The sequence below is a fragment of the Streptomyces sp. FIT100 genome, assembly GCF_024584805.1.
GTDB lineage: Bacteria > Actinomycetota > Actinomycetes > Streptomycetales > Streptomycetaceae > Streptomyces.
On the sequence record NZ_CP075715.1, the window covers coordinates 3,352,060 to 3,407,832 of the forward strand.

A 55,773-nucleotide genomic window follows, 5' to 3' on the forward strand; every position below is an offset into this window, starting at 1 on the left:
CGCTTCGATCGCCAATTGAAAGGCCAATGGGGATCGAGTCGGCACGTTCACAGGCTCAGGGCGCCTGTTCCGGGTACGGAAACCGTAGACCTGTCCGTTTTGCCCAATTTGAAAATTTCCCGAGCGGTTCATGTCTCAGCCACCGGGCCACACGATCGCCTGCAGCTCGCTGTACGCGTGCAGGGCGTACGAACCGACGTCCCGGCCCACCCCGCTCTGCTTGAACCCCCCGAACGGCGCCTCCATGTTGCGTCCCACGGTGTTGATCCCGACCCCGCCGGCCCGCAGCCGCCGCGCCACCCGGAAGGCCCGTGCCGCGTCGCCCGACCAGACGTAGTCGATCAGTCCGTAGTCGCTGTCGTTGGCGAGTGCGACGCCCTCCTCCTCGTCGTCGAAGGGGACGACGACCACGACCGGGCCGAAGATCTCCTCCCGTACGACCCGCATGTCGTTGGTGCAGTCGGCGAAGAGCGTCGGGGCGACGTAGAAGCCGCGCGCGAAGTCCGGACGCTCGCCGCCCGCGACCAGCCGCGCGCCCTCCTTCCTGCCCAGCTCGACGTACGACTCGATCCGGTCGCGGTGCGCCGCCGAGATCACCGGGCCGACCACCGTGCCCTGCACAGCCGGGTCGCCGACCTTCATGAAGCCGAGATAGCCGGTCAGCTTCTCCAGCAGCGGGCCGTACACACCGCGCTGGGCGAGGACGCGCGTCGGCGCGGTGCAGATCTGGCCGCTGTAGAAGGCGAAGGTGGTGCCGATGCCCGCCACCGCCGAGTCGAGGTCGGCGTCGTCGAAGACGACCGCCGCGCCCTTGCCGCCCAACTCCATGAGCTGACGCTTCATCGCCCGCCCGCACACCTCGCCGATGCGCCGGCCGACGGCCGTGGAGCCGGTGAAGCTGACCATGTCGACGTCCGGCGAGTCGACGGCGGCCTCCCCCACCTCCGTACGCGAGCCGCTCACCACATTGACCACACCGGGCGGCGCGCCCGCCTCCGCGAGCGCCTCCGCCATCCGGTACACCGACAGCGGATCCTGCGGGGCGGGCTTCACGACCACCGTGTTGCCCATCGCGAGGGCCGGGGCGACCTTGCCCGCCGGATTGGCCCACGGATTGTTGTACGAGGTGATGCAGGTGACCACGCCGACCGGGCGGCGCCCCGCCAGCGCCCCGAACACCCCGCCCCTGCCCATCGGTCCCGCCTCGTTGACCTGCGGGGGCAGCCCCTCCTCGACGGGCTCCAGCGCGCCCTTGGCGTACCGCCGGAAGCGGGACACCCCGACCGCGACCTGCATGCCGCGCGCCGTGCCGGTCGTGGCGCCCGTCTCGGCACGGGCGAGTTCGGCGTACGGCCCGGACTCGCGCTGGATGATGTCGGCCGCCCGGTCCAGGACCGCGGCCCGCGCCTCGGGGGTGGTGCGCGACCAGTCCTCGAACGCGTCCCGGGCCGCTGCCGCCGCCTCGTACACCTGGTCGCGGCTCGCCTCGGGGGCGAGGCCGACGACGGACTCGTCGGCCGGATTGACCACCTCGTATTGCCCGCCGTCCGGCTCGACCCACTCCCCGCCGATGAACAGCCGCTGCCCGGCGGCGCTCACCGGGTGCTCACCGTCCTGGTGTCACGGCCGGAGCGCAGCACCCTGCCGGGGACCGCGCCGGTCACCTCGTCGTCGCGGACGGTCTCGACCCCGTTGACGCGCACCGAGACGATCCCGACCGCCCGTGAGTCCAGCCGGGGGCTGTCGCCCGGCAGATCGTGCACGAGGGTGGCCGGTCCCGCGTCGATCCGCTCCGGGTCGAACAGGACCAGATCGGCGTGGTACCCCTCGGCGATCCGGCCCCGCTCGCGCAGACCGAAGAGCCGCGCCGGGTCGTCGGTGAGCATCCTGACCGCCTCCTCGAGCGACGCGAGCCCGCGCCCGCGCAGACAGTCGCCGATGAAGCGGGTGGTGTACGGCGCCCCGCACATCCGGTCCAGGTGCGCGCCCGCGTCGGAGCCGCCGAGCATGACGTCCTCGTGCTGCCAAGTCTCGGCGCGCAGCGCCCAGCTCGCCGGGTCGTTGTCGGTGGGCATGGGCCACAGGACGGTGCGCAGCTCGTCGTTGGCGCAGATCTCCACGAGGCACCGGAAGGGGTCCTGGCCGCGCTCGGCGGCGATGTCGTTCACCACCCGTCCGCTGAGCCCCTCGTTCGCCTTGGAGTACGTGTCGCCGATGACGTACCGGCCGAAGTCGGCGAGGCGGCGGAAGACCCCGGCCTCCTTGGAGTCGGCACGGCGCAGCATCTCGGCCCGGACGTCCGGGTCGCGGAGCTTCTCGATCCGCTGCGGGACGGGCAGGCCGAGTATCGCGCCCCAGCCGGGAATGAGGTTGAGCGCGCAGAACGTGCCGAGCGACATGTTCATGGGCGTGAGGATCGGCATGGTGAGCGCGACGATCCGGCCGCCGGCCTTGCGGGCGCGCTCGGAGGGGATGAGCTGGCGCGGCACGCGCTCGGGCACGGAGGCGTCGATAGTCAGGACGTTCCAGTTCAGCGGCCGTCCGGCGGCGGCGCTCATCTCGACGAAGAGGTCGATCTCGTCGTCGCTGAACTGGTCGAGGCAGCCCGCGACGATCGCTTCGAGCTGGGTGCCCTCGTGGTCGGCGACGGCGCGGGAGAGCGCGAGGAGTTCGCCGGGCCGGGCGTGGCGGGAGGCGACGGGCTGTCCGTCACCGTCGGAGTGGGTGGACGACTGCGTGGTGGACAGGCCCCAGGCACCGGCCTCCATGGCGTCGTGGAAGAGCGCGAGCATCCGCTGGAGCTGCTCGGGGGTCGGCTGCCCGCCGACCGCGTCCGGGCCCATGACGTGCCGGCGCAGCGCGCAATGGCCCACCATGAAGCCGGCGTTGACGGCGATACGGCCTTCGAGGGCGTCCAGGTACTCGCCGAAGGTGTGCCAGTTCCAGGGCGCGCCCTCTTCGAGGGCGACCAGGGACATGCCCTCGACCTTGGACATCATGCGGCGCGTGTAGTCGGCGTCGTCGGGGCGGTCGGGGTTGAGCGGGGCGAGGGTGAAGCCGCAGTTGCCGCCGGCGACGGTGGTGACGCCGTGGTTCATGGACGGGGTGGCGTACGGGTCCCAGAAGAGCTGGGCGTCGTAGTGCGTGTGCGGGTCGACGAAGCCGGGGGTGAGCACCAGGCCGGTCGCGTCCTCGCCGGTACGGGCCTCTTCGGTGACGGTTCCCGGCTCGGCGATGACGGCGACGCGGCCGTCGCGGATGCCGACGTCGGCGGTGAAGGCGGGGGCGCCGGTGCCGTCCACGACGGTGGCGCCCTTGATCAGGTGGTCCAGCATGGGTGGGCGTCCCTTTCGTCACTGATCGGGTGCGGTGCCCCGGTCGGAGGCCCCACGGCTGGCCGCGCGGTGGGGCCTCCGGCCGGGCGGTGCGGGAGGCGGTCCGGGAAGACGCCGCCCGCGGCTTTGGGGGTGGGGGTGCCGCCGGTGCCGTTGCGCGGGGGTTGACCCCGCCCTGCCCCTACCCGCAGTGCCGATGTGCGGTTCCGCCGCGTGGGGGGTGCGGCCTCCGGCCGTGTCCTCAAACGCCGGACGGGCTGGAAAACCCAGCCCGCCGGCGATTGAGGCGCGGGGGTCCGGGGGCGGAGCCCCCGAAACGGGTCTGGGGCGGAGCCCCGGTTCAGGACCGCGGGGGGCCGACGGGGGGGGGCGGAGCCCCCCGTCAAGCCGCCTCGCGGAAGCGGGTGGTGCGGTGGACCGGGTCCGTGTCGATCTTCGGGATGACCTGCTCGCCGACCAGCCTGATCGTCTGGAGCGTGTCCTCCTTCGAGATCCCGATCGGCAGCCCGAACGACAGCTGGTCCGCCCCCGCCTGCTCCCACCGCTTGCACTGGGCGAGCACCTCGTCGGGGTCGCCGCAGATCAGCAGCTCCTCGGCGATGAGGAGTTCGATGATCTCCTCGTTGTACTCCGGCAGCGTCTCGGGCCACTCGGGGAAGCCCTCGGGCCGCGGGAAGGTGTCGTGGTAGCGGAAGACCAGGGACGGCAGGTAGTGCAGCCCGCCGCCGACCGCGATCCGTACGGCCTCCTCGTGCGTGGGGGCGCAGATCGCCGTCGTCGTCACCATCACGTTGTCGTTGACGTAGTCCCCGATCGGCTCGGCGTCCACGATCGCCGTCTTGTACTGCTCCAGCACCCACTCCATGTCGGAGACCTTCTGGACGCTGAAGCCCAGCACCCCGAGCCCCTTCTTCGCGGCCATGGCGTACGAGGGAGGCGAGCCGGCCGCGTACCACATCGCCGGGTGGGACTTGCCGTACGGCTTCGGCAGGATCTTGCGCGGCGGCAGCGACCAGTGCTTGCCCTGGAACCCGACGTACTCCTCCTGGAGCCACATCTTCGGGAACTCGGCGATGGTCTCTTCCCAGATCTCCTTGGTGTAGTTCATGTCGGTGACGCCGGGGATGAACCCCAGGATCTCGTGCGATCCGGCGCCGCGCCCCGAGCCGAACTCATGGCGCCCTTCGCTCAGATGGTCGAGCATGGCGACCTTCTCGGCGACCTTCACCGGGTGGTTGACCTGTGCGAGCGGGTTGAAGATGCCCGACCCCAGGTGGATCCGTTCGGTCGCGTGGGCGAGGTAGCCGAGGAAGACGTCGTTCGCCGAGAGGTGCGAGTACTCCTCCAGGAAGTGGTGCTCGGAGGCCCAGGCGTACTTGAAGCCCGACTTGTCCGCCTGGATGACGTACTCGGTCTCCTCCATCAGCGCCTTGTGCTCGGCGAGCGGATCGGTCTCGGCGCGCTTGCCGACGTAACCCTGAACAAAGAGCCCGAATTCCATGGGGGTCCCACCACCATCCCTCTCGCTTCTGACAGACCGTCAGATTTGGATGATCCGACTGTTCCACCGCACGCCCGAGGCGTCAATAGAGGTACCTGACGATGCATCAGAAGAGTCCGCGGGCATCAGACGATACTGACCCCCGCCAGCCAGCCCCCGTCGATGACGAACGGCTGGCCGGTGATGTACGAGGAGTCGTCGCTGGACAGGAAGAGCGCGAGCCGCGCCACCTCCTCCGGCTGCCCGACCCGGCCGAGGGGCACCAGGTTTCGGTAGAGCTCTTCCACGGCCCCCCGGTCGACGCCCTCAGGCATGCTCATCGCGGTGTCCACGGCCCCGGGGCAGAGCGCGTTGACCCTGATCCCCTTCGCGGCCAGCTCCACGGCCGCGACCCGGGTCAGACCGAGGACGGCGTGCTTGGTCGCGGCGTACGCCCCCACTCCGGCCATGCCCGTCAGGGCCGTGTACGAGGCGGTGTTGACGATCGTCCCGCCGCCGGCGGCCTCGATCTCGGGGGCGACGTTCTGTATGCCCAGGAAGCAGCCGACCTGGTTGACCTGGACGATCTGCTGGAACTCCGCCAACGGCGTGGAGACCAGCTCGTTGAAGCGCAGGATGCCCGCGTTGTTCACCAGGCCGTCGATCCGCCCGAAGGAGTCCTTGGCGGCGGCGACCGCGGCGGCCCAGTCGGCCTCCCGGGTCACATCGAGACGGACGTAGAGCGCGGTGCTCTCGCCGAGTTCCTTCGCCAGCGCCTCCCCCTGGTCGTCGAGCACATCGCCGAGGACGACCCTCGCTCCCTCCGCGGCGAACAGCCGCGCCTCCTGCTCGCCCTGTCCGCGCGACGCGCCCGTGATGAGGACGACCCGTCCGTCCAGCTTGCCCATGCCCGTACTCCTAACGGTCGAGGTGCGGAGCCACGTCGGCGGCGAAGGCCGCCATCTGGTCGGTGAGTTCACTGCGGCTCCGACTGCGGAACCGCACCTGGATCTGGTCCACGCCCATCGCGGCGTACGCGCGCAGCGACTCGGCGAGCTCCTCGGCTTTGCCGGTGAGGGTGCGGCGGCCGACGTCCCAGGAGGCGTCGCCGACGTACAGCGGTTCGGTGATCGCGCCGATCTCGACGGGATCCGTGATCCCGGCCCCCTCGCGCACCGCACGGAGCTTCGCGATCTGCGCGGGGAGCCGGTCGCGCGGATCGCCCTGCGGCAGCCAGCCGTCACCCTTGAGCGCGGCGCGGCGCACCGCGGCGGGCGAGGAGCCGCCGATCCAGACAGGGATGCGGGCCTGGGCGGGCCTGGGCTTCTGCCCGAGCCCCTCGAAGGCGAACCGCTCCCCGTGGAAGCTCGGGAACTCCTCCGGCCCGAGGGCCGCCCTGAGCGCGTCGATCGTCTCGTCGAGCACGGCCCCGCGCCGTTCGAAGTCGGCGCCGAGCACCTCGAACTCCTCCTGTACGTGCCCGGCACCGACACCGAGGACCAGCCGACCGGAGGAGAGGTGGTCGAGGGTCGCGTACTGCTTGGCGGTCAGGAGCGGGTGGCGCAGTCCGACGACGGCGACATGGCTGAGGAGCCGGACCCGCTCGGTGACGGCGGCGAGGAAGGAGAGCGTGGCGACCGGGTCGTACCAGACGGTCGACATCGCGTCGGCGAGACGGCGCGGGATCGCGACATGGTCGCAGACGGCGATGTACGCGAAGCCGGTGCGGTCGGCGGTGCGGGCGATCTCGGCGAGGTCGGCGGGGCCGGCGGCGGCCTCCCAGGACTCGGCGTAGATCGTGCTCTGGGACTGGACCGGGAGCTGCATGCCGTAGACGACCATGGTCGATCCCCTTGACCGATCGGTCCGTATCTGACGAACCGTCATATCGACTGGCCCACCATGGTCTTGGGTGAGGGCTCATCGGGCAAGAGGTGTGCGGGGCCCGGGATTCCGGGACTGTCTACAGTGCGGTCCCATGAGCCACGCACCCCTGGTCCCGCCCTCGGACGCCCCCGCGCCGCGTCCCGTCCCCGAGCTGCTGGCCGAGGCCCGACGCGCAGCGACCGACTGCGACTGGATCACGGCGGGCCACGCCTGGGTGGAGGCGGCGATGCAGGCCGACCTCGAAGGGGCGAACCAGGCGGCGCATGTGGCGGCTCCCGAGCTGAAGGTCCTCGCGGACGCGGGCTCCGCGGCGGCCGCGGCACTGCTCTCGGGGATCCTGCTGGAGTACTACGAGGAGTCCGCGCTGCCGATGGCGGTGGAATACGCGAAGGCGGCCGCCGATGCCGTCCATCCTGCGGGGCAGCGCACATACGGACACATGCTCGCCACCGGCCAGGGCGTGGAGGAGGACGAGGAGCGGGCCGCGGAGCTGTTCCGCGCGGCGGCCGACGCGGGTGACGCGTACGGCATGTTCAACCTCGCCGTGACGCTCGACGGCGACGAGGAACTGCGCCTGCTGGCCGGGGCCGCCGCCCGCGGCATCAGCGAGGCGGGCTGTCTGCTCGGCGACCGCCTCGGCGCGGTGGACCGGGACGAGGAGGCTCTGGCCTGGTACCTGTGGGCGGCGGAGCGCGGCGAGACGAAGGCCATGTACGCGGCCGCCTGCTGGTACCGCGACGGCTTCGGCACCGACCCTGACCCGGTCCAGGCGGTCCGCTGGTACTTCACGATGTTCGAGCACGGCGACGGCGACGGCATCCACGACGCCATCGAGCTCGCCAAGCAGGGCATGACCGACGAACAGATCCACGAGGCGGGCCGCCTCGCCGGCCAACCGGGCTCGGCGCAGGCCCTGATCGGAACGGTCACGGGCAAGCGCCCGCAGGACCGGGTGTAGCGGGCGGCGTGATGCGTGCGGCGTGATGCGTGCGGCGTGCGGCGTGCGGCGTGCGGCGTGCGGCGTGCGGCGTGCGGCGTGCGGCCGGGGCGCTACCCCGCCACGTGGGGCAGGTGCGGCGCCCGCCGGTAGCTGCTGCCGTCCCTGGTCCGGCTCATCAGGCCGCCCACGACCAGATAGCGGCGCAGCGCCGAGCAGTCCTCGTGCACCGTGAGCAGTGCCTCGTTGACCTCGCGCTCGGTGTAGGCGCGATCGGGCTCGAACAGCGTCTCGGCGAGGTGCGCGAGCAGCTGCTCGCGGCGGGCCGGCTTCCGGGGGATCGCCGTCAGCCGGCCGTGTGAGAAGAGGGCGGCCACGCTCTGCGCACCGCCGGATCGGTTGTCGTACATGGTCGGGAGCCTCGCAGCCGGGCGGCGTGCGCGGCAAAGGGATTACGGCGAGCTGCGGATCATTCCGGCTGCGAGTCGACGCCCCCCCCCCCCGGGTCGCTCGGCCCCGGGCAGCTCGGTCCCCGCCCCGGGGATCTCAGCCCAGCAGCGCGTACACCGTCGAGGCACGGGCCGCTGGCTCGTCCGTGCCCTCCGCCGTCAGCGTGATCTCCGCGAACGCCATGCGCTTGCCGAGCTTGGAGATACGGGCGTCGACCAGCACGTCCGCGCCGGCCACCGCGCGCTGGAAGGTGGTCGACTGCTGCACCGTCGTCATCGGGACGAAGGCACCGCGGGCGGAGGACACGGCGATCACGGTCGCCGTGTCGGCCGCAGCCATCAGCGCCTGGCCGGAGAGTGCGCCCCCTTCGCGGGCGAGCCGGTCCGACCAGGGCAGGCGCAGGACGGCGTGCAGGTCGCCCGTCTCCACGACGGTCAGGCCGAGGTCGAGCACCCACGGGGCGAAGTTGTCGGAGAGGATCTTGTCGGCTTCGGCCGGCGTCAGCGTCATGTGCCGATGGTGGGGCCGCCCGCGCCCCGCTGTCCACGCCGCGGAGACCTCGAACATCCGCGCCGGCGACCACGGGCACCCCGTCCGGCCGTGTTTTCGAACATCCGCGCCGGCGACCACGGGCACCCCGTCCGGCCGTGTCACATGCCTTTCCCCCCGGGACGGCCGCCACAGGCCCCCGACCCGGGCCTGCGTCCGCGTCCGCGTGTGCGTCCGGGGCACGGGTGCCGGCTTGCCGCACGGCTTGCGCCCTGTTCCGGGCGTGTCCAGGGGCGTAACCGGGTGAGCAGGCCCGGGAGCGCGGCCCGTACCCCGCTGCGAAGGCTCCGGGGGGCCGGAGCGTACGACGCGAGGAGAGCCCGATGGTGCCGCGGCCCTCACCGGGGCCGCGGCTCCTTCGCGCCGCTCCCCTTTCGGCTACTCCCCCCGCCCCTCGGCTCACGGCCCCGCCCACAGCCCTTCCGGCGTCAGTCCCAGCAGCTCGATCGCGTTCCCGCGCACGATCCGCTCCACCACATCGGGCGCCAGGTGCCCCATCTGGGCCTCCCCGACCTCCCGGGACTTGGGCCAGGTGGAGTCGGAGTGCGGGTAGTCCGTCTCGTACAGGACGTTCCCGACGCCGATCGCGTCCAGGTTCCGCAGCCCGAAGGCGTCGTCGAAGAAGCAGCCGTAGACGTGCTCGGCGAAGAGTTCCGACGGCGGGCGCAGGACCTTGTCCGCGACGCCGCCCCAGCCGCGGTTCTCCTCCCACACCACGTCGGCGCGTTCCAGGATGTACGGGATCCAGCCGATCTGGCCCTCCGCGTACATGACCTTCAGGTTGGGGAAGCGCTCGAACTTGCCGCTCATCAGCCAGTCGACCATCGAGAAGCAGCAGTTGGCGAAGGTGATCGTGGACCCTACGGCCGGCGGGGCGTCCGCCGAGGTGGAGGGCATCCTCGACGAGGAGCCGATGTGCATGGCGACCACCGTGCCGGTCTCGTCGCACGCCGCCAGGAGCGGGTCCCACTCGTCCGTGTGCACGGAGGGCAGACCCAGGTGCGGCGGTATCTCGGAGAAGGCCACCGCCCGCACGCCCCGGGCGGCGTTGCGCCGCACCTCCTCGGCGGCGAGCTCCGCGTCCCACAGGGGGATCAGCGTCAGCGGTATCAGCCGGCCCTGCGCCTCGGGGCCGCACCACTCCTCCACCATCCAGTCGTTGTACGCGCGGACGCCGAGGAGCCCGAGCTCGCGGTCCTTCGCCTCGGTGAAGGTCTGCCCGCAGAAGCGCGGGAAGGTGGGGAAGCAGAGCGCCGACTGGACGTGGTTGACGTCCATGTCCGCGAGCCGCTCGGGGACGGAGAACGAGCCCGGCCGCATCTGCTCGTATGTGATCACTTCGAGTTTGATCTCGTCCCTGTCGTAGCCGACGGCGGTGTCGAGACGGGTGAGCGGCCGGTGCAGATCCTCGTACACCCACCAGTCGCCGATCGGGCCGTCGTCCCCGGGCGCGCCCATGACCGGGGCGAACCTGCCGCCGAGGAAGGTCATTTCCCTCAGCGGGGCGCGGACGATGCGCGGGCCGGTGTCCCGGTACTTCGCCGGGAGCCGGTCCCGCCAGACGCCGGGCGGCTCCACCGTGTGGTCGTCCACCGAGATGATCTTCGGGAAGCTCGGGATGGTCTCCATGCTCTCCACGGTAGCGCTGATCTGATGGTCCGTCAGCACCTGTCGGCGGGGGCCTCGCGGCGCAGCTCCTCCTCGGCGAAGGCACGGAAGCTCCGGGCCGGCCGACCGGTCATCCGCTCGACGGTGTCGGTCGTACGGTCCTCCGCCCCGCCGGCGATGTCGCGGTCCATCGCGGCCAGCAGTGCGGCGAAGTCCCCGGGCATCACGGCGGCCAGCCTCTCGCGCAACCGGTCGGGGGTCAGGCGCCGATGGGTCACCCGGCCGCCCGTGACCTCGGTGATGACGGCGGCGATGTCGTCGTAGCTCAGCGCCTGGGGCCCGGTGAGCACCAGGTCCGTGCCGGGCGCGGACTCGTCCGTGAGCGCCCGCGCGGCGACCGCCGCGATGTCGTCGGCATCGATGAACCCGACGCGGCCGTCCCCGGCCGCACTCATGATCACGCCGCTGTCGCGGATCGTGGCGGCGTGCAGATGCCGGCCCGTGAAGTTCTGCATGAACCACGACGGCCGCAGGACCGCCCGCTGGTCGAACAGTTCGGGGAGCACGGCATGGACCCGGCCGACGGCCGGCCCTCCCCGGGGGATGGCCGAGGAGCTGAGCAGCACCGCACGCCGCACCCCCGCCGCACGGGCCCGCTCAAGGAAGGGCAGCATGACGGCGTCCGGCTCCGGGTCGCCGACCGGCGGTACGAGATAGACGGAGTCCGCGCCCCTCAGGGCCGCCGCATGGGTGGACGGGTCGTACCAGTCGAACGGGATCCCGTACGGCGCGGACGGGCGGCGGGCGGCGGCCCTGACGGTGCGGCCGAGCCCGGCCAGGCGGGGAACGACGCGGCTGCCGGTGTTGCCGGTCGCACCGGTGACCAGGACGGCTCCGCGGTCAGACATCGCCCGCCTCCGTCTCCGTCTCTGCCTCCGCCTCCGCCTCCGCCTTCGGTGCGGCGAACGGCGCCTTCGGCGCACCGAGCGACATCGCCTCCCGCGTCGGCGCCGGGACCGCGAGCGGGTTCCAGTAGTCACGCCAGCGGACGATGCGGCCGCCCTCGGCCGTCATCACGACGATGTAGTCCATCGCGTACGGCTCTCCCGTGGCGACGAGGAGGCCGGTGACGCGCATCTCGGCCACGACGGTGCCGGGGGCGTCGGTGCCGAGGACATCCAGGCGGGGGACCTCTCGCATGTCGATGCGGTCGGGATAGTCCCGCATGTACGCGGCGAGCGCCGCCCTGCCCTCCAGCCTGGACGGGAACCCGTCCGGGGCGAACGGGAACTCGACGAGCGCATCGTCCGCGAACAGCGCCACCCAGCCGTCGATGTCCTTGTCCAGCAGCAGCCTCATGCCGTGGCGGTACAGATCCGCCGGCGGCGTCATGGCATCGGTCATCGGCTCGCTCCATCCTCATCACCTAAAATACGGACTACCAGTCCGCTTGACTCAACTATACGGACCACCGGTCCGCTTGCAACCCGGGAGATCGTGTCCATGGACGAGGAACAGAGGGAACAGAGGGAGCGGAAGGCGCAAGGGCAGGGGCAGGGGGAGCGGAAGGAGCGTGCGGACGCCGCGCGCAACCGGGAGGCCGTCCTCACCGCGGCCGACGCCCTCTTCGCCCGGAGCCGGAGCCCCCGCAGCGTCTCGATGGACGACATCGCGGCGGCGGCCGGGGTCGGCAAGGGCACGCTCTTCCGCCGGTTCGGTGACCGCGCCGGGCTGGTCCGTGCGCTGTTCGAGGCGCGGATCGGACCCCTGCGGGAGGCCGTGGAGACCGGCCCGGCGCCCCTGGGTCCCGGCGGCCCACCGCGCGAACGCGTACTCGCCGTACTGGACGCGGTCGTCCGGTTCAAGCTCCAGAACCGCCACCTGTCGCTGGCCCTGGAGGAGGACGGCGCCGGCAGTCCCTATCAGGCCGCCCACTACGCGTGGTGGCACGCGACCCTCGCCGGCGCGCTGCGGGGGATCCCGCGGAGCACCGACAGCGACTTCACCGCCCACGCGCTGCTCGCGGCGACCCGGGCCGACCTCGTCGAGCATCTCTTCTCCCAGGAGGACATGAGCGCCGATCAGATCAGGGCGCACCTCGCGGCCTTCGCGGCCAAGGTGCTGGACGCAGATCCTGTGCAGAGCGTCACCCACTGCTGACGTGCCGGGCCCTCGCAAGGCAGACTGTGCGGGGCGACACCGGCGAGGGGGAAGCCATGGACCGTGAGAACGGGCCCTCCGCACAGACACACATTCCGGAGCAGCGATCTCCGGTACGACGGCACGACGACGGAGCAGCCGGCAGTGACGGCGGTGCCGGGAGCGGCACCGGCGGCAGCCCTGGCGGCAGCGGCGGCAGCGGCACCGGCGTCGGCCTGCGCTTCAGCGTGCTCGGCCCGGTCCGCGCCTGGCACGACGGCGAAGCCCTGCCCTCCGGGTCCCCGCAGCAGCGGGCCCTGCTCGCCGCGCTGCTGCTGCGCGAGGGACGTACCGCCACGGCCGCCGAGCTGATCGACGCGATCTGGGGCGAGGAGCCGCCCTCCCAGGCGCTGGCGGCGGTACGGACGTACGCGTCCAGGCTGCGCAAGGTGCTCGGCCCCGGCGTACTGGTCAGCGAGTCCGGCGGCTACGCCATCCGCACCCCCTCCGACGCCCTCGACCTCCAGGTGGCGCAGGAGCTCGTCGCCGAGGCGGAGAAGGCGAAGGCCAGCGGCGACCGCTGCCAGGCCCGGGTGCTGATCAACAAGTCGCTGGGCCTGTGGGACGGCGAGGCGCTCGCCTCCGTACCCGGGCCGTACGCCGAGTCGCAGCGGGCCCGCCTGGAGGAGTGGCGGCTCCAGCTCCTGGAGAGCCGCCTGGAGATGGACCTCGACGTCGGCTGCCACGCCGAGGCGGTCTCCGAGCTCACCGCGCTGACCGCGGCGCATCCGCTGCGCGAGCGGCTGCGGGAGCTGCTGATACTCGCGCTGTACCGCAGCGGACGCCAGGCCGAGGCCCTCGCGGTCTACGCGGACACACGCCGGCTGCTCGCCGACGAACTCGGCGTCGACCCGCGCCCCGAACTCTCCCGGCTCCAGCAGCGAATCCTCCAGGCCGACGCGGAACTGGCCCGTCCGGTCGAGGAGTCCGCCGCGCCGAGCGCCCCGCAGGTCACGCGCCCGGCCCAGCTCCCGGCGACCGTCCCCGACTTCACCGGGCGCGCCGCCTTCGTACGGGAGCTGAGCGGACGGCTCGCCACCGCCGAGGGCTCGGTGATGGCCGTCTCCGCGCTGGCGGGCATCGGCGGCGTCGGCAAGACGACGCTCGCCGTCCATGTCGCCCACGCGGCCCGGCCGCACTTCCCCGACGGCCAGCTGTACGTCGACCTCCAGGGCGCGGGCCCGCGGGCGGCCGAACCGGAGACGGTGCTCGGCGCGTTCCTGCGGGCGCTCGGTACGGCGGACCCGGCGATCCCCGACTCGCTCGACGAGCGCGCGGCGCTCTTCCGCTCCCTGCTCGACGGCCGCCGCGTCCTGGTCCTGCTGGACAACGCCCGCGACGCGGCCCAGGTCCGCCCGCTGCTGCCCGGCACGGCGGGCTGCGCGGCGCTGGTGACGTCCCGGGTGCGGATGGTCGACCTGGCGGGCGCGCACCTGGTCGACCTGGACGTGATGTCCCCGGAGGAGGCGCTCCAGCTCTTCACCCGCATCGTCGGCGACGAACGCGTCTCGGCCGAGCGGGAGGCCGCGCTCGACGTCGTCGCCGCCTGCGGCTTCCTGCCGCTCGCCATCCGCATCGCGGCCTCCCGGCTGGCCGCCCGCCGCACCTGGACGGTCTCGGTCCTGGCCGCGAAGCTCGCCGACGAGCGCCGCCGCCTGGACGAGCTCCAGGCCGGCGACCTCGCCGTCAAGGCCACCTTCGAGCTGGGCTACGGCCAGTTGGAGCCGGCCCAGGCCCGCGCCTTCCGCCTCCTCGGCCTCGCCGACGGCCCCGACCTCTCCCTGGCCGCGGCCGCCGCCGTCCTCGACCTGCCGCCCCAGGCCACCGAGGACCTCCTGGAGGCCCTCGTCGACACCTCCCTTGTCGAGTCGGCGGCCCCGGGCCGCTACCGGTACCACGACCTCGTACGGCTCTACGCGCGTGCATGCGCGGAGCGGGACGAGCAGCCACCGGCGGAGCGGGAGGCGGCGCTGTCACGGCTGCTGGACTTCTATCTGGCGACGGCGGCGCGGGTGTTCGCCATCGGCCGCCCGGGCGACCGGCTGGTGGACCACCTGGAGCCGACGGGGGACGCGGGGCTCGAGTTCACCGACCGGAACGAAGCCCAGGACTGGCTCTACGCGGAGGCGAACTGCCTCCTGGCCTGTGCACGGCAGACTCTGGCGGGTCCGCGGCTGCGGCGCGCCGTGGACCTGCTGTGGGCGGCGCAGGACCTCGCGGAGTCCGGCGCGAACTCGAAGGTGTACGAGTCGGTCGCCTTCACGGCGCTCGAAGCGGCACGCGCCGCCGGCGACCCGCGCACCGAGGGGCGCGCGCGGACCTCGGTGACCAACGTCCATCTGGTGGCCGGCCGTTACGACGCGGCGGACGAGGAGGCCAAGCAGGCCGCCCGGCTCGCGCAGGCCGCGGCGGATCCGGCGCCCGTGTACTGGTCCGACAACGACCGGGGCATCATCGCCCTGGTCCAGGGGCGCTACGAGGAGGCCGAGGAGCTCCTGGAGCGGGCGATGGAGGGCTCACGGGCCGACGGGAACCTCCCCGGCGAAGCCAGCGCCCTGTGCAACCTCTCCCGTATCCACGTCGCCCTGGGGCGCACCGACCAGGGCATCGCCATGGCCGAGCAGGGCATCGCCATATACGACCGGATCGGGCACGCCCTCCGGCTGGCCAACGCCCGCTACGCCCTCGGCGTCGCCCTCACCCAGTCGGGCCGTCACGCCGACGCGCTGGAGCAGTACCACGAGGCTCTGCTCAGCTTCGGCCGCAACCGCCAGCGCCTCTGGGAAGGGACCACTCACTTCCGTATCGCGGAGGCCCACCTGGGGGCGCGCCGGCCCGCGCAGGCGGCGCTCCACGCCGAGCAGGCGCTGGCGAGCGGCGGTATCGGCGGCGACCGTATGCGGGGCAACACCCTCACCGTTCTCGGCAGGGCCCTCGAAGCGCTCCGCCAGGGGGACCGCGCCCGCGCCTGCTGGCGCGAGGCCCTCGCCATCTACCAGCAGTTGGGCGCCGCCGAGGCCGACGACGTCCTGCGGCTGCTGACACCGGTCGCGGCCGCATGACGCCTGCGGCGTGAGGCGTTCAGCATTCGTTTATGCCCACCCGGCACTCTCATGGGTGTCGATCCGTCGTATCGGGGGGCAGACGGGTCACCTGGGAGCTCATCGTTAGGGTGAGCGGTCCCGAGACGCCCGTTCGGCGACCCACGGGGGAGTCGCCGAACGGGCGTTACCGATCGAACGCCGCAACGCCGCACGCCGGCACGAAGGGGAGCTGACGACGATGAGCGACGAGAAGAAGAACGAAGACCTCACCACCCTGGGTGACCACCACGCGCCGGCCCCGCCGAAGGACGGCGACGTCACCACGCTCGGCGACCACCACGCTCCCGTCCCGCCCACCGAGGGCATCACGACGATGGGTGACCACCACGCGCCGGTCCCGCCCGCCGACGGCGGCATCACGACGATGGGTGACCACCACGCCCCCGCGCCGCCCAAGGACGCCTGAGACTCAATCCGACGGGGAACGGCCGCGGCGGCGCGGAGGGGGAGCCGCCGCGGCCGCCGCATGCCCGGGCGCGGCCGGTCAGCGTCGGGCACGACGGGGCCCGTGGAGCTGCTCACCCGGAGTGCGGCCGGCCCAGCCCTCCCGTGCCCTGAGCTCCGTCTTCAGGACCTTGCCGCTCGCGTTGCGCGGGAGGTCCGGAACGAACTCGACCTCGCGCGGCACCTTGTAGTTCGCCATCTCGCGGCGCGACCACGCGATCAGGTCGTCCGCCGTGAGCGTGGAGCCCCGGCGGCGGACCGCGTACGCCTTGCCGACCTCGCCCAGGCGGGTGTCGGGGATGCCGATGACGGCGATGTCGGCGATGTCGGGGTGGAGGCCGAGGAGTTGCTCGATCTCGGCGGGGTAGGCGTTGAAGCCGCCGACGATGAACATGTCCTTGATGCGGTCGGTGATGCGCAGGTTGCCGGCGTCGTCGAGGACGCCGACGTCGCCCGTGTGGAGCCAGCCGTCCGTGTCGAGGATCCCGGCGGTACCGGCCGGGTCCTCGAAGTATCCGTGCATGACGTTGTGGCCGCGGACGAGGACCTCGCCCGGTTCGCCGGGGCCCGCGGAGAGGACGCGGACCTCGGTGTCCGGGATGGCGCGGCCCGAGGTGGCGGCGATGACCGGAGGGGGGTCGCCGCGGCGGCACATCGTGACGATGCCGGAGGCTTCGGAGAGGCCGTAGGCCGTGAGGACGGTCGCGATGCGGAGTTCGTCGCGGAGGCGTTCGACGAGGCGCAGCGGGACGACCGCGGCGCCCGTGACGACCAGGCGCAGCGCCGACAGGTCGTGGGTGTCGCGTGCGGGGTGGTCGAGGAGGGACTGGTGCAGGGTCGGGGGGCCCGGGAGGACGGATATGCGTTCCGAGGCGATGTTCGCCAGCACCGTGTCCACGTTGAAGACGGGCTGCGGGATCATCACCGCGCCCCGCATGAGGCAGGCGATGATGCCCGCCTTGTAGCCGAAGGTGTGGAAGAAGGGGTTCACGATCAGATAGCGGTCGCCCTCCCGCAGCCCCGCCAGCTCCGACCAGATCGCGTAGCAGCGCAGTGTCTGGGCGTGGGTGATGACGGCTCCCTTGGGCGCGCCCGTGGTGCCCGAGGTGAAGATGATGTCCGAGGGGGACGAGGAGGCGACCGCGTCCGCCCGTGCCCGTACCTCCGACGCCGGCACCCCGTCGCCGCCCGCCAGGAAGTCCTTCCATGTCCGGTAGTCCTCGGGTGCGCTGTCGGCGAGGACCACCACCTGTTCCAGACAGGGCAGTTCCACGTCGGCCCGGCGCAGGGACGCGACGTACGACGTGCCCAGGAAGGTACCGGTGATGAAGAGCAGTTTCGCGCGGGAGCGTGCGAGGACGTATGCCGCCTCCGTGCCCTTGAAGCGGGTGTTGAGGGGCACGAGCACCGCGCCCGCCGACACCGCGCCGAGGGCGGAGACGATCCAGTCGAGGGTGTTGGGCGCCCAGACGGCGACCCGGTCGCCCGGCTCCACCCCCGCCGCGATGCACGCGGCCGCCGCCCGCTCGACACGCTCGCCGAGTTCGGCGTACGAGACGCGCGTACGACCCTCGACGACGGCCTCCCGCGCCCCGTACCGTTCCGCCGCGCTCCGTACCAGCCCCGGGATCGTGCCCCACTCCAGGTCGCCGCGCATAGCTGAGCCTCCCGAACCAGATAGCTGACTGTCCGTCAGATTAGCTGTACCCTCGCCCGCATGGCGAGCCTCAAGGACGCAACAGCGATAGCCGGGATAGGACAGACACCCTTCGCGAAACACCTCCCCGAATCCGAGAAGACCCTGGCCTGCCGGGCCATCCTCGCCGCGCTCGACGACGCGGGCATCGCACCCGCCGAGGTCGACGGCTTCGCGTCGTACACGATGGAGGAGACCGACGAGGTCGAGATCGCCAAGGCCATCGGCGCGGGTGATGTCACCTTCTTCAGCAAGGTCGGGTACGGGGGCGGCGGCTCCTGCGCGACCGTCGCCCATCTCGCGGCCGCCGTCGCGACCGGCCAGGCGAGCGTCGGTGTCGCCTGGCGCTCACGCAAGCGCGGGTCGGGGCCGCGGCCCTGGACGAACACGGCCGTCCAGCTGCCCACCCCCGGGCAGTGGACCCGCCCCTTCGGGCTGCTGCGCCCGGCCGACGAGATCGGCATGCTCGCGCGCCGCTACATGCACGAGTACGGCGCCACCCGCGACCACCTCTTCAACGTCGCCCTCGCGTGCCGTAACCGCGCCAACCAGAACCCCGCCGCGATCATGTACGAGCGCCCGCTGACCCGCGAGATGTACATGACCTCGCGCTGGATCAGCGAGCCGCTCTGCCTCTTCGACAACTGCCTGGAGACGGACGGGGCGCTGGCCTGCGTGATCGTCTCCGCCGAGCGGGCCCGCGACTGCCGCCGCAAGCCCGTGTACGTGCACTCCGCCGCCCAGGGCCTGCCCGCCCAGCACCACGGCATGGTCAACTACTGGAACGACGACCCGCTCACCGGCCCCGCCTGGACCGCGGCCCGGCAGCTGTGGAAGACCGCCGACTTCGGGCCCCAGGACATCGACGTCGCCCAGATCTACGACGCGTTCACCCCCCTCATCCCGCTCTCCCTGGAGGGGTACGGCTTCTGCGGCCGCGGCGAGGGCGCCGCGTACACCGAGGGCGGCGCACTGGAGATCGGCGGCCGGCTGCCCGTCAACACCGGCGGCGGCGGGCTCAGCGAGGCGTACGTCCACGGCTTCAACCTCATCACCGAGGGCGTGAAGCAGCTCCGCGGCACCGGCACCGCCCAGGTGCCGGGCGCCGCGACCTGCCTGGTGACGGCGGGCGAAGGCGTTCCCACATCGGCCGTACTGCTGAGGAGTTGACCATGCTCAAGCCCCAGGTCGACGAGGACGGCGCCCCCTTCTGGGAGTACGCCGCCCAGGGCGAGCTGCGCATCCAGGGCTGTGCAGGACCCGGCTGCGGCGCGCTGCGCTTCCCGCCGCGCCCCTGCTGCCCGCACTGCCAGTCCTTCGACAGCGAGTGGCGCCGGATGAGCGGACGCGGCCGCATCTGGTCGTACGTCCTCCCCCACCCGCCCCTCCTGCCCGCCTACGCCGAACAGGCCCCGTACAACGCGGTCGTCGTCGAACTCGCCGACGCGCCCCGCATCCGCCTCGTCGGCAACGTGGTCGCCACGCCCGACGCGCCGCTCAACTCCGTCGATCCGGCGCGGCTGCGCATCGGCGCCGCGGTGCGGGTGGCGTTCACCGAGCTCGCGGACGGGACCACCGTGCCGCGCTGGCTGCTGGAGCGCGTATGAGCATCCGCGTCGAGACGGACAAGGACACCGGCGTCGCCCTCGTCACCCTCGACCGGCCCGCCAGGCACAACGCGATCGACCTGGCGATGGCGGAGGAACTGGCGCGCGTCTGGCGGGGGTTCCGGTACGACGACTCGGTGCGCGCCGCCGTCGTGACGGGCGCGGGGACACGGGCCTTCTGCACCGGCATCGACCGCGGAGCCGAGGTGCCCCAGCCGTCGTCCCCGTACACGATCGACGATCCGCTGCTCACGATCGGGCCGAAGGCGAACGACCTGTGGAAACCCGTCGTCGCGGCGGTCCGCGGGATGGCCTGCGGCGGGGCGTTCTACCTGCTGGGCGAGGCGGAGTTCGTCATCGCCGCCGAGGACGCGGAGTTCTTCGACCCGCATACGACGTACGGCATGGTCAGCGCGTACGAGTCCGTGTACATGGCGATGCGGATGCCGTTCGGGGAAGTGGCCCGGATGGCGCTCATGGGCACCGCCGAGCGGGTCTCGGCCCGGCGGGCGTACGAGACCGGCCTGGTCAGCGAGGTGGTGCCGCCCGGTGAGGAGGTGGCCGCCGCGGTGCGCTGCGCCGCCGTCGTCGCCTCGTACCCGACGGAGGCCGTCCAGGGGACGGTGCGGGCCCTCTGGTCGGCCAAGGAGGCGGCCCGTGCGCAGGCGCTCGCCCACGCCCCGCACCTGATCGCGCTCGGCAACCTGCCGCCGGAGCGGCAGGCCGACCTCTTCGCGAGCGGGCGGGGCGGGGGCGGCGGCGCGGGCGGGTACCGGCTGCGCTAGGGAGTGTCTTCACAGTGGCGTCGTCCGCCCGGAGGGCGGGCCCGGCGGCGTCTGGTGCGTGCGATCGCAAGGCGGAGGACAGAGTCCAAGCGGTCAGGGCACCTCCCGTACCCGAAGGGCCACGGGGGCGGGGAGACCCTCCAGGCGCGAGCTCTGGGGGAGCGTGCCAGACGCCGCCGGGCAGACGGGACTCTGAAGACACGACCGAGGCGGGTACCGCGTGCGTCAGGAGACGTGGGCGGTGCGGGTCGCGCTGACGACCTTGCACGTCCTGGAGTCGGTTCCCTTGCCGGAGCCGGAGTAGAAGGCGCTCGCCTCCGTGAAGTACGACTCGTTCCCCGCGACCGTGATGTCCTCGATCGTGTCGACGAAGGGCGCGGAGGCGGGGGTGTCGCCCGCGAAGTGCACCGTGATGTCGTAGGTCTGGGACACCGCGGTGGAGTTGCTGATGACGAGCTGGCCCCGGATGTTCTTGGCGGCGGGGTCGATGGAGCAGAAGTCGACCTCGACGTCGCCCATGGCGTCGACGGGCGTGGGGACGGCGGTGGGGGTGGGGGTGGCCGTGATGTCACCGCCGCCGGTGGTGACACCGTCGTCGACGTCGGTGTCGGGGTCGGGGTCGCTGTGGCTGCCGCCGCTCGTGAACCCGCCGGAGCCGGAGCTCGACGAGCCGGAGCCGCTGTCGTCGTCACAGCCGCCGCCGCGGGAGCCGCGGGCGCCGGTGAGTGTGACGAGGACGAGGCCGAAGACGGCGATGGCACGGATGTGACGCGGCTTCATGGATTCAACCCCCCGTTGAACAAGCCCGTTTGACGTGACGGGTCCGCGTCACCCTACCCCTCGTGGCGCGCTCCTCCGCCCCGGGGCCACTGCCCCGGGGAGGGAAGCCCTAGGCCGAGGCCGCGCGGCCCGTCGCCGTGCCCTTCAGGGCGTCGAGGGCGTAGACGCAGCGGTCCTTGGAGCAGGCGTACACCACACCGTTGCGCGCCACCGGCGAGCCGGTGATCTCTCCGCCGGTCGCGAGCTTCCAGCGGAGCTGGCCGCCGGCCGCGTCCAGGGTGTAGAGGACGTGGTCGGCGGAGCCGAAGTGCACACGGCCGTCCGCGACGACCGGTGTGCCGATCACCTCGCCGCCCGCCGCGAAACGCCACTTGGGCGTGCCGGTGACCGCGTCGAGGGTGTACAGCGCGCTGCCGCTGCCGACATGGATGTTGCCGTCGGCGACGAGGACCGGCTCGATCGACTGACGGGACTCGGTGGCGATGCGCCAGCGGTCCTTGCCGGTCGTCGCGTCGAGGGCGTACACCGTGCCGAGGTAGTCGGCGAGGTACACCCCGCCGCCCGTCACGGCCGGCCCCGGCGCGAAGGCCGGCGGCGCGAGGAAGACCGCGGGCGCCTCGAAGTGCCAGCGCACGCGGCCGCTCACGGTGTCGACGCACAGGACCCGGGTCCCTGCCGAGACGTACGTACAGCCGTCCGGCGCCTGGTTCACCCGCACCGGTACGCCGCCGCAGGACGCGGCGTCGCCGACGGGGTACGACCAGCGTTCCGCGCCGGTGCGGGCGTCGAGGGCCTGGAGTCGGGCGGCGCGCCAGACGTAGACGGTGTCGCCGAAGAGCGCGGGCCCGGCCTCCGGGGACTCGAAGTCGGTCTGGGCGCCGCTGGTCTCCCACAGCTTCTCGCCGTTGGACGCCTCCCACGCCTGGACGCCGCCGCCGCGCGTGCTGGTGACGACGGTGCCGCGCGCGGCCTTGAGGGAGTACACCCAGGCGTCGGTCTGCAGCCGCCACCGCTCGCTGCCGTCCGCCGCGTCGAGCGCGTACAGGGTGGGCCCGTCCGAGGCGTGGATACGGCCGCCCGCGACGGCCATCGCCCAGGCCACGTCGCGGGTCTTGAACTGGCGGCGGCCGGTGCCGACGTCGAGCGCGTGCACCTCGAAGGAGGTGACGTAGAGCAGATCGCCGTCCACGACGGGCGTGCCCCAGACGTCGTTCGACATCCGGAACCGCCAGGGCCGCCAGCGCGCAGGACCGCCGTCCGGGGGTGCCGCGGGCCCGGGAACGGGCGGCGCGGCGGCCGGGGCAGGGGCGGCGGTGGGCGGCGGCATGGCGCTCGTCGCGCCGGGGTCGTTGCCTCCGCCGGGCGCACGGACCCAGCCGGTGGCGGGACCCGCGTCCACGGCGGCACCGGCGCCGCGGGTGTCGGCGACGCGCAGGCCGGGACCGATGGGGACCCGGGCCCCGGCGAGGCGTACGGGGCTGTCCTGCGCGGCAGGGGCCACGGCGCCGGGGCGGGCCTGTCCGGGGCGGGGGTCGTTGCCGCCGCGCCAGGCGGAGTCCCAGTCCCGCCCGGCGTCGGGCCTGTGGTCCGGTCTGGGCGGAGTCTCCGGGCGGCGTCCACCGGCACCGGCACCAACACCGGCGCCCGCCTGGGGAGGCCGTCCGCCCCGCCGCTGCTCGATCATCGACACCGCCCGGCCAGGCAGCCATGCCGACGCCGTACCGCTGTCGTCGTCCCCGCCCGACGAGAACAGATGCGGCGCCAGCTGCGCCTGGAGGTCCTCGGGGCTGGGCCGCCGGCCGGCCTCCATCTGCATGCAGGACTCGATGAGCGGCCGCAGCTCGTCGGGCAGCCCGGCCAGGTCCGGCCCCTCGCGCAGCAGCATGAAGACGGTCTCGACGGGGTTCGCACCGTGGAAGGGGGCGTGCCCGGTCGCCGCGAAGACGAGCGTGGAGCCGAGCGAGAAGACGTCGCTCGCGCCCGTGACGCTGCGCGAGTCCCGCGCCTGCTCGGGCGACATGTAGGCGGGCGTGCCGACGGCGACGTTCGTCATGGTCAGCCGGGTGTTGGAGACGCCGGACGCGATACCGAAGTCGATGACCCGCGGCCCGTCCTCGACGACGAGGACGTTCGACGGCTTCAGGTCGCGGTGCACGAGGCCGGCGCCGTGGATGGACTGGAGGGCCTCGGCGATGCCGGCCGCGAGCCAGCGCACCGCCTGGGCCGGGAGCGGCCCGCACTCGTTCACTATCTCCTCGAGCGAGGGCGCGGGCACGTACGCGGTGGCGAGCCACGGCACGGCGGCGCGCGGGTCGGCGTCCACCACGGCCGCGGTGTAGAAGCCGGAGACCGCCCGCGCGGCCTCCACCTCGCGGGTGAAGCGGACGCGGAAGAGCTGGTCCTCGGCGAGCTCGGTGCGCACCGTCTTGATCGCCACGCGCCGGCCGGACGCCGAGCGTGCGAGATAGACCAGCCCCATGCCGCCGGCTCCGAGCCGTCCCAGCACCTCGAAGGGGCCGATCCGCCTCGGGTCGTGCTGCGTCAGCTGCTCCACTTCGCCTGCCACCTCCCCGTACGGGCCATGTAGGTACGGCCCAGTGGACCCTGATTGTTCCTGCCGGAGGGCAGGGTTGCGAACCCGGGTGCGTTCCGGGGTGTCGTGCCCTATTTTGAGGGCTCGGTTCGTCTCCGGGGCGCTTCAGCGTGCGTCGACGGTCGATCGTGCTCAGTCCCTCGTCCCTCGGGACCTCCGCGCGTTCTCCCTTTCACCGTGCTCGACAAGCGGCCCCCGGCCGCGGGCCACGCGCCCCTTCGGCTCACTCGCCCGACCGCGCGTCCCTTCTCGGTTCACTCGCCAGGTCTGCCAGGGGCACCGGAGGCGGCGCCCGGTTCCGCAAGGACGGCGAAGGCGGCGCCCTGGTCGTCCGTGAGCACCGCCATGCGTCCGTAGGGAATGTCGAAGGGCGGTGCCGTGACGCGGCCGCCGAGCCGGGTCACCGCCTCGGCGGTGGCGTCGCAGTCGGCGACGGAGAAGTAGACGAGGAAGTGGCCGGGCATCTCGGCGGGGAACGCGTCGGTGATCACACTGCGGCCGCCGATCGCGGTGTCCTCGCCCGGTTCCGTGCCCGCCGGTGACCACAGGAGGTAGTCGATCGCCTCGTCGGGCAGCGCGGTGCCCTGGAAGCCGAAGACCTCGGCGTAGAAGCGGTCGACGGCGTCCTTCTCCCGTGTGTAGACCTCGGTCCAGCAGAACGATCCCGGCTCGTTCCGGACCTCGAAGCCGGCCTGCTCGCCCTTCTGCCACAGTCCGAAGACGGCGCCGCCGGGGTCCGCGGCGAGCGCCGTCGTACCGGAGCGGCCCACCGGCACCGGGGCCGTGATCACCTGTCCGCCGGCCTCGCCGATCTTCCGCGCGGTCCGCACGATGTCGTCGGTGGCGAAGTAGACGCCCCAGGTGGTGGGCATGCGGCCGTCGCGCTTGGGGACGAGGGCGGCGACGCGTTTCCCGTCGAGGAACGCGTCGGTGCGGTGGCCGTGCTGCTCACCGGCATCCCTGCTGTACGTCCAGCCGAACAGGTCGCCGTAGAAGCGCTTGCCCGCCGCGAGATCGGGCAGCTGGGCGTCGGCCCAGCAGGGCATGCCCTCCGTGAACACGGCCATGTCCTGACCCCTTCCTCAGCTTCCTCGGCGAGAACTGTGACGCCAGTCACAGTCAAGCGGAACCCGGTGTGCGCCGCACGCAGGTAGGGGTGGTTGGTTGAGTTGTCCACCGAAGTTATCCACAGGCTGTTGATAACACTATTGACCCACACGAGGGACGCACCCCATTTGCAGTCGGCCGAATCGCGCGCCGATCACCCCTCGGTAAGCTGACGGCATGACAGGACAAGTACGCACCGTCGACGGCCGCGTGGCCGGACGACGCGGCCAGGCGACGCGGCAGAAGCTGCTCGACTGCCTCAGCGAGATGCTCAGCTCCTCGCCGTACCGGGACGTCAAGGTCATCGACGTGGCCCGCAAGGCGGGTACGTCACCCGCGACCTTCTACCAGTACTTCCCCGACGTCGAGGGCGCGGTCCTCGAGATCGCGGAGGAAATGGCCACCGAGGGCGCCGGGTTGACCGCGCTGGTGTCCGGCCGCTCCTGGGTGGGCAAGGCCGGCTGGCAGACCGCCGAGGAACTGGTCGACGGCTTCCTCGACTTCTGGCGCAGGCACGACGCGATCCTGCGTGTCGTCGACCTCGGTGCGGCCGAGGGGGACAAACGGTTCTACAAGATCCGTATGAAGATCCTGAACTCCGTCACCAACTCCCTCACGGAGGCGGTGAAGGAGCTCCAGTCCAAGGGCAAGGTCGACAAGGACGTGAGCCCGGCGGCGATGGCCGGCTCGCTGGTCGCGATGCTCGCGGCGGTGGCCTCGCACCAGAAGGGCTTCCAGACCTGGGGCGTCAAGCAGGCCGAACTGAAGCCGAACCTGGCGCTGTTGGTCCACCTGGGGATCACCGGCAAGAAGCCGACGAAGTAGCGCCGCGGGAGCGCTGCGCCGCGCTGTGCGCGTCCTGTCCGCGCGGCGCACGCACCGCACCGCACCCACCCGCCCTTCACCGCGGGTCGGCGACCCCCGCACCCCGGCTCACGCCGCGGCGTCCTCGTTCCGGCGCGTCAGGCGGAAGACCCGGATCTCCCGCTCCACCCTCGCCTGGTACGTGGCGTACGGCGGCCAGAAGTCCAGCAGCGCCCGCCACGCCTCCTCCCGTTCCGTCCCGGCGAGGAGCCGCGCGCGCACGGGGATGTCCCGCCTCTTCCAGCTCACCTCGGCGTCGGGATGCGCGAGCAGGTTCCCCGTCCAGGCCGGATGGCCGGTGCGGCCGAAGTTCGAGCCGACGAGGAGCCAGGTGGCGGCCCCGTCCTCCGGCATGCACGCGAGCGGCGTACGGCGCGGAAGCCCGCTCCTGGCGCCCCTGGCCGTGAGGACGACACCGGGCAGCATCTGTGCGCTGAGCAGGACCTTTCCCCGGGTGAGCCGGTGGACGGCCCGGTCCATGGCCGGTACGACGTGCGGGGCGACCTTCGCGAAGGCCCGGGTCGACGAGACCTTCTGGACCAGCCTCACTCCCAGCGGCATCAGACCGCCACCGCCTCTCCCGTGGTCGCCCGGGACGTCGTCGCTCCGGACGTCCTCGCCCCGGACATCGTCGTTCCGGATGTCGTCGACCGTGCCGTCGTCGCCCGGCCCGCGGTCGCGGCGCCCGTGAAGAGCCCCGCCGCTTCGGCCGCCCGCGCCCGCAGCCGGTGGACCGGCCCGAAGAGCAGCTCGTCGGCGGCCGCCCGCTTGAAGTACAGATGCGCCTCGTGCTCCCAGGTGAAACCGATGCCGCCGTGCAGCTGGATCGCCTCGCCCGTCGTGGTGCGCAGCGCCTCCAGGCACTGGGCGAGCGCCAACGGCCCGCCCCCGTCCGGGTCCCAGGCGGCGTAGTAGGCCGCCGAGCGGGCCGCCTGGACGTGTACGTACAGATCGGCCAGGCGGTGCTTGACCGCTTGGAACGCCCCGACCGGCCGGCCGAACTGCTCGCGCTCCCCCACGTACGCGACCGTACGGTCCAGCGCGGCGGCCGCCGCCCCGGCCGCCTCCGCGGCGAGCAGCGCCGCGGCGGTGCGCCCGACGGCGGCGAGCGCACCCGGCACCCGGGCGCCCGCGGTGTCGTCGCCGAGCAGCTCCGCCCGGGCGTCGCGGAGTTCGACGCGCGCCTGGGGCCTCGTCTCGTCGAGCGCGGTCCACCGGGTGCGCCGGACCCCGTCCGCGTCCCCCCGGACCAGGAAGAGCAGCGCCCGCCCGCGGGCGAAGCCGCCCGTATGCGCGGCGACGAGGAGCAGCCCGGCGCTGTGCCCGTCCAGGACCTGCCCCGCCTCCCCGTACAGCACCCAGCCGCCGCCCTCCGGCAGGGGCCTCGCCTGCACCCCGCCGGCCCGGCCGCCCCCCGCCCACACGCCGTCCGCGTTGTCACCGGTGAGGGCGAGGGCCGTGGCGAGGCCGTCGCCGGGGACGGCGAGGGCCGCGGTGAGCGTGCCGTCGGCGACGGCGGGCAGGTGCTCGGCCCGCTGCGCCTCGCTGCCGAGCGCGGCGATCAGCGGCGCCACGAGTCCGGCGGTGGCGAGGAGCGGTGACGGCAGGAGCGCCCGTCCGGCCTCCTCGAAGGCGAGGGCGAGTTCCACGGCCCCGCCGCCGACGCCTCCGTACGCCTCCGGCAGCGCGAGCCCGGGCAGCCCGAGCTCGTCGGCGAGCCTCGCCCACAGCTCCCCCGGAGGTGCTCCGCCCCCGCGGGTCAGCGCCGAGCGCAGGGTGCGACGGATGGCCTGCTGCTCCGGGGTGAAGGCGGTGTCCATGGGCATCCATCCCTCTCCGTGCCCACTACGCGCCTGACGAGGCGTCAGGCATCGGGCTCAGGGGTGGGATGGTAGGGGCGGGCGGCCGAGAATCACAGAGCCCCGTCGCGGCGGGCGCTCAGCAGGGCTCGCCCGGACGCTCCGCGGCCGCCTTCAGCAGGTCCCGTACGAGATCGAAGTCGACCTTCTCGGTGCGCCGGAAGCGCAGGCAGCCCTTGCCCATGTCCTGGTCGGCGAGCCGCTCCTCGAAGCCTTCCCGCACGTCCGGGCGCATCAGATAGAAGGAGATGTACTGCTTCTGGTTGGCGAAGGCGATCTCGGGCTCTCCGCCCGGACGGCGATACGCGGGCATGCCGTACGCCATGACCTCCTCGTAGCCGTCGAGCTCGGTGCGGCAGAGCTCGCGGATCCGGACGAGGGCCGTCAGCCGGTCGGGCTCCGCCACCTCGGCGAGGTAGCCGTCGACGTCTTCCGCTGTGGATCGGGGCATACCGCGAGCCTACCGCCGGGGCGCGGCGGCAGCTCACGGAGTCCGGTCGCCGACCGGCCCGCGACCGGCACCGACCTGTCGGTGACCGGCCACTGGCCCGGCCCGCCGTCTCGGCCGTCCCCCGCCCACCACATCTGATGTACCGTCAGATTCATGCCCACCCCATCGCGCAAAGTCGCCATCGTCGGCATATCCCTCTCCGACTGCGGCCGGGTCGACGGCCCCACCCCGTACGCCCTGCACGCCCAGGCCGCCCGACGCGCCCTCGCCGACTCCGGCCTCGACCGCTCGCTGATCGACGGCTTCGCCTCCGCCGGGCTCGGCACCCTCGCACCGGTGGAGGTCGCCGAGTACCTGGGGATCCGGCCCACCTGGATCGACTCGACCTCGGTGGGCGGCGCCACCTGGGAGGTCATGGCCGCGCACGCCGCCGACGCCATCGCCGCGGGCCGCGCGGGCGCCGTCCTGCTCGTCTACGGCTCCACCGCCCGCGCCGACATCAAGGCCGGGCGCCGCACGTCGAACCTCTCCTTCGGCGGGCGCGGCCCGCTCCAGTTCGAGGTTCCCTACGGGCACACGCTCGTCGCCAAGTACGCCATGGCCGCCCGGCGCCATATGCACGAGTACGGCACCACACTGGAGCAGCTCGCCGAGGTCGCGGTCCAGGCGCGGGCGAACGCGGCGCACAACCCCGACGCGATGTTCCGCGACCCGATCACCGTGGACGACGTCCTGTCCGGCCCGCTGATCGCCGATCCGTTCACCAAGCTGCACTGCTGCATCCGCAGCGACGGCGGCTGCGCGGTGCTGCTGGCGGCCGAGGAGTACGTACCGGACACGGCCAGGGCGCCCGTGTGGGTGCTCGGCACGGGCGAGCACGTCTCGCACACCACGATGTCGGAGTGGCAGGACTTCACCGTCTCGCCCGCGGCGGTCAGCGGCCGGCTGGCCTTCGAGCGGGCGGGGGTGCGGCCCGCGGACGTCGACATCGCCGAGATCTACGACGCCTTCACCTATATGACGCTGGTGACGCTGGAGGACCTCGGCTTCTGCGCGAAGGGCGAGGGCGGGGCGTTCGTCGAGAAGGGCCGGCTGCGGCTGGACGGCGAGCTGCCCGTCAACACCGACGGTGGCGGGCTCTCCGCCTGCCACCCGGGCATGCGCGGGCTGTTCCTGCTGGTCGAGGCGGTACGGCAGCTGCGCGGCGAGGCGGGCGGCCACCAGGTGCGCCGGCCGGACGGCAGCCTTCCGGAGCTGGCGGTGGCATCGGGGACGGGTGGCTGGTTCTGTTCGGCGGGGACGGTAGTCCTCGGGCGGTGAATGCGGGCCCCTTCTGAGTGCCGCCCCTGCGGGCGGCTCAGTCGATGCGGCGGACCGGCTGCCCCGTGATGCGCGCGATGGTGTCGAAGTCGCCGTCCTGATGGAGAACCGTGAGCTTGTGATGCCTGGCGGCCACCGCCACCAGGAGGTCGACGGGACTCGCGCTCTGGTGCCAGCCCCGGTCGGCGAGATCGTGCTGGAGCTCGGCGGCATCGGCCCAGGCGGACTCCCGCATCGAGTAGTACGGGAAGGTCTCCCTGAGGAGCCCGTCCATCTCGTAGAAGACGCGCTTGCCGCCGGCAGCCCGCAGGATCTCCTGCCGCACGGGCTCACAGAGACCGACGAGTCCCGCGTTGACGACGCTGCTCCAGCTCGGGCTCGCCTGCCCGCGGTAGAAGCGGACGAGCGCGCTCGTGTCCGCCAGGTAGAGCTCCGTCACGCCGCGCGCTGCCCGCCCTCGTCACCGCCGGGCTGCGGACGCGTCTCGATCACCGAGAAGTCGACCTCACCCTCCTCGACCATCTGCCGCATCCGTTCCACTGCGGCAGCCCGCCGCCGCCGGTCCACGATCTCGCGCAGCGCGGCGTTGACGGTGTCCCTCTTGGTGCCCGTACCGAGGAAACGCGCGGCCTCGGCCAGCGCCTCATCGTCCAGGTCGATGACGGTGCGACTCATGGGACCTCCCTGACGTATATACGCTTCCCAAGAAAGATATCAGCCCGCGCACCGACTGTCGTCGGACATCGGCCGGCTGTGATGATCGACCCATGAACCCCGATCCCGCCGACGCTTCGCGAGAGTTCCACGAGCTGCTCAGATCCCTGCCGGTCTGGGACACCGAGCTGCCCGCCTTCGATCCCGCACAGGCGCCCCGCGAACCGCTGCCGCTCTTCCGGCGGTGGTTCGTGGAGGCGGCCGCCGCCGGTCAGCCCGAGCCGCACACCATGACGCTCGCGACCGTCGGCGAGGACGGGCACCCCGACCTGCGGACGTTGATGCTGCACGAGGCCGACGAGCGCGGCGGCACTTCGCCTCGCACTCCACCAGCGCCAAGGGCCGCCAGCTCGCGGCCCGTCCGCACGCCGCGCTCGGCTTCTACTGGCCGGCGCAGGGCCGCCAGGTCCGAGTGCGCGGACGGGTCGCCGAGGGCAGCGCCCGCGAGGCGTACGACGACCTCCACGCCCGCTCGGCCGGCGCACTGGCCGCGGCCCTGGTCGGCCGCCAGAGCGAGGTACTCGGCTCCTACGAGGAGCTGGTGCGGGCCAGCGAGGCCGCCTGGCGGCGGGCGCGGGCCGAGCCGGAGGCGACAGCGGCGACCTGGACGGCGTACGTACTGGAGCCGTCCGAGGTGGAGTTCTTCCAGGGCGACGCGCGTCGGCGTCACGTCCGGCTGCGCTACCGGCGCCAAGCCGGCTCCTGGACCCGCGAGTTGCTGTGGCCGTAGAGGGTGTGCTGTGGATCAGGCCGGATCAGTGAGCGGGGTCCGGCGCATGGCGTCTCCCCGGACCGCAGGGCCCAGGGGACGCAATCGCACGGCGGAGGAAGGAGCCACCGCGGTGGGGCACCTCCCCCCAGAAGAGAGGCGAGGTGCAGTGCCAGGGCACGCGGGCCCGGCAAGATCCGCAACACACCGCCATAGGGCCACCTGACCAAGACGCGATCCGGCAGGCTTCGGCTGTCCGCCTCCGGGCCCATTTGCCGGACCGGTCCGTCCCTCCCAGGTCGGACACAGCTCGCGCCCTTCGGGGGATTCGCCCCAACTGCCCTTTGCGAAAGGGTTGGTGCGTCCCACACGCACTGACCCGAAGGGCCTTCCCCACGTGCGAAACAGACGAACAGTCACCACCTTCCTGGCGGCGGGCGCCGTCGCCGCGACCCTCGTGCCGGCGCTCGCCCCGGCCACGGCAGCGGCGGCCGAGAACCCGCTGCGGCAGTACCTCCAGCAGAAGCCCACCTGGAAGCGCTGCGCCAAGGACAGCCCGGCGACCTTCCAGTGCGCCACGATCAAGGTGCCGCTCGACTACGGCCGCCCCGGCGGCAAGAAGATCGACCTCGCGATATCGCGGTTACGGTCGAGCAGCACCGCCGAGCGCCGCGGAGTCCTGCTGACCAACCCCGGCGGTCCGGGCGGCGAGGGCGTCTCCATGCCGCTGTTCCTGGCAAGCGAGCTCCCCGCGTCCGTGAAGAAGGCGTACGACCTCGTCGGCTTCGATCCGCGCGGCATCGGGCAGAGCTCCCCCGTCGGCTGCGGGCTGACCGGCGACGAGTGGAACTGGGAACGGCCCTACAAGGCGAAGACGTTCGCCAAGGACGTGAAGTGGGCCCGCACCTTCGCCGAGAAGTGCGGAGCGAAGCAGGGCGACAGGCTGCGCCATATGACCACCCGCAACACCGCCCGCGACATGGACGTGATCCGGGCCGTGCTGGGCGAGAAGAAGATCTCGTACCTCGGCTACTCCTACGGCACCTACCTCGGCGCCGTCTACACGCAGATGTTCCCCCGGCGTGCCGACCGTTTCGTACTGGACAGCGCCATCGACCCGAAGCGGGTGTGGCGCGGCATGATCCAGGTGTGGGCCGAGGGCGCCGAGCCCGCGTTCGCCAGGTGGACCGAGTGGACCGCGCAGCACGACGCCGAGTTCGGGCTCGGTGCCACCCCGGACGCGGTGCGCAAGACCTTCTGGGACCTGGTGGCCCGTGCCGACCGCAAGCCCATCGAGCTCGACGGCACGTCCCTCACCGGCGACGACATCCGCGCCGGTCGCGCCGTGTTCTTCAGCGTCCGCTACGCCGCCGAGCAGATCGCCGAGCTGAAGCGGGCCGCCGCCGGCAAGCCGCCGGCCACCCGCAAGCCCGGCACGCCTCCGCGCCGCGTCCCGCCGTCCTTCGCCCGCGCCGTGCCCGAGGACAACAGCGTCGCCGCCTTCTGGACCGTGCTCTGCGCCGACACCCGCGCCTGGCCGCGCGACCCGGATCAGTACCGCCGCGACGCGATCCGCGACAAGGCCAGGTACCCGCTGTACGGCGACTTCGCGTCCAACATCATGCCGTGCGCGTTCTGGAAGAAGAGCGGCAGCGAGCCGGCCACCGTGATCGACAACAAGGTCCGGGCGCTCGTCCTGCAGAACGAATGGGATTCCCAGACCCCGCTGACCAGCGGCGTCGGCCTGCGCCGGGCCATGAAGGGCTCGCGGATGGTCACGGTCGCCGGCGGTGAGGGCCACGGCGTCTACGGCGCCAAGTCCTGCGCCGACAAGACGGCGACGGCCTACCTGACCACCGGCAGGCTCCCGGCCAAGGACCTGACCTGCCGGGCCGCCCCCGCAGGCAAGCAGGCCATGAACAGGCTGCCGGTACCGACCCCTCCGGGGATTCCGGGGCTGCGGCAGGGCTTCTGACGCGGGCGAGACATGGTGCGGGGCTCTTCGCCGGCGAGAGCCCCGCACACCGCGGGCCGCACACCGCGGGCCGCACACCGCGGCCCGCCCGCCGAGGCCGCCCCGTCGGGGGCCTCGGCCCGGTGGTTCAGATCGTCGTCGGCACGGACCCGAGCAGGACTCGGGCCAGTTCGCGGGGCTGGGAGAACATCGGCCAGTGGCCGGTGTCCAGTTCGGCCAGGCTCCAGCGGTCGCTCTTCAGGAGCTCGGCCACGGCGGGGCTGGGCTCGGGCCAGTCGAGGAGGCACTTGACGTAGGTGGCCGGGAGCTCGGCGAGCGGGCGGGCCAGGGTGGCCGGCTCGGTGAGGGTGGCGCCCGGGTGCGGGGTCGAGCCGGTCACGATGCGGGTGATCTGGGCGTCGGTGAGGCCCTGGCCGGCGTAGTCCGGGGCCGCCTGGGGTGCCCAGAAGCCGTGGTGCTCCGCGATGGAGCCTTCGACCATGGCGCGGCCGTCCGGCCAGGCGGAGAGGAAGGACTCGCCGTCGGCCGGAACGTTGGAGTCGACGAACACCACATGGGCCAGGCGGTCGCCGATGCGCTCGGCGGCCTGGCCCACGGGGATGCCCGCGTAGCTGTGGCCGACGAGGACGACGTCACTCAGGTCGAGGCGGTCGATCTCGTCGACGATGTCCTGGACGTGGGTCTGCTGTCCTGCGGGCACGCCCTGCTTCTCGGCGAGGCCCGAGAGGGTCAGGGGGTGGGCGCCGTGCCCGGCCGCGCGCAGCTCCGGCACCACCTCGTCCCACGCCCACGCTCCCAGCCATGTACCCGCCACCATCACGAACTCAGCCATGGGGGCACCGTAGCGCGGGGGTCGGACAACGCACCGACGTTCATTCCGCCGGCGGGCGGAAGACCGGGACGGCCGGACCGTCGCCGTCCTCCTCCCGCCTGCGGAAGGCGACCTCCAGCTCCATCCCGATCCGCAGCCCCGCCTCCGGGCACTCCACGATCTCCGTCATCATCCGCGGGCCCTCGGCGAGGTCGACGACGGCCGCGGTGTAGGGCGTACGGTCGCCGAAGGGCGGGAGGTCGTTGCGGTGCACGACCGACCATGTGTAGAGCGTCGCCCGGCCGCTCGCCCGCTCCCACGCGACGTCGTCGCTCCAGCAGTGCGGGCAGAACTCGCGCGGGTAGTGGTGGGCCCGGTCGCAGTCGCCGCAGCGGCGGATCAGCAGCCGGCCCTCGGCGGCCGCGTCCCAGTAGGGGCGGGTGAAGGCGTCGGCCTCGGGGGTGGCGGCGTTCGCCGGGGTCATCGGAAGAGTCCGATCGCGTGGTCGAGGGACCAGGTCTGCCAGGACATCGCGAAGAGGGCGACGAGCGAGATCAGGGCCATCATCGCGTTCTGCCCCTGCTCGGCCCAGTCGTGGATCATCAGGGTGAGGTAGAGGAGGTTGAGGAGCAGCCCGCCGACGAGGGCGATCGGGGTGAGAAAGCCGGTGACCAGGCCGAGGCCGAGGGCGAGTTCGGCGTAGACGACGATGTACGCCATGGTCTTCGGGCGGGGTGCGACGACCGTGTCGAAGCCGGAGCGCACCAGCTGCCAGCGGTGCTTGGCCGCCACGTCGGCGGCCCAGGCGATTCCGGTGCCGCGCTCGAACCAGCCCTTCCTGTCCTTGTGCCGCCAGCTCTCCAGCCACCACAGGCCGAGGCCGATGCGGAGGACGGCGAGCCATTCGGCACCGGTGAGCCAGAGGGTCTGCATTCCGGGGCTCCTCCCTCCCGACAACTGATCTGACGGTACGTCAGTTCACCGGACGGGCGTCCCGAGCGCAAGAGTCCGGCGGCCGTGACCGATTCGCAATGGTTCGCCGTTACGCTGTGCGCCCATGCCCGATCACAGAGCCATGGATCTCACCGACGACCGCCCCGTCTACGTCATCGGCGGCGGCCCCGGCGGCCTCGCCGCTGCCGCCGCGCTGCGCGAGAGGGGCGTACGAGCCGTCGTCCTGGAGAAGTCGGAATCGGTGGGGGCCTCCTGGCGCGGGCACTACGACCGGCTGCATCTGCACACCACGCGGCGGCTGTCGGGCCTCCCCGGCCTGCCCATGCCGCGGAGGTTCGGGCGGTGGGTCGCGCGGGACGATGTGATCCGCTACCTGGAGAAGTACGCGGAGTTCCACGAGCTGGAGCTGGTGACCGGCGTCGAGGTCACCCGGATCGAGCCCGCGGGCGACGACTGGCTCCTGCACGCCTCCGGCGGCCGGCGGCTGACCGGCCGCGCGGTCGTCGTGGCCACCGGGCACAACCACACCCCGCGGCTGCCCGACTGGCCCGGTCGGGACACGTACGCGGGCGAGCTGCTGCACGCCTCCGCCTACCGCAACGCCGCCCCGTACGCGGGCAAGGACGTCCTCGTGGTCGGCGTCGGCAACACGGGTGCCGAGATAGCCGTCGACCTCGTGGAGGGCGGTGCGGAGCGGGTGCGGCTGGCCGTCAGGACCATGCCGCACATCGTCCGCCGGTCCACGGCCGGCTGGCCCGCCCAGCGCACGGGGATCCTCGTGCGCCGTCTGCCGGTCCGGCTGGTGGACCGGGCCGGAGACCTGGTCGGCCGGATCTCCGTGCCCGACCTGTCCGCCCAGGGGCTCCCCCGCCCGGACACGGGCCTCTACTCCCGGGTCCGGCAGGGCGCCATCCCGGTCCAGGACGTCGGCCTGATCGAGGCGGTCCGCTCCGGGCGGGTCGAAGTGGTCGCGGCGGTCGAGTCGTTCGACGACTCCAAGGTCGTCCTGGCGGACGGCTCCCACCTCACCCCCGACGCGGTCGTCGCCGCCACCGGCTACAGCCGCGCCCTGGAGCCCCTCGTCGGCCACCTCGGCGTCCTGGACGACCGCGGCCGCCCGGTGGTGCACGGCGGCCGCGCCCCCCGCCAGGCGCCGGGGCTGTACTTCACGGGGTTCACCAACCCGATCAGCGGGATGTTCCGCGAAATGGCCCTGGACGCCCGGAAGATCGCGAAGACGCTGGCCCGCTGAGCCCTGGCCCCACGGTTACGCGGTTACGCGGTTACGCGTTACGCGGCCGACACCGCCGTGTCGGCGGTCCGCACCGGCACCCGGGGCCTCCGGCGGTCGACATCGACGTCGACCGCCGGAGGCGCCGGCGCGGCCGTCAGCCGGTCGGGTTCAGCACGAGCTTCGCCGTGTTGTTCCTGGCGTTCGGGTCGAACGCCAGCGGCTGGGTGGCGCCGTACGGGTGCATGAGGGTGATCTTTCCGGATGCGCGGGGGACGACGGTGTCGATCCGCAGCTGGAACGGGAAGGTGACGGTCTGCTTCTCGGCCACCCACAGCGGCAGTTCGCACCGGTAGCGCGGGGCCCCGGTGGGCTCCTCGACCCAGTCGCCGTCCAGGGTCCGAGGTGCGCAGTTCCCGGGCACGGCGGTGACCGTGGCGCCTTCGGGGACGATCAGGTCGACCGCGGCGACCGGGTCGCCGGAGCCCAGGTTCGCGACCCACGCCGGGCCCTTGTTGCGGAAGGTCAGCCCGGCCTGCACGGTCTCGCCGGCGGCACCGGTCACCTTCGCGCCGCGGATCGCGAAGTCGGCGGTGTTCACGGCCTTGACCGCGGCGACGCCGCCGTTGTCCTCGGGCGCCAGGTCCTCGGCACCGTCGCCCGCCGCGACCCCCATGTCGATGCGCTCGTCCAGGGCGTACGGGGCGACCGTGGCCGTCAGCGGCGCCGGGAGGGTGAAGCCGGCGCCCGGTTCGACGACGTCGTCGAAGGCGCAGTCCACCCTGGTGACGGGCTTGATCGCGCCCTCGCCGAGCGGTGTGGCGGTGCACTCGGGCGCGACGCCGCCCACGTCCAGGCCGCGGGTGACGTACAGGGTGACCCGGACGCCGTTCGCCGGCTCGTTGCCGTTGTTGACCACGGAGAACGGCACGGGCACGGTGCTGCCCGGCGCGACGCCCTCCACCGGAGCCGGCCGGTCCAGCACGAGGTCGGGGCCCGAGCCGATCCTGACGGTGGTCTCGTATCCCTCGGGCGCCGTGAGCACACCGCCCGCCATCGTCGTCGTGGCCTTCGCCCGGTAGGTGATCCGGCCGCTCGCACCGGCCTCCGCCTCCGCTGCGGCCCGCACCTGAACCGGCACCGAGCCGCCGGAGCCCTCCGCCGGGACCTCGGGGACCGTGCAGACCGCGGTCGTGCCCGCCGGCGCGCAGTTCTCGGGCCAGATGACGTCGGCGACGCCGGCCAGGCCCGAGACGTCGACGGTCAGCAGGCCGTCGGTCACCCGGTAGTCGGGGTTGTCGTGGGACAGGCCCAGGTCGAGGGTGACGGCCCGGGCCTGCTCACCGTTGCCGGCGGCCTTGGGCAGCATGACCTCGTACGGCGACCTGATCCACAACTGGTCGCCGGCGGCGAGGGCCGGGATGGCCATCGCGACCGTGGCGATTCCCGCTGCGACGGCGCAGGCGACGACGCGGGCGGGCCGGCCGACGGAAGGCTTTCTCATGTTCTCCTCTGTTCCTCGGGGAGGGACGGCGGTGCGCTGGGGAGACTCCCGAGTGCGGATGAAGGTTGCCCCGGTGCGGAACGGGAGAGCAGGAGGAGAGGAGCAGGGAGCGGCGGGACAAGACGGCAGCCGTGCGGCGCGCGGCGGACCGGGACATCTCCCCCGTACGAAGAGTTCCTGACTGGTCGTCAGTTCGCTAATCTGACTGTGCGTCAGTTATCACCGGCCGACGAGCAAGGAGCGGGCGAAGCGATGCTTGGATCGACCCACGGCACCCTCACCACCGATCTCCGCGCCCGAGTCGTGGCCTGCGGAGAACAGCCCGGACCCACCGTCCACGGCATGGCCGCGAGCGAGGGGGACCTGGATGTCAGCGGCCGGCCGCTGCACGCGCCCGTCCCCGACCTCGACCGGTTCTTCCGGCCCGAGTCGGTCGCCATAGTCGGCGCCTCCGACGCCGACGGCCGGCCCAACACCGGCATCACCCGGCAGCTGATCGCCTGGGCCGAGCGGGTCGGGGCGCGACTCCACCCCGTCCATCCCAGCCGGACGGCCGTCTTCGGGCTGCCGTGCGTCCCCTCCGTCGCCGATCTGCCCGAGCCCGTCGATCTGGCCGTGCTGCTCGTCGGCGACCCGCTGCCCGTGGTCGAGGAACTCGCCCAGGCCAAGGTGAAGTTCGCCGTGGCCTTCGCGTCCGGGTTCGCCGAGACCGGCGCCGCGGGCGCGGCCGCGCAGCGGCGGCTCGCCGCCGCCGTCGAGCGGTCGGGGCTGCGGCTGCTCGGGCCGAACACCAACCTCAACGCCTTCGAGCGGTTCCGCGAGGACCTCGAAGGCCCCGCCATCGCGCTCATCACCCAGTCCGGCCACCAGGGCCGCCCCGTCTTCACCTTGCAGGAGCTGGGCGTACGGCTCTCCCACTGGGCACCCACCGGCAACGAGGCCGACCTGGAGACCGCCGACTTCATCTCGTACTTCGCGGGACGGCCCGAGGTCGGCGCGATCGCCTGCTACGTGGAGGGGCTCAAGGACGGCCGCTCCTTCCTGCTCGCCGCCGACCGCGCCGCCCGGGCCGGTGTACCGGTCGTGGCCGTCAAGGTCGGCAGGACCGAGACCGGGGCGCGCACGGCCGCCTCGCACACCGGCAAGCTGACCGGCGCCGACCAGGTGGTGGACGCGGCGATGCGGCAGTACGGCGTGATCCGCGTCGACGGACTCGACGAACTCCAGGACACCGCCGCCCTGCTGGCGCGGGCGCGCAAGCCGCGGGCGGACGGCGTCGTCGTCTACTCGATCTCGGGCGGCACGGGCGCGCACTTCGCGGATCTGGCGACCGCGGCCGGGCTGCGGCTGCCGCCGCTCTCCGAGGCCAAGCGGACCGAACTGCACCAGTGGATACCGGAGTACCTGAACGTCGCCAACCCCGTCGACAACGGCGGCCACCCCGTCGGCGACTGGCGCGGCCGCAAGATCATCGACGCGATCCTCGCCGACCCCGGAGTCGGCGTGCTGATCTGCCCGATCACCGGCCCCTTCCCGCCGATGAGCGACAAGCTCGCCCAGGACCTCGTGGACGCGGCGGAGGAGACGGACAAGCTGGTGTGCGTGGTCTGGGGCTCGCCCGTCGGTACGGAGGAGGCGTACCGCACGACGCTGCTCGGCTCCTCGCGGGTCGCGACCTTCCGTACATTCGGCAACTGCATCACCGCGGTCAGGGCCTATCTCGACCACCACCGCTTCACCACCGGCTACCGCTCGCCCTTCGACGAGGCGCCGCGCACCCTCTCCCCCTCCTTCCGCAAGGCGCAGGCCCTGCTCCGCCCGGGCCACCGGCTCAGCGAGCACTCCGCGAAGCAGCTGCTGCGGGCGTACGGCATCCGCGTGCCGCGCGAGCAGCTGGTGACCAGCGCGGCGGCCGCGGTGCGGGCGGCGGGCCTCGTCGGCTACCCGGTGGTGATGAAGGCGTCCGCGCCCCAGCTCGCGCACAAGACCGAGCTGGGCCTCGTGAAGATCGGCCTGACCTCGGCCAGCCAGGTGCGCGACGCCTATCGCGAGCTCACCGACATCGCCCGCTACGAGAACGCCGACCTCGACGGCATCCTCGTCTGCCAGATGGTCGAGCGGGGCGTCGAGATGGTCGTCGGGGTCACCCAGGACGAGCTCTTCGGCCCGACGGTGACGGTGGGCCTCGGCGGTGTGCTGGTGGAGGTGCTCCAGGACGCGGCGGTGCGCGTCCCGCCGTTCGGCGAGGACCAGGCCCGCTCGATGCTCGCCGAACTGCGCGGGCGGGCCCTGCTGGACGGGGTCAGGGGCGGGCCGCCGGTGGACGTGGACGCGCTCGTCGAGGTCGTGCTGCGGGTGCAGCGGATGGCCCTCGAACTCGGCGGGGACCTCTCCGAACTGGACATCAACCCGCTGATGGTGCTGCCGCGCGGGCAGGGCGCGGTGGCGCTGGACGCGCTGGCGGTGTGCCGATGACGACGGGCGCAGGCGGGGACCCCGTACTGCACCGCACCGAGAACGGCGTCTCGTGGATCACCCTCGACCGGCCCGAGGCCATGAACGCCGTCACCTGGGACCAGCGGGAGCACATCATCGCGCTGCTCGCGGACGCCTCCGCCGACCCGGACGTACGGGCCGTCGTGATCACCGCCACGGGCAAGGGCTTCTGCGCGGGCGCGGACCTGCGCGGGGCCCCCACCGCGGGGGAGCGCGTACCCGGCGACGTGGCCCGTACGATCCGGCTCGGCGCCCAGCGTTTCATCGCGGCGGTCCTGGACTGCGAGAAGCCGGTGCTCGCTGCGGTCAACGGGACGGCCGCCGGCATCGGCGCGCATCTCGCGTTCGCGTGCGACCTCGTCCTGGCCGCCGAATCCGCCCGTTTCATCGAGGTGTTCGTCCGCCGCGGCCTCGTCCCCGACGGCGGCGGCGCCTACCTCCTGCCCCGCCTCATCGGCCCGCAGCGCGCGAAGGAGCTGATGTTCTTCGGCGACGCGCTGCCGGCCGCGGACGCCGAGCGGCTCGGACTGGTCAACCGGGTCGTCCCCGCGGAGGACCTGGAGAAGACGGCCCGCGAGTGGGCCGAACGCCTCGCGGCGGGCCCGACCCGGGCCATCGCCCTCACCAAGCAGCTGGTGAACGCCTCGCTGGACACGGACCGTTCGACGGCGTTCGCGGCCGAGGCGGCGGCGCAGGAGATCAACATGACGACGCGGGACGCGAACGAGGGGGTGGCGAGCTTCGTGGAGCGGCGGACGCCGGAGTACCGGGGGCGCTGAGCACCGCCCCCGGGGCAGGGCAGGGCGGTCTGCCCCACCCTGCCCCGGGTCCGTACGCCCAGCGTCAGGACAGGCTGCTGTACGCGCCCCAGCCGGTGCCGAGCTTCACGGGGCCGGGCTTGTACCCGCCCTTGCCGTTGCCCTCGTACCGGTACAGGTCGCCCGTGGTGGTGCGGGAGACCAGGTCGTCGACGCCGTCCTCGCCGAGGTCGCCGATGCCGACGGTGGTGTTGTGGCCGCCCCAGCCGGAGCCGATCTTGACGCCCGAGCCGATGGCGTCCTTGCCGTTGCCGTAGTACCGCCACAGGTTTCCCGAGGCGTCCTTGCCGAGGACGTCCCCGTGGCCGTCGGCGTTCAGGTCGCCGGCGCCGACGGGCGTCACCGCCTTCCAGCCGGTACCGATCTTGCGGACCAGCTTCACGCCGCCTGTGCCGTTCGCCGCGTACAGGTACAGGTCGCCCGTGGTGGTGCGGGCGACGAGGTCCGGCAGCCCGTCGCCGGTCATGTCGCCGGAGGAGACGAACGTGTCGAAGCCGCCCCAGCCATGGCCGATCTTCAGCGACGCGGACTGCGGCGTGACCACGGTGCCGCGCCCGGGGCTGTACCGGTACAGGCCGCCCGCGGCGTCCCGCACCAGGACGTCGTTGCCGCCGTCCGCGTTCAGGTCGCCGAACGGGACGAGGACGGACGTGGTGGGCCAGGCGCCGCCGCTCGTCTTCGCCGCGACCGTGTGCTCCGCGTTGCCCTGGTGGACGACGAGCTCGCCCGCCGGCGTACGGCTGAACAGGTCGACGTGGCCGTCGTTCCCGACATGGTCGCGGCGCACGAGCTCCGGCTCCGGCTCCTGCGGAGCGGTCAGGCCGGTGCCCGCGGTCCACAGCTGGTAGCCCTCGGCCCATACGGCGGTGGCGTTGCCGTCCGGGCCGACGGCGACGCCGCCCTCGGCGTAGGCGGACGGGGCCGTGGCGAGCGTCGTGGGGCTGCGCCAGCCGCCGTCGACGCGGGCGGCGGTGACGAAGACCCGCCGGTCGTCGTCGCCCGCGTTCTGTGCCCAGCCCACCTGGACGGTGCCGTCGTAGCCGATGTCCGCGTCGAACTGCTCGGGGACATAGGCGGTCGACAGCGTCTTCGGCTCGGACCAGGTGTCGGTGGTGTAGGCGCGGGTCGAGGCCCGCACGCCGTAGCCGGATCCGTCCTCGAAGTCGAGCCAGACCAGGGTCACGTCGCCGTTCGGACCGATCAGCGGGTCCGACGTCTGGAAGCCCTGGTCATGGGTGGCCACGGCCTCCGCCAGGAACCAGCCGGGCTGCTCCCCGTCGGACTTGCGGCGCGCCGAGACGAGTACGGTGCCCTCGCCCGACTCGGTCGGGGACTGCTGCCAGACCACGACGAACATGCCGTCGTCGCCGACCGCCAGCCTGGGCGATCCGGACCACTGGGCCGGGTCGCCGATCGGCGCCGGCGCGCTCCACGCCGCCGAACCGGTCTTCCTCACGATGCTCTTGGCCGTCCGGCCGTCGGCCCGGTTCTCGGTCCAGGCGAGGGATACGGCGCCGGTCCGCGCGACCGCGATCTGCGGCGCCGCGGCGGACGTACCCGCCTCGGTGAGGACCACCCTCACCGGCGCGGACCAGTCGGCTCCGGCGGCGGTGCGCTCGGCGACGTAGATCTCCGACTGCTGGCCCGCGCTCTTGCGCCACGTGAGGGCGGCGCGCCCGTTCGGGCTCACGAACAGCTTCAGGTCCAGGAGCGCGGTGGACGCCGAGGCGAGGCTCACCGGCGTGCCCCACTGGGTCGCGCCGGGTGCCAGCACCGACACCCGCAGGACCGAGCCGCCGGACGCCGGCTTCTCGATCCAGGACGCGGTCACCGACCCGTCCTCCGACGGGCCGAGCTGAGCGGTCCGCTCCGCATTGGCGGACAGTCGCTGCGGGGTCCCCCACACCGCGCTCCTGGCCGGGCGCACGGCGGCCCACACCTCGGTCTGCGTGTGATCTTCGTCGGGCGTCCAGTACCAGAGCGCGACCGCGTCACCGTGGACGGTCGACCGGACGTCGGCGACATTGACGAGCTGGTGGTCGAGCGTGAGCGCGGTGGGTGTGCTCCACGGCCCGGCCTCGGCCGCGGCGGCGGCCGGCGCCGCCGCGAGGACGGCGACAGCCGCCGTGCCGGTACCGACGCCCCCCAGCGCCAGCGCCGGCACCAGTGCGGCCGTGATGAATCTGTGCTTCTTGTGCAAAGCGGGTTCCTCCCCCTCAAGCAGGTTGGCCGTGACCTTAACAACGGGCTACGACAGCGCCACGGGGACCCTCCCTCACACACAGCGTGGCCTCGTCCGTGCGACGTGGCCCTTGCGCGCCATATGCCCTCCCCTCCCCCCTTCTCATCTGACGAACCGTCAGCTTCAATGGAGGGGTGATGGGACACGCAGGGATGGCGGCCACCGCCGTCCGCTACCTCAGGTCGGTCGGCGCCGCCGCGTCCGCGGAGCCCTTCGACGCCCTTCCCCGCCCGGACCTCCGGGCCGTCGGGGACGACGAGCGGATGCCCGTCGACCCCGCCGAATTCCGCCGGGTGCTCGGCCATTTCGCCAGCGGGGTCACGGTGATCACGTCGTACGACGAGGAAGGGCCGGCCGGCTTCGCCTGCCAGTCCTTCGCCTCGCTCTCCCTCGACCCTCCCCTGGTCGCCTTCATGGTCGGGCGTACGTCGACGACCTGGCCGCGCATCGCGCGCGCCGGTGTCTTCTGCGTCAATGTCCTGGGCGCGGACCAGGGGGCGCTGTGCCGAGCCTTCGCGGTGAGCGGCGCGGACAAGTTCGCGGGCGTCACGCACGAGCCGGCCCCGGTGACAGGGGCGCCGCGGCTCGATTCCGTACCGGCCTGGATCGACTGCACGATCCGGGCCGTGCACACGGGCGGCGACCACCTGATCGTCGTCGGCAGGGTGGAGGCGCTGGGCTCGGAGGGCGAAGGCGATCCGCTGCTGTTCCACCGGGGGCGGTTCGGGCGGTTCACCGCATAGACAGAACGGCAGCGGGCGGGCCGGGCACGCTCAGGCTGCCGCTGCCGCTGCCAACCGCCGCGCGCCGAGCACCGAGCGCCGAGCGCGCCGACCGGGGCGGCGAATACCCTTCCCGCCGGATCGCCCAGTGGACTAAACCAATGTGGAGTGCTGGGCAACCCCGGACCCCCACCTGGCATCTGTCGAAGTGGAGCCGCCCTGCGGCTCCGGCGCGGCTCACCGCCCGTCACTCACACATGCCCCGTCTGGAGAACCTGTTGCCGCACGACCACACACGCATGGCTTCCGGCCGCCGCACGCTTCTGGCCCGTACGTTCGCCATGACGGCGGTCCTCGCGATGACTCAGGCCGCGGGCATGTCCGCGCCGGCCGCGTCCGCCGCCACCAGCGACTCCGACGCTTCACCCCATGGCCCACGGAGCGTTGCCGCCGTCACCTACAACCTGGGTGACCAGGCCTATCGACTGCCAGGCGGGGAGCCCGCCGAACTCGCTGCCACTGTGCACTATCCGAAGGATCTCGGCGCCACGCCGCGGCCACTCGTCGTCGAGCTGCACGGCTGGAATGCGACCTGCGCGGACCGCTCGGCCGCGGCCGCGCTCGACGCCGCTGAAGAAGCCGAGGACGGGGAGGCGGCCGCGGCCGCCTCCCAGAAGCTGTTCAGCTGGCCCTGCGCACCTGGTGTCCAGCCCATCGACAACGCCCGCGGCTACGACTACCTCGGCGAGAAGCTGGCCGGCCACGGATTCATCGTGGTGTCCATCCATGCCAACGGCATCAACGCCTCCTCGGCGCGGGGCGACGAGAACGCCTCCGTCCGTGCCGACCTGATCAACAAGCACCTGGCCCTGTGGCAGCGGCTCAACTCGACGGGCAAGGGCGGGCTCGCCGGTGCGTTCCGCGACGCGGCCACAGGCAAGCCGAAGCGAGTCGATTTCGCGCACCACGTCGATCTGAACAGAGTCGGCACCATGGGCCACTCGCGCGGCGGCGCGGGTGTGACCTGGCACGCGTCCGACCGCCACCGGTCCGGGTGGCCGGCCGGCGTCAAAGTCAGGGCCGCCCTGGCGCTGGCGCCCGCCTACAACGTCATGACCGAGGACATGGCCGCGTACGAGATCAGGAAGACCCCCTTTGCCGCGGTTCTCGGCAGCTGCGACGGCCAGGTCGGCTCGGAGGCCCTCGGGTTCGCCGCCGACGCGGCCGCCAAGAGCAAGAGCGACTTCTACCAGTTCCGGATACACGGAGCGAATCACAACTATTTCAACACGCAGTGGTCGCCGAGCAGCGGACAGGTCGCGGCCCGAGATGACGCCGGCCACGTCGACGGCGATCCCGGCCGGTGCACCGCAGCCGGCGGACCCAGCAGCGACGCCCAACTGACCGAAGCCCGGCAACGCGAGGCCGGGGCCACCTACATCGATGCCTTCTTCCGGCGGTACCTCGCCGACGACCACCACTTCGACCCGGTACTGACCGGCGCGCAACTCCCCTTGTCCCCCGTCACGTCCGTCGATGTGAAGGCCGTTCTGCGGGAACGCCGATAACTCTGGCGCAGTGCGTCCGGGCATCACCGGTGACGCGGTGGTGAGTGGGCGGATCCTCCTCCCCTCAGAGAGAAGGAACCCGGCGCCTCCTGTCAGGCCGCGACAGGGAGCGCCGCCGGCCTTCGCCGGATCACCAGCGCCATCAGCGCCGCCGCCGCGCACAGCGCGCCCGACGCGACCCAGACCACGTCGTACGAGCCGAACACGTCCCGCGCCACACCGCCCGCGAACGCGACCACCGCCGCGCCGACCTGGTGGGACGCCAGGACCCAGCCGAAGACGATCGCCGAGTCGTCGCCGTAGTGCTCGCGGCACAGGGCGATCGTCGGCGGGACCGTGGCCACCCAGTCCAGGCCGTAGAAGACGATGAAGAAGACCATCGGCGGGTGGACGGACGGGCCGAGCAGCATCGGCAGGAAGAGCAGCGAGATCCCGCGCAGCGCGTAGTAGACGGCGAGCAGGCGGCGGGCGTCGAAGCGGTCGGTGAACCAGCCGGAGGCGACGGTTCCGATGACGTCGAAGACGCCGATGACCGCGAGGAGCGAGGCGGCCGCCGTGATGGGCATGCCGTGGTCGTGCGCGGCGGGCACGAAGTGGGTCTGGACGAGGCCGTTCGTCGAAGCGCCGCAGATCGCGAAGGTGCCGGCCAGCAGCCAGAAGGGGCCGGTGCGGGCGGCTGAGAGCAGCACCCCCACGGTCCGGCGGGCGGCTCCCGGCACCGGCGGCGGCTTGGGCACGAACTCCTTCGCGCCGTACGGGGCGAGGCCCACGTCCGCCGGGTGGTCGCGCAGCAGCAGCCACACGAAGGGGACCACGGCGAGCGCGGCGAGGGCGACGGTGACGGCCGCCGGGCGCCAGTGGTGCTCCTGGACGATCCACGACAGCACCGGGAGGAAGACCAGCTGGCCGGAGGCCGCGGCCGCCGTCAGGATTCCGGTGACCAGGCCCCGCCGCCCGGTGAACCAGCGGTTCGTCACCGTCGCCGCGAAGGCCAGCGCCATCGAGCCGGTGCCGAGCCCGACGAGCAGCCCCCAGCACAGCAGCAGTTGCCAGGCGGCCGTCATCCACACCGTCAGCCCGGAGCCGGCCGCGATGATCGTGAGCGCGACGGCGACGACCTTCCGGATGCCGTACTTGTCCATCAGCGCGGCGGCGAACGGCGCGGTGAGCCCGTAGAGCGCCAGGTTGATCGAGACCGCGAGCCCGATCGTGCCGCGCGACCAGCCGAACTCCTGGTGCAGCGGGTCGATCAGCAGCCCCGGCAGGGAGCGGAAGGCGGCCGCGCCGATGATCGTCACGAAGGCGACGGCGAGGACGAACCAGGCGCGGTGGATACGGCCGGGGGTACGGCGCAGGACACGGCGGGGGCTGCGGGGCGCTTCCTGGGCAGCGGCGGCGGGGAGGTCGCTTGTCTGGGTCACGCCCCCAGCATCCGGGCGGCGACGATCACCGGCGAGTGGCCGGAAGGACAGTATTCGATATGATCGGGCCATGGCCGCTGGCTCCCGCACACCGCACCGGGTCGTCGTCCTCGCACTCGACGGCTGCATCCCCTTCGAGCTGGGCATCCCCCATCGGATCTTCGGCGGCGCCACCGACGCGCGGGCCCGGCAGCTGTACGAGGTCGTCACCTGCTCGGTCCGGCCGCCGGGGCCCGTCCGCACCTCGGCCGACTTCGCCGTGCTCGTCGAGAACGGCCCCGAGGCGGCGGCCACCGCCGACACACTGATCGTGCCCGCGGCCTACGAACGCGGGCTCGTCTACAACGAGGGCCGGCTCACCCCCGAACTGACCGCGGTCTTCGCCGGGCTGCGCCCCGGCACCCGGCTCGTCTCCATCTGCACCGGAAGCTACGTGCTGGCCGCGGCGGGCCTCCTCGACGGGCGGCGCGCCACCACGCACTGGTCGGAGGCCGAGCGCTTCCAGCGGATGTTCCCGGACGTCAAGGTCGACGCGGACGTCCTCTTCGTCGACGAGGGCGACGTCCTCACCTCCGCCGGGGTCGCCGCCGGCATCGATCTGTGCCTGCACATCGTGCGCGGCGACCACGGCACGGAGGCCGCCAACGACGTGGCGCGCCGCACGGTCGTGCCGCCGCACCGCGACGGCGGGCAGGCCCAGTACATCCGGCGGCCCGTGCCGGAGCCGCAGCTCGCGACGACGTCGGCCGCGCGGGTGTGGGCGCTGGCGCATCTGCACGCGCCGATCCAGCTGCGCGACCTGGCCGAACAGGAGGCTATGTCCGTACGGACGTTCACGCGCCGCTTCCGCGAGGAGGTCGGGATCAGCCCCGGACAGTGGCTCGCCCAGCAGCGCGTGCAGCGCGCCCGGCAGCTCCTGGAGTCCACGGACCTGTCCATGGACCAGGTGGCACGGGACGCGGGCTTCGGCACGGCGCAGTCGATGCGGCAGCATCTCCAGTCGGCGCTGGGGGTGCCGCCGACGGTGTACCGCCGCGCCTTCCGCACGGACGCGGGGTGACCACGCGGGGCCGGCGGGCCCCGGTGCGCCGCGGCCGCGGCTCGGGGCGCCTGCGGCGGAGCCCCGCGTCAGGGCCGCTGCGCGGAGCCTTTCCCCACCCCGCCCCTTCCCGCAGTGTCGATGTGCGGCTCCGCCGCGTGGGGGCAAGCCCCAGACCCCGTTTGCGGGGGCTCCGCCCCCGAACCCCCGCACCTCAAACGCCGGCGAGGCTGAACAACGGGGCTCCGCCCCGGACCCCGCTCCTCAAACGCCGGAGGGGCTGGGTGTCGAGCCGAAGCCCGTCCGGCGCTTGAGGACGGACACAGACGCTCAGGATGAGACAGGGGGCAGGCTCACTCGCCCTGCCCGCACACCGCCGGAGGCCCCGGCGGACACGCGCCGCTCCCCCACCGCGCCCACCACCGCCAGCAGCAGCGTCAGACAGACGCCCGCCAGGATCGCCGTCGAGGGGGCGACGACCCGCAGCAGCCCGCCCGCGAGGGATCCGCTCGCCGCGTAACCCGCGCCCACCGCCGCGTACATCACCGAGTAGCCCGCGGCGAGCGCACCAGGCGGGAGGAGTTCGCGCAGGGCCAGGTTGCGGGTGAGCATCGCCCCGGCCTGCATGACGCCCGCGACGGCCAGGCCCGTACCGATCCAGAGGAGGCCGGGCAGCACCGCGACCACGGCCACGCACGCCGAGACGCCGAGCAGCAGGACGAGGTTCTGCGTCGGCAGCCGGCCCGGCCAGCTCCGCAGCCCGTAGACGAACGCGCCCACCGCCGAGCCGATCGAGAAGCCCGCGAGGACCGCGCCGGACCAGCCGATGGCGATGCCGCGCTGCTCCAGGAGCGCGGGCAGGATCAGCTCGGCCAGCGCCAGCAGGGTCATCGAGGCCGCGCCGGCCACGTACACCGGCCACGCCCCCAGCACGACCCGCAGCGTCCCCCCACCGCCGCCGGCGGCGTCGTCCCCCGTCGCCCAGCCCGCGGGCAGCGCCCACAGCCCCGCCACGGACGCGGCCATCAGCACGGCGACGAGCAGCAGCGGCGCGTGCGGAGCGGTCCCCAGCGCCAGCGCCGCGGTCAGGGCCGGCGCCACCGCCCAGATGCCGAACGTCAGCACCGACTCCAGGCTCATCGCCTGGGCGACGGCCCGCTCGGGCACCAGGCTGGTCAACAGGGCCCGCATACCGCCGGGCGCGGCCGCGGGCCCGGCCCCCGCGACGAAGGCGAAGACGCCGAGCAGCACCGGGTGGGCATCGTGCGCGACGCCCAGCGCTCCGAAGCCCGCCGCCCCGGCCGCGAGTCCGGCGGCCAGCTGCGGCCGCGCCCGCTCGGGCCGCATCCGCATCCCGAGCACCGGCGCCCCGACGATCTCGCCGACGACGTACACGGCGGCGAGCACCGCGCCGAGGGTGTAGCCCCCGGGCCGCTCCCGTACGAGGAAGACGAGCGCGAGCGGCGCCGCCGCCACCGGCAGCCGCGCCCCGACGGCCACGGTGCCCCAGGTCAGTACGGGTCGGGTGATGATCTCGCGATACGCCATGGGCCCGACGCTATCCGGCTCCCGGCGGACGGCCGCAAGCTTGTTTCAGAACGTCAGCACCCCCCGTGCCACCCGGCCCTGCTCCGCGTCGTCGGCGGCCTTCGCGAAGTCCTCGACCGGGTACACCTCCGTCACCAACTCGTCGAGGAGCAGCCGCCCTTCGCCGTAGAGCCGGGCGTACAGCGCGATGTCGCGCTGCGGCCGCGAGGAGCCGTACCGGCAGCCCAGGATGGACTTGTCGAGGAACATCGCGGCGGGCAGGAACGTCGCCTCTGCCGTGGGGGCCGGCATGCCGAGCAGGACCGCCTGGCCGTGCCGGTCGAGGAGGTCGATCGCCTGCCGCACGAGCCCGGTGTGCCCGACGCACTCGAAGACGTGCTGGGCGCCGTCGGGGAGCAGCTCCCGCACGCCGTCCACGGCGGTCAGGAAGTGCGTCGCGCCGAAGCGCCGGGCCGTCTGCTCCTTCGCGGGGTTCGTGTCGACGGCGACGATGGTGGACGCTCCGGCGAGCCGCGCGCCCTGGAGGACGTTGAGGCCGATACCGCCTGCGCCGATGACGACGACGGTGTCGCCGATGGCGACCTTCGCCCGGTTGAGCACGGCGCCCACGCCGGTCAGGACGCCGCAGCCGATGAGCGCGGCGGAGGTGAGGGGGATCTCCCGGGGGATCCTCACCGCCTGTACGGCCTTCACCAGTGTCCGTTCCGCGAAGGCGGAGTTGGAGGCGAACTGGTACAGCGGCTCCCCGGCCCGCGAGAACGGCCGCTCCGGCCGCCCGATCGCCCTGCGGCACATGGTCGGCCGCCCCCGGTCGCACTCGGCGCACGCCCCGCAGTTGGCGAGCGTCGACATCGACACATGGTCACCGGGCGCGACATGGGTGACGCCGGGGCCGACCGCCTCGACGACACCCGCGCCCTCGTGGCCGAGCACGACGGGCACCGGGAAGGGGATCGTCCCGTCGATCACCGACAGATCGCTGTGGCACAGCCCGGCCGCGGCGACGGCGACCAGCACCTCGCCGGGGCCCGGGTCCCGTATCTCCAGATCGTCCGCCACCTCTGCCCGTTCACCGTCGAAGACGACACCTCTCACCGCTGCTCCCTGGGTAGGCCGAGCACGCGCTCGGCGATGATGTTCCGCTGGATCTCGTCCGAGCCGCCGTAGATCGTGTCGGCGCGGGTGAAGAGGAAGAGCCGCTGAAGCTCGTCGAGTTCGTACGCGGACGACCACGCGCCCGGACCGGCCGCGGCGGCCGCGCCCCGGATCTGCATCGCCAGCTCGCCGAGGCGCTGGTGCCAGCGGCCCCAGAGCAGCTTCGCGACGCTGGGGGCGCCCGGGCCGCCCGTACCGCCCAGTGTGCGCAGGGCGTTCCAGCGCATGGTGCGCAGCTCGGCCCACTGGCGTACGAGGCGGTCGCGCACGACGGGGTCGGTGGCGGCGCCGTTCGCCACGGCCAGCGCGACGATCCGCCCCAGCTCCTCCGCGAAGCCGATCTGCTGGACGAGCGTCGACACCCCGCGCTCCAGGGCGAGCAGGCCAACGGCGACCTGCCAGCCGTTGCCCTCGCCGCCGACGACGTCGACGGCCTCGGCGCCGTCGAGGAAGACCTCGTTGAACTCGCTCGTCCCCGTCATCTGCCGGATGGGCCGCACATCGATCCGGCCCGGCTGGTCCATCGGCACCAGCAGGAACGACAGGCCGTGGTGGCGGACGGAGCCGGGCTCGGTGCGGGCGAGGACGAAGCACCAGTGGGCCTCGTGGGCGAGGGAGGTCCAGATCTTCTGCCCGGTGACCCGGTATCCGGTGCCGTCGGGCACGGCCCGGGTGCGGACCGAGGCGAGGTCCGAGCCGGCGCCCGGCTCGCTGTAGCCCTGGCACCAGAGCTCCTCGCCGCGGGCGACGCCGGGCAGGTGGCGGGCCTGCTGCTCCTCGCTGCCGTAGGCGATGAGGGTCGGGGCGAGCAGGTTCTCGCCGATGTGGCCGAGGCGGGCGGGGGCGTGGGAGCGGGCGTACTCCTCCGCCCAGACGACCTGCTGGGTGAGGGTGGCGTGGCGGTTGCCGTACTCGGCGTCCGCCGCCCAGCCGAGGCCGATCCAGCCGTCGCGGCCGAGCGTCCGCTCCCACTCCCGCGCCGGGCCTTCGGCGGCGCCCCCCGCGAGGTGCGCGCCGAGCCACTCACGGGCCTCACGCCGGAAGGTCTCGTCCTCCGGGCCGAACTCGAAGTCCATGTACGCCTCCTGTCGTGGCGGGCGGGGATTCCCCGCCCCCTGGGACCCCACCGGGGGCGGGTGGTGCGCCTACACCACCCGGGAGCTGCGCCCCCGCCCCCTCACCGCACCCGCTGCGCGGCTCGGCCCTCACAACCCGGGCCTTCGGCCCCGGGCCCCTTCACGGCACTCACCGCGGGGCGGTGGAGCCGGGCTCCGCACGGCCGCCTCGTGGCGGCTGCGCCGCCGGAGCCCTGGCCTGAAAACCCCGGCCTGCATCACCTGCCCCCCTTCCGGCTCCGCGCCGCGAACAGCCCTGCTGCCGACGCCGCTCGCGGCAGCTCGCGGCGCCGCCGTGGGTCGTGGGGGCCCGCCGAGCGGGGCCCCGTACGCGTCCACCACCGCACCTCCCGGGACGGGCTACGCGTTCGGGCGGTCGCCCGAGGCCGCCGCACGGGCCATCTCCTCCAGGCGGGCCAGCATCGGCATGGGGTCCGTCCCCACCGTCCCCGGGAGGAAGTCGGCGATCTTCTCGGGGGTCCAGGCGCCGTCCGCGTACCCGGCCCGCAGTTCCCGCGGCTGCGCCCAGACCGCGATCTTGGGGCCCGCGATCGTGTAGACCTGGCCGGTGATGTTCTCCGCCTTCGCGCGGTCGGAGAGCAGGTAGACGACGAATGCGGCGACGTCCTCCGGCTCGCCGATCTCCTTCAGCTCCATGGGGACGTTCGCGGACATGCGCGTCCGTGCGACCGGGGCGACCGCGTTCGCCGTGACGCCGTACTTGTGCAGGCCGAGCGCGGCGCTGCGGACCAGGGAGATGATGCCGCCCTTGGCGGCGGAGTAGTTGGCCTGGGCGACCGAGCCCTGGTGGTTGCCGCTGGTGAAGCCGATGAGCGTGCCGCCGCCTTGTTTGCGCATGACCGCCGAGGCGGCCCGGAAGACGGTGAAGGTGCCCTTCAGATGGGTGGCGACGACCGGGTCCCACTCCTCCTCGGTCATGTTGAAGAGCATGCGCTCGCGCAGGATGCCGGCGACGCAGACGACACCGTCGATCCGCCCGTACCGCGCCAGCGCCGTGTCGGTGACGCGCTGCCCGCCCGCCATGGTCGAGATGTCGTCCGCGACGGCGACCGCGTCGCCGCCCGCGGCTTCGATCTCCTTGACGACGGCTTCGGCGATCTCCGACGCGGGCTCGGCGCCCACGATCGAGACCCCGTAGTCGTTGACGACGACCTTCGCTCCCTCGGCGGCGCAGGCGAGGGCCACGGCGCGGCCGATGCCGCGCCCGGCACCGGTCACGGCGACGACCTTGCCTGCCAAGAAGTTCCCCACGTCCGGCCCCTTCCCGCAGTTTCTGACGGACCGTTAGATTCTATGAGCGGCCGCCCACCCCAGCACAAGACCCAGGAACCGAGGAGGACCGATGTCACTGCCGGAGCAGTTCCACGAGATCGCCAAGCGCGTGAACAACTGGGGGCGTTGGGGCGCGGACGACGAGATCGGCACGCTCAACCTGATCACCGGCGAGGTGGTGCGGGGCGCCGCGGCGGAGGTCCGCACCGGACGCCGGGTGCCGCTCGCCCTCCCCCTCCAGCAGGACGGCGTGCAGACCGGCATGATCCCGGGCCGGGTCAACCCGCTGCACACGATGGTCCAGATCAACCAGGAGCTCTTCGGCCCCGGCACGGTCGCCACCAGCGACGACGCCGTGACCATGGGGCTCCAGGCGGGCACGCACTGGGACGCGCTCACCCACGCCTCCCACTCGGGGAAGATCTACAACGGCCGCCCGGCCGACACCGTCACCGCCCACGCCGGGGCCCGGTTCAGCGGTATCGACAAGGTCACCACGCTCGTCTCGCGCGGTGTGCTGCTCGACGTCGCCCGCGCGAAGGGCGTGGACCGACTGCCCGGCGACCATGCGGTCACGCCGGAAGACCTGGCGGAGGCGGAGGAGTTCGGCGGCGTACGCGTACGGGCCGGGGACGTCGTGCTCGTACGGACCGGGCAGATCCAGGCGTACCTGGGCGGCGACAAGCACGGGTACGCGTATCCGTCGCCGGGGCTCTCGATCCGTACGCCCGAGTGGTTCCACGGCCGCGACGCCGCGGCCGTCGCGAACGACACGCTGACCTTCGAGATCTTCCCGCCGGAGCACGAGGACCTGTGGCTGCCCGTGCACGCGCTCGATCTGGTCGAGATGGGCATGCTCCAGGGGCAGAACTGGAATCTGGAGGAGCTCTCGACCGCCTGCGTCGAGGAAGGGCGGTACGCCTTCCTCCTGTCGGCGACACCCGAGCCGTTCGTGGGCGGCACGGGGACCCCCGTCGCTCCGGTCGCGGTGCTGTAGGCCCTAAGCCGTCGGCACGGGCGTCGGCACCGGCGTGTGCGCCGCCGCACCTGCCGCACCTGCCGCACCTGCCGCGCCCGCCGGAACCGCTTCACCGGGCATCGGGGCCCCTGCGCACCGGTCGACCTCGCACCAGATGCTCTTGCCGGACCCCTCGGGCTGCCAGCCCCAGCGGTCGGCGAGCCCGTCGACCAGCTCCAGGCCGCGGCCGTTGGTGTCGCCCCCCTGCGCATGGCGGGGCTGCGGCGGCCGGGCGCTGGTGTCGGCGACCTCCACCCTGACCGCGTCGCCCGCGCCGAAGAGCATGCGCAGCACGGCGGGGCAGCCGGTGTGCACCACCGCGTTGGTGACGAGCTCCGAGATGAGCAGCACCAGCGTCTCCGCCAGCGGCTCGTCGTCCCCTATCCCGGAACCGGCGAGCCGTGAACGGGCCCACCTCCGGGCACGTCCCACTTCGGCGGGATCCGGCCCGACCTCCAACTGAACCTGAAGCACCTGCACCGTTCACACCATCCGAACCGGCGGACACATCGCCTCGCGCCTCACAGCCATCACGGAACGTGATGGCCTTATGAGACAGCATGGTTGACGTACAGTCACCGCAACAAGGGCTTCGGGCATATTCCAGCGCGAAGGAGTACGCGTGATGCATACTGTGCGGCGCACACTGCGGGTAGTCGAACACCCTGTGCGAGCGGCGCTTTTCGCTCCGGTGGCCATGCCGGTGCCCGGCCGGAGGTTCGGGGCCAATCCGGTGGAGCCGCACATGTCACACTCCCCGGAGCAGCACGCATCTCGCACCCCACGGAGCGTACCGGAGGGCGGGCCCGACTCCGGGCCGTGACGAGTCCGCGAAGGACACAACCCGATATCAACGTGCGGAGCCACGCACGGTGACATACCGACCCCTCCCGTCCCTCCGCCCGCCCGTTCGCTCAGAGCGCCGCCGCGAGCAACTCCTCCGCCTGGTCCGCCGTCTGCCGGAAACGGGCCCGCACCCAGGCCCGCTTGAGGTGCAGATGCACATCGGCCTCCCAGGTGAAGCCCATGCCGCCGTGCACCTGGAGGCAGTCACGGGCGCCCTGGATCGCAGCCTCGTCGGCGAGGAGTTTGGCACCCGCGATCTCGACCCGGTCGGCGGTGACGGCCGCCGCGTACACGGCGGCGCGGGCGAGTTCGGTGCGCACCAGCATCTGCGCGCAGAGGTGCTTGACCGCCTGGAAGCCGCCGATGGGCCGGCCGAACTGCTCGCGCTCCTTGGCGTACCGCACCGCGAGCTCGGTGGTGCGGGCCGCGGAGCCGAGCTGCTCGGCCGCCGTGAGCAGAACGGCGGCCGGGTCGGTCGCCGGCTCCGACGCCGCCCCCGCCGGCAGCCGGTGCAGTGGGGTGAGCGGATCGACGGATCGTACGGCGACGGCGCCGGCCGCGTCCCCGGCCACCGCGTCGGCCTCGTCCAGCCAGGCCACGAGCGCGCCGTCCACCGCGGTCACCACGGTCTCGCCGGTGGCCGCACCGGGCACCGTCCCCGCCGCGAGGTGCGTGGCCACGAGCGGACCGGGCAGCAGCACCCGCCCGGCCTCCTCGAACACGAGCACCGCCTCGGGCAGTCCGAGCCCGACCCCGCCCTCCGCCTCGGGCAGCCGCAGCGCGAAGAACCCGGCGTCGCCGAGCTCCCGCCACAGCGCCCGGTCCACTGCGGGCGGCTCCCGGTCGGCCGCCGCGCGCAGGGCGGTGCGGGGGAAGCGGGCCGCAAGGAGGTCGCGTACGCCCCTGCGCAGGGCGTGTTGGTCGTCCGTGAGTCGGAAGTCCACGTCAGGGGCCCTTCGGCAGGCCGAGGACGCGCTCGGCGACGATGTTCCGCTGGATCTGGGAGGTGCCGGCGGCGATCGTGTACGACAGCGAGGAGAGCCGGTCCAGGGTCCACTCCCGGTCCAGGTCCAGCGCGTCGGGGCCGAGGACCTCGGCCGCCGTGTCGTACAGCTCCTGGCGGGCGTGGGAGTAGCGCAGTTTGAAGACCGAGCCGCCGACGCCCGGCACCCCGCCCGTGCGGGTGGCCTCGCTGACGTTCCACTGGGTCAGCCGCCACAGCGCGCCGAACTCCGCGTTCAGCCTGCCCAGTCTGCGCCGCAGCACGGGATCGTCCCAGCGCCCGTCGGCGCGTGCGGTGCGCGCCAGTTCGCCCAGGGTGCGGCGGCAGGCGACGACTTCGCCGACGAAGGCCGTGCCGCGCTCGAAGGACAGGGTCACCATCGTGACCCGCCAGCCGTCGTTCTCCTCCCCCACCCGGTTGGCGGCCGGCACCCGCACCTCGTCCAGGAAGACCTCGGCGAACTCCGCCGACCCGGCCAGCGTGCGCAGCGGCCGTACGGTGATTCCGGGGGCGTCCATCGGCATCGCCAGCCAGGA

At 73.0% G+C, this 55,773-nt stretch carries 49 protein-coding genes and 1 pseudogene (1 of these 50 only partly in view); 18 read left to right on the forward strand and 32 right to left on the reverse strand.

Annotation, left to right across the window (positions count from 1 at the left end; translation table 11 throughout):
• Positions 1 to 135 precede the first annotated feature (135 nt).
• The 5 genes from KK483_RS14680 to KK483_RS14700 all read right to left on the reverse strand — a co-directional run bounded on the left by KK483_RS14680 (position 136) and on the right by KK483_RS14700 (position 6,657).
• Positions 136 to 1,599, reverse strand: coding sequence for an aldehyde dehydrogenase family protein (locus KK483_RS14680; RefSeq protein ID WP_262005677.1), 1,464 nt, complete (start codon positions 1,597 to 1,599; stop codon positions 136 to 138).
• Positions 1,596 to 3,335: an amidohydrolase family protein gene (locus KK483_RS14685; RefSeq protein ID WP_262005678.1), complete on the reverse strand. Its 1,740-nt coding sequence runs from the start codon at positions 3,333 to 3,335 to the stop codon at positions 1,596 to 1,598. The genes KK483_RS14680 and KK483_RS14685 overlap by 4 nt, the downstream gene beginning before the upstream one ends.
• 382 nt (positions 3,336 to 3,717) lie before the next feature.
• Positions 3,718 to 4,836, reverse strand: coding sequence for an LLM class flavin-dependent oxidoreductase (locus KK483_RS14690; protein ID WP_262005679.1), 1,119 nt, complete (start codon positions 4,834 to 4,836; stop codon positions 3,718 to 3,720).
• Positions 4,837 to 4,961: 125 nt separating this feature from the next.
• Entirely contained in the window at positions 4,962 to 5,723 is a 762-nt protein-coding gene (locus KK483_RS14695; protein WP_262005680.1) for an SDR family NAD(P)-dependent oxidoreductase, read from the reverse strand.
• Positions 5,724 to 5,733: 10 nt separating this feature from the next.
• Positions 5,734 to 6,657, reverse strand: a complete 924-nt coding sequence (locus KK483_RS14700; RefSeq protein ID WP_262005681.1) for an LLM class F420-dependent oxidoreductase — start codon at positions 6,655 to 6,657, stop codon at positions 5,734 to 5,736.
• A gap of 136 nt (positions 6,658 to 6,793) precedes the next feature.
• Here KK483_RS14700 and KK483_RS14705 point away from each other — a divergent pair, with 136 nt between their 5' ends.
• Positions 6,794 to 7,660 carry a tetratricopeptide repeat protein gene (locus KK483_RS14705; RefSeq protein WP_262005682.1) on the forward strand — a complete coding sequence of 289 codons (867 nt, stop codon included), beginning with the start codon at positions 6,794 to 6,796 and terminating at the stop codon, positions 7,658 to 7,660.
• Between the two features lie 92 nt (positions 7,661 to 7,752).
• Here the strand turns inward: KK483_RS14705 and KK483_RS14710 are convergent, their stop codons facing one another.
• From KK483_RS14710 to KK483_RS14730, 5 genes are all read right to left on the reverse strand, one after another.
• Complete coding sequence (locus KK483_RS14710; RefSeq protein WP_262005683.1) at positions 7,753 to 8,049, reverse strand: DUF2087 domain-containing protein; 297 nt, start codon at positions 8,047 to 8,049, stop codon at positions 7,753 to 7,755.
• A 136-nt stretch (positions 8,050 to 8,185) separates the two neighbouring features.
• Entirely contained in the window at positions 8,186 to 8,599 is a 414-nt protein-coding gene (locus KK483_RS14715; protein WP_262005684.1) for a PaaI family thioesterase, read from the reverse strand.
• Positions 8,600 to 9,037: 438 nt separating this feature from the next.
• Positions 9,038 to 10,267, reverse strand: a complete 1,230-nt coding sequence (locus KK483_RS14720; RefSeq protein ID WP_262005685.1) for an amidohydrolase family protein — start codon at positions 10,265 to 10,267, stop codon at positions 9,038 to 9,040.
• 32 nt (positions 10,268 to 10,299) lie between these two features.
• A complete protein-coding gene (locus KK483_RS14725; protein WP_262005686.1) occupies positions 10,300 to 11,154 on the reverse strand; it encodes an NAD(P)H-binding protein in 855 nt (284 codons plus the stop codon).
• Positions 11,147 to 11,650 carry a nuclear transport factor 2 family protein gene (locus KK483_RS14730; protein ID WP_313879093.1) on the reverse strand — a complete coding sequence of 168 codons (504 nt, stop codon included), beginning with the start codon at positions 11,648 to 11,650 and terminating at the stop codon, positions 11,147 to 11,149. Before KK483_RS14730 ends, KK483_RS14725 begins: the two co-directional genes overlap by 8 nt.
• A gap of 99 nt (positions 11,651 to 11,749) precedes the next feature.
• Between KK483_RS14730 and KK483_RS14735 the strand changes: the two genes are divergently transcribed.
• From KK483_RS14735 to KK483_RS14745, 3 genes are all read left to right on the forward strand, one after another.
• Positions 11,750 to 12,406 carry a TetR/AcrR family transcriptional regulator gene (locus KK483_RS14735; RefSeq protein ID WP_262005688.1) on the forward strand — a complete coding sequence of 219 codons (657 nt, stop codon included), beginning with the start codon at positions 11,750 to 11,752 and terminating at the stop codon, positions 12,404 to 12,406.
• 56 nt (positions 12,407 to 12,462) lie between these two features.
• Positions 12,463 to 15,507: a BTAD domain-containing putative transcriptional regulator gene (locus KK483_RS14740; RefSeq protein WP_262005689.1), complete on the forward strand. Its 3,045-nt coding sequence runs from the start codon at positions 12,463 to 12,465 to the stop codon at positions 15,505 to 15,507.
• A gap of 220 nt (positions 15,508 to 15,727) precedes the next feature.
• Positions 15,728 to 15,955, forward strand: a complete 228-nt coding sequence (locus KK483_RS14745; protein ID WP_262005690.1) for a hypothetical protein — start codon at positions 15,728 to 15,730, stop codon at positions 15,953 to 15,955.
• A 78-nt stretch (positions 15,956 to 16,033) separates the two neighbouring features.
• Here KK483_RS14745 and KK483_RS14750 read toward each other — a convergent pair whose 3' ends face one another.
• Entirely contained in the window at positions 16,034 to 17,650 is a 1,617-nt protein-coding gene (locus KK483_RS14750; RefSeq protein ID WP_262005691.1) for a FadD3 family acyl-CoA ligase, read from the reverse strand.
• A 60-nt stretch (positions 17,651 to 17,710) separates the two neighbouring features.
• On the opposite strand from KK483_RS14750, the gene KK483_RS14755 reads away from it, so the two are divergent.
• Genes KK483_RS14755 through KK483_RS14765 form a run of 3 tightly spaced genes read left to right on the forward strand, consistent with a single transcriptional unit; the run spans position 17,711 to position 20,081 of the window.
• Complete coding sequence (locus KK483_RS14755) at positions 17,711 to 18,859, forward strand: lipid-transfer protein (RefSeq protein ID WP_262005692.1); 1,149 nt, start codon at positions 17,711 to 17,713, stop codon at positions 18,857 to 18,859.
• A 2-nt stretch (positions 18,860 to 18,861) separates the two neighbouring features.
• Positions 18,862 to 19,296, forward strand: a complete 435-nt coding sequence (locus tag KK483_RS14760) for a Zn-ribbon domain-containing OB-fold protein (protein ID WP_262005693.1) — start codon at positions 18,862 to 18,864, stop codon at positions 19,294 to 19,296.
• Positions 19,293 to 20,081 (forward strand): enoyl-CoA hydratase/isomerase family protein, encoded by a 789-nt coding sequence (locus KK483_RS14765; RefSeq protein WP_262005694.1) that lies wholly within the window; start codon positions 19,293 to 19,295, stop codon positions 20,079 to 20,081. The genes KK483_RS14760 and KK483_RS14765 overlap by 4 nt, the downstream gene beginning before the upstream one ends.
• Positions 20,082 to 20,306: 225 nt before the next feature.
• Here KK483_RS14765 and KK483_RS14770 read toward each other — a convergent pair whose 3' ends face one another.
• From KK483_RS14770 to KK483_RS14780, 3 genes are all read right to left on the reverse strand, one after another.
• Complete coding sequence (locus tag KK483_RS14770) at positions 20,307 to 20,861, reverse strand: hypothetical protein (protein ID WP_262005695.1); 555 nt, start codon at positions 20,859 to 20,861, stop codon at positions 20,307 to 20,309.
• A 109-nt stretch (positions 20,862 to 20,970) separates the two neighbouring features.
• Positions 20,971 to 23,415, reverse strand: a complete 2,445-nt coding sequence (locus KK483_RS14775; RefSeq protein ID WP_262005696.1) for a PQQ-binding-like beta-propeller repeat protein — start codon at positions 23,413 to 23,415, stop codon at positions 20,971 to 20,973.
• A gap of 293 nt (positions 23,416 to 23,708) precedes the next feature.
• On the reverse strand, positions 23,709 to 24,521 hold the full coding sequence (locus KK483_RS14780) for a VOC family protein (RefSeq protein WP_262005697.1): 813 nt from the start codon (positions 24,519 to 24,521) through the stop codon (positions 23,709 to 23,711).
• Between the two features lie 217 nt (positions 24,522 to 24,738).
• Between KK483_RS14780 and KK483_RS14785 the strand changes: the two genes are divergently transcribed.
• Positions 24,739 to 25,386, forward strand: coding sequence for a TetR/AcrR family transcriptional regulator (locus KK483_RS14785; protein ID WP_262005698.1), 648 nt, complete (start codon positions 24,739 to 24,741; stop codon positions 25,384 to 25,386).
• A gap of 108 nt (positions 25,387 to 25,494) precedes the next feature.
• Here the strand turns inward: KK483_RS14785 and KK483_RS14790 are convergent, their stop codons facing one another.
• The 3 genes from KK483_RS14790 to KK483_RS14800 form a co-directional block, all read right to left on the reverse strand.
• Positions 25,495 to 25,986, reverse strand: a complete 492-nt coding sequence (locus tag KK483_RS14790; RefSeq protein ID WP_262005699.1) for a nitroreductase family deazaflavin-dependent oxidoreductase — start codon at positions 25,984 to 25,986, stop codon at positions 25,495 to 25,497.
• Positions 25,986 to 27,245, reverse strand: coding sequence for an acyl-CoA dehydrogenase family protein (locus KK483_RS14795; protein ID WP_262009496.1), 1,260 nt, complete (start codon positions 27,243 to 27,245; stop codon positions 25,986 to 25,988). The genes KK483_RS14790 and KK483_RS14795 overlap by 1 nt, the downstream gene beginning before the upstream one ends.
• A gap of 118 nt (positions 27,246 to 27,363) precedes the next feature.
• The gene (locus KK483_RS14800; protein WP_262005700.1) at positions 27,364 to 27,735 is read right to left on the reverse strand and encodes an iron chaperone; all 372 of its coding nucleotides are present in this window, start codon (positions 27,733 to 27,735) and stop codon (positions 27,364 to 27,366) included.
• Between the two features lie 153 nt (positions 27,736 to 27,888).
• On the opposite strand from KK483_RS14800, the gene KK483_RS14805 reads away from it, so the two are divergent.
• On the forward strand, positions 27,889 to 29,055 hold the full coding sequence (locus KK483_RS14805) for a thiolase C-terminal domain-containing protein (RefSeq protein ID WP_262005701.1): 1,167 nt from the start codon (positions 27,889 to 27,891) through the stop codon (positions 29,053 to 29,055).
• 37 nt (positions 29,056 to 29,092) lie between these two features.
• Here the strand turns inward: KK483_RS14805 and KK483_RS14810 are convergent, their stop codons facing one another.
• Both KK483_RS14810 and KK483_RS14815 read right to left on the reverse strand, forming a co-directional pair.
• On the reverse strand, positions 29,093 to 29,494 hold the full coding sequence (locus KK483_RS14810; RefSeq protein WP_262005702.1) for a PIN domain nuclease: 402 nt from the start codon (positions 29,492 to 29,494) through the stop codon (positions 29,093 to 29,095).
• Positions 29,491 to 29,730, reverse strand: a complete 240-nt coding sequence (locus KK483_RS14815; RefSeq protein ID WP_262005703.1) for a type II toxin-antitoxin system VapB family antitoxin — start codon at positions 29,728 to 29,730, stop codon at positions 29,491 to 29,493. Before KK483_RS14815 ends, KK483_RS14810 begins: the two co-directional genes overlap by 4 nt.
• A gap of 92 nt (positions 29,731 to 29,822) precedes the next feature.
• On the opposite strand from KK483_RS14815, the pseudogene KK483_RS14820 reads away from it, so the two are divergent.
• Both KK483_RS14820 and KK483_RS14825 read left to right on the forward strand, forming a co-directional pair.
• Positions 29,823 to 30,499 (forward strand): annotated as a pseudogene (locus KK483_RS14820) (pyridoxal 5'-phosphate synthase).
• A 376-nt stretch (positions 30,500 to 30,875) separates the two neighbouring features.
• Positions 30,876 to 32,453: an alpha/beta hydrolase gene (locus tag KK483_RS14825; RefSeq protein WP_262005704.1), complete on the forward strand. Its 1,578-nt coding sequence runs from the start codon at positions 30,876 to 30,878 to the stop codon at positions 32,451 to 32,453.
• A 127-nt stretch (positions 32,454 to 32,580) separates the two neighbouring features.
• Here the strand turns inward: KK483_RS14825 and KK483_RS14830 are convergent, their stop codons facing one another.
• The 3 genes from KK483_RS14830 to KK483_RS14840 are packed head-to-tail and all read right to left on the reverse strand — an operon-like array spanning position 32,581 to position 34,197.
• Complete coding sequence (locus KK483_RS14830) at positions 32,581 to 33,285, reverse strand: alpha/beta fold hydrolase (protein ID WP_262005705.1); 705 nt, start codon at positions 33,283 to 33,285, stop codon at positions 32,581 to 32,583.
• A gap of 40 nt (positions 33,286 to 33,325) precedes the next feature.
• A complete protein-coding gene (locus KK483_RS14835) occupies positions 33,326 to 33,748 on the reverse strand; it encodes a Zn-ribbon domain-containing OB-fold protein (RefSeq protein ID WP_262005706.1) in 423 nt (140 codons plus the stop codon).
• The gene (locus tag KK483_RS14840; protein ID WP_262005707.1) at positions 33,745 to 34,197 is read right to left on the reverse strand and encodes a DoxX family protein; all 453 of its coding nucleotides are present in this window, start codon (positions 34,195 to 34,197) and stop codon (positions 33,745 to 33,747) included. The genes KK483_RS14835 and KK483_RS14840 overlap by 4 nt, the downstream gene beginning before the upstream one ends.
• A gap of 124 nt (positions 34,198 to 34,321) precedes the next feature.
• Here KK483_RS14840 and KK483_RS14845 point away from each other — a divergent pair, with 124 nt between their 5' ends.
• Complete coding sequence (locus tag KK483_RS14845) at positions 34,322 to 35,470, forward strand: NAD(P)/FAD-dependent oxidoreductase (protein WP_262005708.1); 1,149 nt, start codon at positions 34,322 to 34,324, stop codon at positions 35,468 to 35,470.
• 136 nt (positions 35,471 to 35,606) lie between these two features.
• Here the strand turns inward: KK483_RS14845 and KK483_RS14850 are convergent, their stop codons facing one another.
• Positions 35,607 to 36,953, reverse strand: coding sequence for a hypothetical protein (locus KK483_RS14850; protein WP_262005709.1), 1,347 nt, complete (start codon positions 36,951 to 36,953; stop codon positions 35,607 to 35,609).
• Positions 36,954 to 37,205: 252 nt separating this feature from the next.
• Between KK483_RS14850 and KK483_RS14855 the strand changes: the two genes are divergently transcribed.
• Entirely contained in the window at positions 37,206 to 39,428 is a 2,223-nt protein-coding gene (locus KK483_RS14855; protein ID WP_262005710.1) for an acetate--CoA ligase family protein, read from the forward strand.
• On the forward strand, positions 39,425 to 40,228 hold the full coding sequence (locus KK483_RS14860) for an enoyl-CoA hydratase/isomerase family protein (protein WP_262005711.1): 804 nt from the start codon (positions 39,425 to 39,427) through the stop codon (positions 40,226 to 40,228). Before KK483_RS14855 ends, KK483_RS14860 begins: the two co-directional genes overlap by 4 nt.
• Before the next feature lie 64 nt (positions 40,229 to 40,292).
• Here the strand turns inward: KK483_RS14860 and KK483_RS14865 are convergent, their stop codons facing one another.
• Positions 40,293 to 42,467, reverse strand: coding sequence for a VCBS repeat-containing protein (locus KK483_RS14865; protein WP_262005712.1), 2,175 nt, complete (start codon positions 42,465 to 42,467; stop codon positions 40,293 to 40,295).
• 194 nt (positions 42,468 to 42,661) lie between these two features.
• On the opposite strand from KK483_RS14865, the gene KK483_RS14870 reads away from it, so the two are divergent.
• Positions 42,662 to 43,252 carry a flavin reductase family protein gene (locus KK483_RS14870; RefSeq protein WP_262009498.1) on the forward strand — a complete coding sequence of 197 codons (591 nt, stop codon included), beginning with the start codon at positions 42,662 to 42,664 and terminating at the stop codon, positions 43,250 to 43,252.
• 278 nt (positions 43,253 to 43,530) lie between these two features.
• Entirely contained in the window at positions 43,531 to 44,799 is a 1,269-nt protein-coding gene (locus KK483_RS14875; protein ID WP_262005713.1) for an alpha/beta hydrolase, read from the forward strand.
• Positions 44,800 to 44,891: 92 nt separating this feature from the next.
• Here the strand turns inward: KK483_RS14875 and KK483_RS14880 are convergent, their stop codons facing one another.
• Complete coding sequence (locus KK483_RS14880) at positions 44,892 to 46,220, reverse strand: MFS transporter (protein WP_262005714.1); 1,329 nt, start codon at positions 46,218 to 46,220, stop codon at positions 44,892 to 44,894.
• A gap of 70 nt (positions 46,221 to 46,290) precedes the next feature.
• Here KK483_RS14880 and KK483_RS14885 point away from each other — a divergent pair, with 70 nt between their 5' ends.
• Positions 46,291 to 47,280, forward strand: coding sequence for a GlxA family transcriptional regulator (locus KK483_RS14885; protein ID WP_262005715.1), 990 nt, complete (start codon positions 46,291 to 46,293; stop codon positions 47,278 to 47,280).
• 309 nt (positions 47,281 to 47,589) lie between these two features.
• Here the strand turns inward: KK483_RS14885 and KK483_RS14890 are convergent, their stop codons facing one another.
• The 4 genes from KK483_RS14890 to KK483_RS14905 all read right to left on the reverse strand — a co-directional run bounded on the left by KK483_RS14890 (position 47,590) and on the right by KK483_RS14905 (position 52,349).
• Positions 47,590 to 48,807 carry an MFS transporter gene (locus KK483_RS14890; protein WP_262005716.1) on the reverse strand — a complete coding sequence of 406 codons (1,218 nt, stop codon included), beginning with the start codon at positions 48,805 to 48,807 and terminating at the stop codon, positions 47,590 to 47,592.
• Positions 48,808 to 48,852: 45 nt separating this feature from the next.
• Entirely contained in the window at positions 48,853 to 49,902 is a 1,050-nt protein-coding gene (locus KK483_RS14895; RefSeq protein ID WP_262005717.1) for a Zn-dependent alcohol dehydrogenase, read from the reverse strand.
• Entirely contained in the window at positions 49,899 to 51,038 is a 1,140-nt protein-coding gene (locus tag KK483_RS14900) for an acyl-CoA dehydrogenase family protein (RefSeq protein ID WP_262005718.1), read from the reverse strand. Before KK483_RS14900 ends, KK483_RS14895 begins: the two co-directional genes overlap by 4 nt.
• A gap of 399 nt (positions 51,039 to 51,437) precedes the next feature.
• Entirely contained in the window at positions 51,438 to 52,349 is a 912-nt protein-coding gene (locus tag KK483_RS14905; RefSeq protein WP_262005719.1) for an SDR family NAD(P)-dependent oxidoreductase, read from the reverse strand.
• Positions 52,350 to 52,440: 91 nt separating this feature from the next.
• Between KK483_RS14905 and KK483_RS14910 the strand changes: the two genes are divergently transcribed.
• Positions 52,441 to 53,367, forward strand: coding sequence for a cyclase family protein (locus tag KK483_RS14910; RefSeq protein WP_262005720.1), 927 nt, complete (start codon positions 52,441 to 52,443; stop codon positions 53,365 to 53,367).
• A gap of 3 nt (positions 53,368 to 53,370) precedes the next feature.
• Here the strand turns inward: KK483_RS14910 and KK483_RS14915 are convergent, their stop codons facing one another.
• The 3 genes from KK483_RS14915 to KK483_RS14925 all read right to left on the reverse strand — a co-directional run.
• On the reverse strand, positions 53,371 to 53,868 hold the full coding sequence (locus KK483_RS14915) for an ATP-binding protein (protein WP_262005721.1): 498 nt from the start codon (positions 53,866 to 53,868) through the stop codon (positions 53,371 to 53,373).
• 434 nt (positions 53,869 to 54,302) lie between these two features.
• On the reverse strand, positions 54,303 to 55,178 hold the full coding sequence (locus KK483_RS14920; RefSeq protein WP_262005722.1) for an acyl-CoA dehydrogenase family protein: 876 nt from the start codon (positions 55,176 to 55,178) through the stop codon (positions 54,303 to 54,305).
• A 1-nt stretch (position 55,179) separates the two neighbouring features.
• Positions 55,180 to 55,773: the 3' portion of an acyl-CoA dehydrogenase family protein gene (locus KK483_RS14925; protein ID WP_262005723.1), read on the reverse strand. The gene runs 540 nt beyond the window's last position; only the last 594 of its 1,134 coding nucleotides appear in the window; its start codon lies beyond the right edge, outside the window — the gene reads right to left on this strand; it ends in the stop codon at positions 55,180 to 55,182.

Excerpts from the sequence above, each read along its gene's own strand:
- KK483_RS14715 (WP_262005684.1), bottom strand. The coding sequence starts at position 8,599 with ATGACGCTGACGCCGGCCGAAGCCGACAAGATCCTCTCCGACAACTTC.
- KK483_RS14850 (WP_262005709.1), bottom strand. The coding sequence starts at position 36,953 with ATGAGAAAGCCTTCCGTCGGCCGGCCCGCCCGCGTCGTCGCCTGCGCC.
- KK483_RS14695 (WP_262005680.1), bottom strand. The coding sequence starts at position 5,723 with ATGGGCAAGCTGGACGGACGGGTCGTCCTCATCACGGGCGCGTCGCGC.
- KK483_RS14870 (WP_262009498.1), top strand. The coding sequence starts at position 42,662 with ATGGCGGCCACCGCCGTCCGCTACCTCAGGTCGGTCGGCGCCGCCGCG.
- KK483_RS14845 (WP_262005708.1), top strand. The coding sequence starts at position 34,322 with ATGCCCGATCACAGAGCCATGGATCTCACCGACGACCGCCCCGTCTAC.
- KK483_RS14875 (WP_262005713.1), top strand. The coding sequence starts at position 43,531 with ATGGCTTCCGGCCGCCGCACGCTTCTGGCCCGTACGTTCGCCATGACG.
- KK483_RS14785 (WP_262005698.1), top strand. The coding sequence starts at position 24,739 with ATGACAGGACAAGTACGCACCGTCGACGGCCGCGTGGCCGGACGACGC.
- KK483_RS14720 (WP_262005685.1), bottom strand. The coding sequence starts at position 10,267 with ATGGAGACCATCCCGAGCTTCCCGAAGATCATCTCGGTGGACGACCAC.
- KK483_RS14740 (WP_262005689.1), top strand. The coding sequence starts at position 12,463 with ATGGACCGTGAGAACGGGCCCTCCGCACAGACACACATTCCGGAGCAG.
- KK483_RS14690 (WP_262005679.1), bottom strand. The coding sequence starts at position 4,836 with ATGGAATTCGGGCTCTTTGTTCAGGGTTACGTCGGCAAGCGCGCCGAG.
- KK483_RS14705 (WP_262005682.1), top strand. The coding sequence starts at position 6,794 with ATGAGCCACGCACCCCTGGTCCCGCCCTCGGACGCCCCCGCGCCGCGT.
- KK483_RS14745 (WP_262005690.1), top strand. The coding sequence starts at position 15,728 with ATGAGCGACGAGAAGAAGAACGAAGACCTCACCACCCTGGGTGACCAC.
- KK483_RS14760 (WP_262005693.1), top strand. The coding sequence starts at position 18,862 with ATGCTCAAGCCCCAGGTCGACGAGGACGGCGCCCCCTTCTGGGAGTAC.
- KK483_RS14885 (WP_262005715.1), top strand. The coding sequence starts at position 46,291 with ATGGCCGCTGGCTCCCGCACACCGCACCGGGTCGTCGTCCTCGCACTC.
- KK483_RS14900 (WP_262005718.1), bottom strand. The coding sequence starts at position 51,038 with ATGGACTTCGAGTTCGGCCCGGAGGACGAGACCTTCCGGCGTGAGGCC.
- KK483_RS14770 (WP_262005695.1), bottom strand. The coding sequence starts at position 20,861 with ATGAAGCCGCGTCACATCCGTGCCATCGCCGTCTTCGGCCTCGTCCTC.
- KK483_RS14755 (WP_262005692.1), top strand. The coding sequence starts at position 17,711 with ATGGCGAGCCTCAAGGACGCAACAGCGATAGCCGGGATAGGACAGACA.
- KK483_RS14815 (WP_262005703.1), bottom strand. The coding sequence starts at position 29,730 with ATGAGTCGCACCGTCATCGACCTGGACGATGAGGCGCTGGCCGAGGCC.
- KK483_RS14860 (WP_262005711.1), top strand. The coding sequence starts at position 39,425 with ATGACGACGGGCGCAGGCGGGGACCCCGTACTGCACCGCACCGAGAAC.
- KK483_RS14765 (WP_262005694.1), top strand. The coding sequence starts at position 19,293 with ATGAGCATCCGCGTCGAGACGGACAAGGACACCGGCGTCGCCCTCGTC.
- KK483_RS14780 (WP_262005697.1), bottom strand. The coding sequence starts at position 24,521 with ATGGCCGTGTTCACGGAGGGCATGCCCTGCTGGGCCGACGCCCAGCTG.
- KK483_RS14790 (WP_262005699.1), bottom strand. The coding sequence starts at position 25,986 with ATGCCGCTGGGAGTGAGGCTGGTCCAGAAGGTCTCGTCGACCCGGGCC.
- KK483_RS14835 (WP_262005706.1), bottom strand. The coding sequence starts at position 33,748 with ATGACCCCGGCGAACGCCGCCACCCCCGAGGCCGACGCCTTCACCCGC.
- KK483_RS14800 (WP_262005700.1), bottom strand. The coding sequence starts at position 27,735 with ATGCCCCGATCCACAGCGGAAGACGTCGACGGCTACCTCGCCGAGGTG.
- KK483_RS14750 (WP_262005691.1), bottom strand. The coding sequence starts at position 17,650 with ATGCGCGGCGACCTGGAGTGGGGCACGATCCCGGGGCTGGTACGGAGC.
- KK483_RS14735 (WP_262005688.1), top strand. The coding sequence starts at position 11,750 with ATGGACGAGGAACAGAGGGAACAGAGGGAGCGGAAGGCGCAAGGGCAG.
- KK483_RS14890 (WP_262005716.1), bottom strand. The coding sequence starts at position 48,807 with ATGGCGTATCGCGAGATCATCACCCGACCCGTACTGACCTGGGGCACC.
- KK483_RS14685 (WP_262005678.1), bottom strand. The coding sequence starts at position 3,335 with ATGCTGGACCACCTGATCAAGGGCGCCACCGTCGTGGACGGCACCGGC.
- KK483_RS14840 (WP_262005707.1), bottom strand. The coding sequence starts at position 34,197 with ATGCAGACCCTCTGGCTCACCGGTGCCGAATGGCTCGCCGTCCTCCGC.
- KK483_RS14805 (WP_262005701.1), top strand. The coding sequence starts at position 27,889 with ATGCCCACCCCATCGCGCAAAGTCGCCATCGTCGGCATATCCCTCTCC.
- KK483_RS14910 (WP_262005720.1), top strand. The coding sequence starts at position 52,441 with ATGTCACTGCCGGAGCAGTTCCACGAGATCGCCAAGCGCGTGAACAAC.
- KK483_RS14855 (WP_262005710.1), top strand. The coding sequence starts at position 37,206 with ATGCTTGGATCGACCCACGGCACCCTCACCACCGATCTCCGCGCCCGA.
- KK483_RS14700 (WP_262005681.1), bottom strand. The coding sequence starts at position 6,657 with ATGGTCGTCTACGGCATGCAGCTCCCGGTCCAGTCCCAGAGCACGATC.
- KK483_RS14795 (WP_262009496.1), bottom strand. The coding sequence starts at position 27,245 with ATGGACACCGCCTTCACCCCGGAGCAGCAGGCCATCCGTCGCACCCTG.
- KK483_RS14710 (WP_262005683.1), bottom strand. The coding sequence starts at position 8,049 with ATGTACGACAACCGATCCGGCGGTGCGCAGAGCGTGGCCGCCCTCTTC.
- KK483_RS14830 (WP_262005705.1), bottom strand. The coding sequence starts at position 33,285 with ATGGCTGAGTTCGTGATGGTGGCGGGTACATGGCTGGGAGCGTGGGCG.
- KK483_RS14725 (WP_262005686.1), bottom strand. The coding sequence starts at position 11,154 with ATGTCTGACCGCGGAGCCGTCCTGGTCACCGGTGCGACCGGCAACACC.
- KK483_RS14730 (WP_313879093.1), bottom strand. The coding sequence starts at position 11,650 with ATGACCGATGCCATGACGCCGCCGGCGGATCTGTACCGCCACGGCATG.